Source organism: Zavarzinia compransoris, from assembly GCF_003173055.1.
Classification (GTDB): Bacteria; Pseudomonadota; Alphaproteobacteria; order Zavarziniales; family Zavarziniaceae; genus Zavarzinia; species Zavarzinia compransoris.
In genome coordinates this window covers 56,456-113,436 of sequence record NZ_QGLF01000003.1, presented here as the reverse complement: position 1 = coordinate 113,436, position 56,981 = coordinate 56,456, and the positions used below count along the sequence as shown (strand labels likewise).

General features: G+C 67.7%; 50 protein-coding genes (1 of these 50 cut by a window edge). 31 read left to right on the top strand and 19 right to left on the bottom strand.

All coding sequences use genetic code 11. The features are described from left to right. The first annotated feature begins 52 nt into the window (after positions 1-52). From DKG75_RS11110 to ureG, 15 genes are all read left to right on the top strand, one after another. Positions 53-469, top strand: a complete 417-nt coding sequence (locus tag DKG75_RS11110; RefSeq protein WP_109921193.1) for a thiol-disulfide oxidoreductase DCC family protein — start codon at positions 53-55, stop codon at positions 467-469. Further along, entirely contained in the window at positions 462-2,102 is a 1,641-nt protein-coding gene (locus DKG75_RS11105; protein WP_109921192.1) for a saccharopine dehydrogenase family protein, read from the top strand. The genes DKG75_RS11110 and DKG75_RS11105 overlap by 8 nt, the downstream gene beginning before the upstream one ends. 257 nt (positions 2,103-2,359) lie before the next feature. Next, on the top strand, positions 2,360-3,655 hold the full coding sequence (urtA, locus tag DKG75_RS11100) for an urea ABC transporter substrate-binding protein (protein WP_166646554.1): 1,296 nt from the start codon (positions 2,360-2,362) through the stop codon (positions 3,653-3,655). Between the two features lie 179 nt (positions 3,656-3,834). Beyond that, the gene (gene urtB / locus DKG75_RS11095; protein WP_243746576.1) at positions 3,835-5,460 is read left to right on the top strand and encodes an urea ABC transporter permease subunit UrtB; all 1,626 of its coding nucleotides are present in this window, start codon (positions 3,835-3,837) and stop codon (positions 5,458-5,460) included. Beyond that, positions 5,457-6,620, top strand: a complete 1,164-nt coding sequence (gene urtC / locus DKG75_RS11090) for an urea ABC transporter permease subunit UrtC (RefSeq protein WP_109921190.1) — start codon at positions 5,457-5,459, stop codon at positions 6,618-6,620. Before urtB ends, urtC begins: the two co-directional genes overlap by 4 nt. 12 nt (positions 6,621-6,632) lie before the next feature. Continuing rightward, a complete protein-coding gene (gene urtD, locus DKG75_RS11085) occupies positions 6,633-7,394 on the top strand; it encodes an urea ABC transporter ATP-binding protein UrtD (RefSeq protein WP_109921189.1) in 762 nt (253 codons plus the stop codon). A gap of 10 nt (positions 7,395-7,404) precedes the next feature. Further along, positions 7,405-8,100 (top strand): urea ABC transporter ATP-binding subunit UrtE, encoded by a 696-nt coding sequence (urtE, locus tag DKG75_RS11080; RefSeq protein WP_109921188.1) that lies wholly within the window; start codon positions 7,405-7,407, stop codon positions 8,098-8,100. Next, complete coding sequence (locus DKG75_RS11075; RefSeq protein WP_109921187.1) at positions 8,066-8,920, top strand: urease accessory protein UreD; 855 nt, start codon at positions 8,066-8,068, stop codon at positions 8,918-8,920. Before urtE ends, DKG75_RS11075 begins: the two co-directional genes overlap by 35 nt. A gap of 216 nt (positions 8,921-9,136) precedes the next feature. Then, positions 9,137-9,439 (top strand): urease subunit gamma, encoded by a 303-nt coding sequence (locus DKG75_RS11070; RefSeq protein ID WP_109921186.1) that lies wholly within the window; start codon positions 9,137-9,139, stop codon positions 9,437-9,439. An 11-nt stretch (positions 9,440-9,450) separates the two neighbouring features. Further along, a complete protein-coding gene (locus DKG75_RS11065; RefSeq protein ID WP_109921185.1) occupies positions 9,451-9,756 on the top strand; it encodes an urease subunit beta in 306 nt (101 codons plus the stop codon). Position 9,757: 1 nt separating this feature from the next. Then, positions 9,758-11,470, top strand: a complete 1,713-nt coding sequence (gene ureC, locus DKG75_RS11060) for an urease subunit alpha (RefSeq protein WP_109921184.1) — start codon at positions 9,758-9,760, stop codon at positions 11,468-11,470. Between the two features lie 90 nt (positions 11,471-11,560). Further along, positions 11,561-12,166, top strand: a complete 606-nt coding sequence (locus DKG75_RS11055) for an urease accessory protein UreE (RefSeq protein ID WP_109921183.1) — start codon at positions 11,561-11,563, stop codon at positions 12,164-12,166. After that, positions 12,156-12,836 (top strand): urease accessory protein UreF, encoded by a 681-nt coding sequence (locus DKG75_RS11050; protein ID WP_243746577.1) that lies wholly within the window; start codon positions 12,156-12,158, stop codon positions 12,834-12,836. Before DKG75_RS11055 ends, DKG75_RS11050 begins: the two co-directional genes overlap by 11 nt. Positions 12,837-12,939: 103 nt before the next feature. Continuing rightward, positions 12,940-13,650: a putative 2OG-Fe(II) oxygenase gene (locus tag DKG75_RS11045; protein WP_109921181.1), complete on the top strand. Its 711-nt coding sequence runs from the start codon at positions 12,940-12,942 to the stop codon at positions 13,648-13,650. 21 nt (positions 13,651-13,671) lie between these two features. Next, positions 13,672-14,295, top strand: a complete 624-nt coding sequence (ureG, locus tag DKG75_RS11040; protein WP_109921180.1) for an urease accessory protein UreG — start codon at positions 13,672-13,674, stop codon at positions 14,293-14,295. 24 nt (positions 14,296-14,319) lie between these two features. Here the strand turns inward: ureG and DKG75_RS11035 are convergent, their stop codons facing one another. Further along, positions 14,320-15,120 (bottom strand): ABC transporter substrate-binding protein, encoded by an 801-nt coding sequence (locus DKG75_RS11035; protein WP_109921179.1) that lies wholly within the window; start codon positions 15,118-15,120, stop codon positions 14,320-14,322. 101 nt (positions 15,121-15,221) lie between these two features. Further along, the gene (locus DKG75_RS11030) at positions 15,222-16,121 is read right to left on the bottom strand and encodes a hypothetical protein (protein ID WP_109921178.1); all 900 of its coding nucleotides are present in this window, start codon (positions 16,119-16,121) and stop codon (positions 15,222-15,224) included. A 164-nt stretch (positions 16,122-16,285) separates the two neighbouring features. Between DKG75_RS11030 and DKG75_RS11025 the strand changes: the two genes are divergently transcribed. From DKG75_RS11025 to DKG75_RS10990, 8 genes are all read left to right on the top strand, one after another. Next, the gene (locus DKG75_RS11025; protein ID WP_109921177.1) at positions 16,286-17,203 is read left to right on the top strand and encodes an SMP-30/gluconolactonase/LRE family protein; all 918 of its coding nucleotides are present in this window, start codon (positions 16,286-16,288) and stop codon (positions 17,201-17,203) included. A 319-nt stretch (positions 17,204-17,522) separates the two neighbouring features. After that, positions 17,523-19,418 carry a DUF1302 domain-containing protein gene (locus tag DKG75_RS11020; RefSeq protein ID WP_166646555.1) on the top strand — a complete coding sequence of 632 codons (1,896 nt, stop codon included), beginning with the start codon at positions 17,523-17,525 and terminating at the stop codon, positions 19,416-19,418. An 81-nt stretch (positions 19,419-19,499) separates the two neighbouring features. Continuing rightward, the gene (locus DKG75_RS11015; protein ID WP_109921175.1) at positions 19,500-20,876 is read left to right on the top strand and encodes a DUF1329 domain-containing protein; all 1,377 of its coding nucleotides are present in this window, start codon (positions 19,500-19,502) and stop codon (positions 20,874-20,876) included. 232 nt (positions 20,877-21,108) lie between these two features. Next, positions 21,109-23,139 carry a DUF1302 domain-containing protein gene (locus DKG75_RS11010; RefSeq protein WP_109921174.1) on the top strand — a complete coding sequence of 677 codons (2,031 nt, stop codon included), beginning with the start codon at positions 21,109-21,111 and terminating at the stop codon, positions 23,137-23,139. A 277-nt stretch (positions 23,140-23,416) separates the two neighbouring features. Beyond that, a complete protein-coding gene (locus tag DKG75_RS11005; protein WP_166646556.1) occupies positions 23,417-25,696 on the top strand; it encodes a DUF1302 domain-containing protein in 2,280 nt (759 codons plus the stop codon). Positions 25,697-25,735: 39 nt separating this feature from the next. Beyond that, positions 25,736-27,109, top strand: a complete 1,374-nt coding sequence (locus tag DKG75_RS11000) for a DUF1329 domain-containing protein (protein WP_109921172.1) — start codon at positions 25,736-25,738, stop codon at positions 27,107-27,109. Positions 27,110-27,511: 402 nt separating this feature from the next. After that, positions 27,512-29,650: a DUF1302 domain-containing protein gene (locus DKG75_RS10995; RefSeq protein WP_166646557.1), complete on the top strand. Its 2,139-nt coding sequence runs from the start codon at positions 27,512-27,514 to the stop codon at positions 29,648-29,650. 120 nt (positions 29,651-29,770) lie between these two features. Next, entirely contained in the window at positions 29,771-30,772 is a 1,002-nt protein-coding gene (locus DKG75_RS10990) for a WD40/YVTN/BNR-like repeat-containing protein (protein ID WP_109921170.1), read from the top strand. 24 nt (positions 30,773-30,796) lie between these two features. Here the strand turns inward: DKG75_RS10990 and DKG75_RS10985 are convergent, their stop codons facing one another. Further along, positions 30,797-31,246, bottom strand: coding sequence for a hypothetical protein (locus DKG75_RS10985; protein ID WP_109921169.1), 450 nt, complete (start codon positions 31,244-31,246; stop codon positions 30,797-30,799). Positions 31,247-31,288: 42 nt separating this feature from the next. Here DKG75_RS10985 and DKG75_RS10980 point away from each other — a divergent pair, with 42 nt between their 5' ends. Next, positions 31,289-32,497, top strand: a complete 1,209-nt coding sequence (locus DKG75_RS10980; RefSeq protein WP_166646558.1) for a PQQ-dependent sugar dehydrogenase — start codon at positions 31,289-31,291, stop codon at positions 32,495-32,497. Beyond that, a complete protein-coding gene (locus DKG75_RS10975) occupies positions 32,497-33,033 on the top strand; it encodes an NUDIX hydrolase (RefSeq protein WP_109921167.1) in 537 nt (178 codons plus the stop codon). The genes DKG75_RS10980 and DKG75_RS10975 overlap by 1 nt, the downstream gene beginning before the upstream one ends. 8 nt (positions 33,034-33,041) lie before the next feature. On the opposite strand, the gene DKG75_RS10970 is transcribed toward DKG75_RS10975, so the two are convergent. Both DKG75_RS10970 and ilvD read right to left on the bottom strand, forming a co-directional pair. Next, complete coding sequence (locus DKG75_RS10970; protein WP_109921166.1) at positions 33,042-33,569, bottom strand: cell wall hydrolase; 528 nt, start codon at positions 33,567-33,569, stop codon at positions 33,042-33,044. 56 nt (positions 33,570-33,625) lie between these two features. After that, positions 33,626-35,473 carry a dihydroxy-acid dehydratase gene (gene ilvD / locus DKG75_RS10965; RefSeq protein ID WP_109921165.1) on the bottom strand — a complete coding sequence of 616 codons (1,848 nt, stop codon included), beginning with the start codon at positions 35,471-35,473 and terminating at the stop codon, positions 33,626-33,628. A 153-nt stretch (positions 35,474-35,626) separates the two neighbouring features. On the opposite strand from ilvD, the gene DKG75_RS10960 reads away from it, so the two are divergent. Beyond that, complete coding sequence (locus DKG75_RS10960) at positions 35,627-36,076, top strand: hypothetical protein (RefSeq protein ID WP_109921164.1); 450 nt, start codon at positions 35,627-35,629, stop codon at positions 36,074-36,076. A 12-nt stretch (positions 36,077-36,088) separates the two neighbouring features. Here DKG75_RS10960 and DKG75_RS10955 read toward each other — a convergent pair whose 3' ends face one another. Then, positions 36,089-36,316 carry a hypothetical protein gene (locus DKG75_RS10955; protein ID WP_109921163.1) on the bottom strand — a complete coding sequence of 76 codons (228 nt, stop codon included), beginning with the start codon at positions 36,314-36,316 and terminating at the stop codon, positions 36,089-36,091. A gap of 100 nt (positions 36,317-36,416) precedes the next feature. Here DKG75_RS10955 and DKG75_RS10950 point away from each other — a divergent pair, with 100 nt between their 5' ends. Next, positions 36,417-36,920, top strand: a complete 504-nt coding sequence (locus DKG75_RS10950) for a L,D-transpeptidase family protein (protein WP_109921162.1) — start codon at positions 36,417-36,419, stop codon at positions 36,918-36,920. Positions 36,921-37,038: 118 nt separating this feature from the next. On the opposite strand, the gene DKG75_RS22730 is transcribed toward DKG75_RS10950, so the two are convergent. The 4 genes from DKG75_RS22730 to DKG75_RS10930 form a co-directional block, all read right to left on the bottom strand. Then, positions 37,039-37,329: a DUF6881 domain-containing protein gene (locus DKG75_RS22730; RefSeq protein WP_133637026.1), complete on the bottom strand. Its 291-nt coding sequence runs from the start codon at positions 37,327-37,329 to the stop codon at positions 37,039-37,041. A 70-nt stretch (positions 37,330-37,399) separates the two neighbouring features. Then, positions 37,400-37,543: a type II toxin-antitoxin system RelE/ParE family toxin gene (locus DKG75_RS23860; RefSeq protein WP_109921160.1), complete on the bottom strand. Its 144-nt coding sequence runs from the start codon at positions 37,541-37,543 to the stop codon at positions 37,400-37,402. Between the two features lie 3 nt (positions 37,544-37,546). Beyond that, a complete protein-coding gene (locus DKG75_RS10935) occupies positions 37,547-37,792 on the bottom strand; it encodes a type II toxin-antitoxin system ParD family antitoxin (RefSeq protein ID WP_109921159.1) in 246 nt (81 codons plus the stop codon). An 81-nt stretch (positions 37,793-37,873) separates the two neighbouring features. Then, on the bottom strand, positions 37,874-38,569 hold the full coding sequence (locus tag DKG75_RS10930) for a YggS family pyridoxal phosphate-dependent enzyme (protein WP_109921158.1): 696 nt from the start codon (positions 38,567-38,569) through the stop codon (positions 37,874-37,876). On the opposite strand from DKG75_RS10930, the gene DKG75_RS10925 reads away from it, so the two are divergent. Next, on the top strand, positions 38,568-39,170 hold the full coding sequence (locus DKG75_RS10925; RefSeq protein ID WP_243746578.1) for a thiamine phosphate synthase: 603 nt from the start codon (positions 38,568-38,570) through the stop codon (positions 39,168-39,170). The two genes, DKG75_RS10930 and DKG75_RS10925, sit on opposite strands and share 2 nt — an antisense overlap. Here the strand turns inward: DKG75_RS10925 and DKG75_RS10920 are convergent. Both DKG75_RS10920 and DKG75_RS10915 read right to left on the bottom strand, forming a co-directional pair. Continuing rightward, complete coding sequence (locus DKG75_RS10920; RefSeq protein ID WP_109921156.1) at positions 39,160-39,573, bottom strand: EVE domain-containing protein; 414 nt, start codon at positions 39,571-39,573, stop codon at positions 39,160-39,162. The two genes, DKG75_RS10925 and DKG75_RS10920, sit on opposite strands and share 11 nt — an antisense overlap. A gap of 1 nt (position 39,574) precedes the next feature. After that, the gene (locus tag DKG75_RS10915; protein WP_109921155.1) at positions 39,575-39,868 is read right to left on the bottom strand and encodes a YciI family protein; all 294 of its coding nucleotides are present in this window, start codon (positions 39,866-39,868) and stop codon (positions 39,575-39,577) included. A 174-nt stretch (positions 39,869-40,042) separates the two neighbouring features. Here DKG75_RS10915 and DKG75_RS10910 point away from each other — a divergent pair, with 174 nt between their 5' ends. Continuing rightward, the gene (locus tag DKG75_RS10910; RefSeq protein ID WP_109921154.1) at positions 40,043-40,663 is read left to right on the top strand and encodes a TetR/AcrR family transcriptional regulator; all 621 of its coding nucleotides are present in this window, start codon (positions 40,043-40,045) and stop codon (positions 40,661-40,663) included. A 35-nt stretch (positions 40,664-40,698) separates the two neighbouring features. Here DKG75_RS10910 and metH read toward each other — a convergent pair whose 3' ends face one another. Genes metH through DKG75_RS10895 form a run of 3 tightly spaced genes read right to left on the bottom strand, consistent with a single transcriptional unit; the run spans position 40,699 to position 46,017 of the window. Continuing rightward, the gene (gene metH, locus DKG75_RS10905) at positions 40,699-44,190 is read right to left on the bottom strand and encodes a methionine synthase (protein ID WP_109921153.1); all 3,492 of its coding nucleotides are present in this window, start codon (positions 44,188-44,190) and stop codon (positions 40,699-40,701) included. A 10-nt stretch (positions 44,191-44,200) separates the two neighbouring features. Then, positions 44,201-45,067, bottom strand: coding sequence for a methylenetetrahydrofolate reductase (gene metF, locus DKG75_RS10900; RefSeq protein WP_109921152.1), 867 nt, complete (start codon positions 45,065-45,067; stop codon positions 44,201-44,203). Beyond that, entirely contained in the window at positions 45,064-46,017 is a 954-nt protein-coding gene (locus DKG75_RS10895) for an ArsR/SmtB family transcription factor (protein ID WP_109921151.1), read from the bottom strand. The genes metF and DKG75_RS10895 overlap by 4 nt, the downstream gene beginning before the upstream one ends. Positions 46,018-46,289: 272 nt before the next feature. Here DKG75_RS10895 and DKG75_RS10890 point away from each other — a divergent pair, with 272 nt between their 5' ends. Together DKG75_RS10890 and DKG75_RS10885 are read left to right on the top strand one after the other, a co-directional pair. Beyond that, positions 46,290-47,117, top strand: a complete 828-nt coding sequence (locus DKG75_RS10890; RefSeq protein ID WP_109921150.1) for an MlaA family lipoprotein — start codon at positions 46,290-46,292, stop codon at positions 47,115-47,117. Positions 47,118-47,188: 71 nt separating this feature from the next. After that, complete coding sequence (locus tag DKG75_RS10885; protein ID WP_109921149.1) at positions 47,189-47,785, top strand: MlaC/ttg2D family ABC transporter substrate-binding protein; 597 nt, start codon at positions 47,189-47,191, stop codon at positions 47,783-47,785. Between the two features lie 15 nt (positions 47,786-47,800). Here DKG75_RS10885 and DKG75_RS10880 read toward each other — a convergent pair whose 3' ends face one another. The 4 genes from DKG75_RS10880 to DKG75_RS10865 form a co-directional block, all read right to left on the bottom strand. Beyond that, positions 47,801-48,676, bottom strand: a complete 876-nt coding sequence (locus DKG75_RS10880; protein ID WP_109921148.1) for an SDR family oxidoreductase — start codon at positions 48,674-48,676, stop codon at positions 47,801-47,803. Next, complete coding sequence (locus tag DKG75_RS10875) at positions 48,673-50,472, bottom strand: acyclic terpene utilization AtuA family protein (RefSeq protein ID WP_109921147.1); 1,800 nt, start codon at positions 50,470-50,472, stop codon at positions 48,673-48,675. The genes DKG75_RS10880 and DKG75_RS10875 overlap by 4 nt, the downstream gene beginning before the upstream one ends. Positions 50,473-50,613: 141 nt before the next feature. After that, positions 50,614-55,803 (bottom strand): alpha-2-macroglobulin family protein, encoded by a 5,190-nt coding sequence (locus tag DKG75_RS10870; protein ID WP_109921146.1) that lies wholly within the window; start codon positions 55,801-55,803, stop codon positions 50,614-50,616. 200 nt (positions 55,804-56,003) lie between these two features. Beyond that, on the bottom strand, positions 56,004-56,981 hold the 3' portion of the coding sequence (locus DKG75_RS10865; protein ID WP_109921145.1) for an AMP-binding protein. 564 nt of this gene lie beyond the right edge of the window; 978 of the gene's 1,542 nt are visible here — the last part of the coding sequence; the start codon falls outside the window, past its right edge — the gene reads right to left on this strand; it ends in the stop codon at positions 56,004-56,006.

The window sequence follows — 56,981 nt, the reverse complement described above, 5'->3', positions numbered from 1 at the left end:
TCTTCGCGTTCCCGTTTTTGTGTTCCCGTTTTTGTGTTCCCGGGGGGGAAGCATGACGACCGCACCCGCCGACCTTGCCGATCAGGACCTCGTGGTCTTCGACGGCCATTGTCTCGTCTGTTCCGGTTTCGCCCGCTTCCTGGCGCGGCACGACCGGGCCCGGCGCTTCCGCTTCGTCACCGCGCAATCGCCGCTCGGCCAAAGTCTCTATCGCCGCCACGGCCTCGATCCGGTGGCGATGGAAACCAATATCGTCATCGTCGGGGGGCGGGCCCATCTCCGCCTCGCCGCCTTCGCCGCCGCCATGGCGGCACTCGGCTGGCCGTGGCGGCTCCTGGCGCTCAGCCGCTTCCTGCCCCGGGTCGTGGCCGATCCGCTCTATCGCGTCATCGCCGAGAACCGCTACCGCCTGGGGCGGCGGCACTGCCCCCTGCCCTCGGCCGAACTGCGGGGCCGGCTGATTGAATAAGCTCGTCCTGATCGTCGGCGGCTATGGCGTCTTCGGTGCGCGCATCGCCCGGGCCCTTGCCCGTGAACCGGGTCTCGATCTCGTGGTCGCCGGGCGCGACGGCAATGCCGCGGCCGCCCATTGCGCCCGCTGGGGCGGCCGCCCCCTCGCCCTCGATCGTGCGGCACCCGGCCTGGACCAGGTCCTGGCCGGCCTCGCCCCCTTCCTGATCATCGATGCCGCCGGGCCGTTCCAGGGCGCGGCCCCGCAGCTTGCCCGGGCCGCCATCGCGGCGGGCGCCCATTACCTCGACCTCTCGGACGATGCCGCCTTCACCGCCGCCATCGGGCAATGGGACGAGGCGGCGAAGGCGCGCGGGGTCGCGGTGCTGTCCGGCGTTTCCAGCGTGCCGGCCCTGTCCTCGGCCGCGGTGGCCGCCCTGGCCGAAGGGATGGCGGACCTGCACCTGATCGAGACCGTGATCCTGCCGGGCAACCGGGCGCCGCGCGGCCTGTCGGTGGTGCGGGCCATCGTCGGCCAGGTCGGCCGGCCGCTGGCCGAATGGCGGGCCGGGCGCTGGGTGTCGGCGCCCGCCTGGGGCGACCTCCGCCGCCTGGACCTGAGCGTGCCCGGCCAGGCCGCCCTGGGCCGGCGCTGGGCCAGCCGGATCGGCGCGCCGGACCTGCTGCTGTTTCCCGCCCGGTTCCGGGCACGCACGGTCGCTTTCGCCGCCGGGCTCGAACTCACCGTCATGCATCTGGGGCTGTGGCTGCTCGGCTGGCCGGTGCGCCTGGGGCTGGCGGCCGGGCTGGCGCCCCTGGCGCCCCTGCTGCGTGCCCTTGCCGACCGGCTGCACCGCTTCGGCAGCGACCGCGGCGGCATGCGGGTCAGGGTCGCCGGCCTCACGGAAACCGGGCAAGCGGTGACGCGCGACTGGACCCTGATCGCCGAAGCGGGCGACGGGCCGGAAGTGCCGGGCCTGCCTGCCCGGATTTTGTGCAGTCTTCTGCAGGCGGGGGCGGTCGCCCCCGGCGCCCGGCCCTGTCTGGCCGAATTTTCCCTGGCGGCTGCGGAAACGGCCATGGCCGCCCATGCCATCACCAGCCATCGCCGCGATGCCCCCCAGCCCCTGCTGTTCCGCCAGGCCCTGGGCGAGGCTTTCGACCGCCTGCCGCCGGTGCTGCGTGACCTGCACACCGTGATCGCCGAGCGGCGCTGGTGCGGCCGGGCGCAGGTCGAGCGCGGCACCGGCCTGCTGTCGCGCCTCGCCGCCCGCCTGCTGGGCCTGCCGCCGGCGGCGGCGGATGTCGCGGTCGAGGTGCTGATGACCCGGCGGGGCGACCATGAAATCTGGCGCCGCGACTTCGGCGGCAAGCGCTTCCGCTCGGTCCTCGGCCCGGGCCGGCCGGTGGTCGAGCGTTTCGGCCTGCTGCGCTTCACCCTGAATCTCCTGGCCGGGGACGGGGCCCTGCACTTCCCGGTCGGCGCCGGGCGGGTGCTGGGCCTGCCCCTGCCCCGCGCCCTGCTGCCGGTAAGCGAGACCGCCGAAACCGTGGACGACCAGGGCCGCGCCTGTTTCGACGTCGCGATCCGCCTGCCGCTGGCGGGCTTCGTCATCCGCTATCGGGGCTGGCTGCGGCCTGCGGATGATTAGATTTTAGGCTCCTCCTGCGGCGAAACGCGTATTTGTGCACAGATTAGCGTCAACCAACCGGCCGCCACCAGGCATCAAGCCGGGGACCCGCGCCGAATGATTGCGCTTCCGTGGCGGATTTCCTGGCAGGAAAAAACTTGGCACAGCTCTTGCGACTCCGGTTCCCGTGATGCGGCGGGGGCCAGACCCGGCGTGTGACATGTCGGGCGCGCTCTCGGCCGCCCATTCGGATCCTGCAGGGGTGGGGGTTTATCTAAATGTCGACAAGGTTCACGAAATGGCTCGCCGGGGCCGTTCTTGGCGCCACCGCGATGGTCGGCGCGGCGACGGGTGCCCAGGCCGAAGAGACCATCAAGATCGGCGTCCTGCATTCCCTCTCGGGCACCATGGCGATCAGCGAGACGACCCTGAAGGACGTCATGCTGATGCTGGTCGAGGAGCAGAACAAGAAGGGCGGCGTGCTCGGCAAGAAGCTCGAGGCCGTCGTGGTCGATCCGGCGTCGAACTGGCCGCTGTTCGCCGAGAAGGCCCGCGAACTGATTTCGGTGAACAAGGTTTCGGCCGTGTTCGGCTGCTGGACCTCGGTGTCGCGCAAGTCGGTGCTGCCGGTGTTCGAGGAACTGAACAACATCCTGTTCTACCCGGTGCAATACGAGGGTGAAGAATCCTCGCGCAACATCTTCTACACCGGCGCCGCCCCGAACCAGCAGGCGATCCCCGCGGTCGACTATCTGGCCGAGGAAGAAGGCGTGCAGCGCTGGGTGCTGGCCGGGACCGACTATGTGTACCCGCGCACCACCAACAAGATCCTCGAAGCCTATCTGAAGTCCAAGGGCGTGAAGACCGAGGACATCATGATCAACTACACGCCGTTCGGTCACTCGGACTGGCAGACGATCGTCGCCGACATCAAGAAGTTCGGCTCGGCCGGCAAGAAGACCGCCGTCGTCTCCACCATCAACGGCGACGCCAACGTGCCGTTCTACAAGGAACTGGCCAACCAGGGCATCAAGGCGACCGACATCCCGGTCGTCGCCTTCTCGGTCGGCGAAGAGGAACTGGCCGGTCTCGACACTTCGACCCTGGTCGGCCACCTTGCCGCCTGGAACTACTTCATGTCGGTCGACAATGCCGACAATGCCGCCTTCATCAAGAAGTGGCAGGCTTTCACCAACAACCCGAAGCGCGTGACCAACGATCCCATGGAAGCCCATGTCATCGGCTTCAACATGTGGGTCAAGGCGGTCGAAAAGGCCGGCACCACCGATCCGGACAAGGTGATCGACGCGCTGATCGGCGTCTCGGTGCCCAACCTCTCGGGCGGCTATTCCTCGATGCTGCCGAACCACCACATCACCAAGCCGGTGCTGATCGGTGAAATCAAGGCGGACGGCCAGTTCAACATCGTGTCCCAGACCGCGGGCCTGATCGTCGGCGACGAATGGTCGGACTTCCTCGAAGGCTCGAAGGACCTGATCTCGGATTGGCGCTCGCCCCTCAAGTGCGGCAACTTCAACGTCGCGACCGGCAAGTGCGGTGGTTCGGGCAACTGATCGCCCGAACCCGATAAGTGAAAGACGGATTATTTAGAGCATAGTTAGAACTTTCGTTGATCAGTTTAGCGTCTGGTCTCCTCCCTCGACTTGTCTCTCCGGGCGGGTACGCCCCGCCCGGAGGCTTTTTCAAGCCGGGAACTCTTCTCATAAGATCAAATCCGAGAGGCGGTCGGTCCATGCTTTCTCTGGCCCTTTCGCGCTTGCGCCTCGCCGGGCTCGCCGCGTTCATGCTGATGCTGGCCGGCCTTGCGGGCCTTGCCCCCGCCGCCCGGGCCCAGGACGCCGATATCCCGGCGACGCTCGCCCTCTTCGCTTCCAGCAATTTCGACGATGTCCAGAAGGGCATCGAGCAGATCGCCGCCAGCGGCCATCCGAGCGCGATCGACATTCTTCAGGCGCTCGGCGACGGCCGCCTGTTCGCGGCCCCCGACGGTTCCATCGCCTATAAGGATGCAGCCGGCAGCGTTCATGCCGCCCTGACCGGCGAGATTCTGGCCGAGGTGCCGGCAGGGGCCAAGGCGGTGCGCGCCAACAACCGCATCCGCCGCGCCGTCGAAGCGGCGCTCGGCCAGCTGACCCTGATGAGCCCGGATCCCGCCAAGCGCCTGGAAGCGGCGCTTTCGGTGCTGAAATCCAAGGACCAGGCCGTGCTGCCCCTGGTCGATGCCGCGCTGGCCAAGGAAACCGAGCCCGGGGTGAAGGCCGCCCTCGAACAGGCGAAGGCGGTCCTCGTCCTCTACGGTCCCGGCGACGATGCGGCGAAGATCGCGGCCGTCGCCACCGTCGCCGCCCGCGGCAACCAGGAGGCGCTGGCGCTCCTCGCCGCCGTCCCCGCCCCCTCGCCGGCGCTGGCCGAGGTGCTGGCCGCGGCGACGACGGCGATCGAGAGCCGGCTGGCCTGGTGGTCGGCGGTGCAGAGCGTCTATTACGGCGTCTCGCTCGGCTCGGTCCTGCTGCTGGCCGCCATCGGGCTGGCCATCACCTTCGGCGTCATGGGCGTGATCAACATGGCCCATGGCGAAATGGTGATGATCGGCGCCTATACGACCTTCGTGGTCCAGGACATCATCCGCAATTCGGCGCCCTGGCTGTTCGACTATTCCCTGGCCATCGCCCTGCCCCTCGCCTTCCTGGTCGCGGGCGCGGTCGGCATCGCCATCGAGCGCGGCATCATCCGCTTCCTCTACGGAAGGCCGCTGGAAACCCTGCTGGCCACCTTCGGCCTGTCGCTGGTGCTGCAACAGGCGGTGCGCACCCTCTTCGGCCCGACCAACCGGGAAGTGGGCAATCCGTCCTGGATGTCGGGGGCCTTCGATCTCGGCGGGCTGACCCTGACCTACAACCGCATGTGGATCATCGTCTTCTCGCTGGTCGTGCTCTTCGTCCTGATGATCGTGCTGCGGCGGACCGCCTTCGGCCTGCAGATGCGCGCGGTCACCCAGAACCGGCGCATGGCCGGGTCCATGGGCATCCGCACCAATTGGGTGGATAGCCTGACCTTCGGCCTCGGCTCCGGGGTCGCGGGGATCGCCGGCGTCGCCCTGTCGCAGATCGACAATGTCAGCCCCAACCTCGGCCAGGGCTACATCATCGACAGTTTCATGGTCGTGGTCTTCGGCGGCGTCGGCAATCTCTGGGGCACGCTGGTCGGGGCCATGACGCTCGGCATCACCAACAAGCTCCTCGAGCCGATGGCGGGCGCCGTGCTCGGCAAGATCCTGGTGCTCGTCGCCCTCGTGCTCTTCATCCAGCGCAAGCCGCGCGGTCTGTTCCCCCAGAAAGGCAGGGCGGTCGAACGATGATCTCGCGGAAACTCTTCGGCAACGACCGCGCCACCTTCTGGTTCCTCGCGGTCCTTCTCGCCGTCCTCGCGGCGGTCGCCGTCCTCAACCTCGCCCTGCCGGCGGATGCTTTCTTCCATGTGCCGACCCATATGGTGGCGCTGCTCGGCAAATATCTCTGCTACGCCATCCTGGCGCTGTCGATCGACCTCGTCTGGGGCTATGTCGGCATCCTGTCGCTCGGGCATGGCGCCTTCTTCGCCCTGGGCGGCTATGCCATGGGCATGTATCTGATGCGCCAGATCGGACCGCGCGGCGTCTACGGCGATCCGGTCCTGCCCGACTTCATGGTGTTCCTGAACTGGAAGGAACTGCCCTGGTTCTGGCTGGGTTTCGACAATTTCCTCTTCGCCATGGTCATGGTCGCCTTGGTGCCGGGCATTCTTGCCTTCGTTTTCGGCTATCTCGCCTTCCGCTCGCGGGTGACCGGGGTCTATCTCTCGATCATCACCCAGGCCATGACCTATGCCCTGCTGCTCGCCTTCTTCCGCAACGACATGGGGTTCGGCGGCAACAACGGGCTGACCGACTTCAAGGACTTGCTCGGCTTCAATCTCCAGACCGACGGCATGCGCGTCACCCTGTTCGTGCTGTCGGGCCTGCTGCTGGCCGGGACTTACCTGCTGTGCCGCTGGATCACGACCTCTCGCTTCGGCAAGGTCCTGATCGCGGTGCGCGACGCGGAAAGCCGCACCCGCTTCATGGGCTACCGGGTCGAGGGCTACAAGCTGGCCGCCTTCGTCCTGTCGGCGGTGATCGCGGGCTTTGCCGGCGCGCTCTATGTGCCGCAGGTCGGCATCATCAACCCGGGCGAATTCGCCCCCGCCAATTCGATCGAGGCGGTGGTCTGGGTCGCGGTCGGCGGGCGCGGCACGCTGTATGGCGCGGCGATCGGCGCGATCGTGGTCAATTTCGGCAAGTCGGTCTTCACCGGCGTCCTGCCGGAACTTTGGCTGTTCGCGCTCGGCGGGCTGTTCGTCTTCGTCACCCTTCTGATGCCGAAGGGTATCGTAGGCACGATCCCGCAACTGATCGAAGCCTACCGCAACCGCAAGGCCCAAAATGCGAGCCCCGCGAATGCGGGCCCCGCGCCGGGGGCCGGCAAGCCGGCCGGCGAATAGGAGGAGACGGCGATGCTGATCGGCGATACATCCGCCCCGAAGCCCATCCTCTATGTCGACGGCGTGACCGTCACCTTCGACGGCTTCCGGGCGCTGAACAACCTCTCCCTGGTCATCGCGCCGGGCGAGATGCGGGCGATCATCGGCCCGAACGGCGCCGGCAAGACGACCATGATGGACGTCATCACCGGCAAGACGCGGCCCGACGTCGGAACCGTCGCCTTCAACGGCGACGTCGACCTGACCAAGCTGGACGAGGCGGCGATCGCGCAACTGGGCATCGGCCGCAAGTTCCAGAAGCCGACCGTGTTCGAAAGCCACACGGTGCGCGACAACCTGCAACTGGCGCTGGCCGGCCTGCGCAAGCCCTTCGCCGTCCTCTTCGCCAAGGAAACGGCGACGGAAAGGGACCGGATCGAGGAATTGCTGGCGCTGACCAAGTTGCAGAGCGCCGCCCATCGCCTGGCCGGCGACCTGTCGCACGGGCAGAAGCAATGGCTGGAGATCGGCATGCTGCTGGCGCAGGAGCCCGCCCTCCTTCTCGTCGACGAGCCGGTCGCCGGCATGACCGATGCCGAGACCGAGGAAACCGCCGAGCTTCTGGTCGAGATCAACAAGACCCGTTCCGTCGTCGTGGTCGAACACGACATGACCTTCGTCAAGGCGCTGGGCGTCAAGGTCACCGTGCTGCACGAAGGCTCGGTGCTGGCCGAAGGCCCGCTCGACCAGGTGCAGGCGAACGAACGGGTCATCGAAGTCTATCTCGGGCGCTAAGGGGCGGGCCATGCTGTCGGTCGAAAAGGTCGATCTCTTCTACGGCGCCGCACAGGCGCTGCGCACCGTCTCGCTGAGCGCCGAAATCGGCAAGGTGACCTGCCTGCTCGGCCGCAACGGCGTCGGCAAGACCTCGATGCTGCGCGCGATCACCGGCAACCAGCCGGTGAAGCGCGGCCGCATCCTGTGGGAAGGCGAGGACGTCACCCACCTGAAGCCCTTCGAGCGGGCGCGCCGCGGCATCGGTTACGTGCCCCAGGGCCGCGACATCTTCCCGCTGCTGACGGTGCGGGAAAACCTGGAGACCGGCTTCGCCGTGCTGCCGCGCAGCCAGCGGAAGGTGCCGGACGAAATCTTCGACCTGTTCCCGGTGCTGAAATCCATGCTGCGGCGGCGCGGCGGCGACCTGTCCGGCGGCCAGCAGCAGCAATTGGCGATCGGCCGGGCCCTGGTCATGAAGCCCCGCCTGCTCGTCCTCGACGAGCCGACGGAAGGCATCCAGCCCTCGATCATCAAGGATATCGGCAAGGTGATCGAACTGTTGCGCGACCGCGGCGAGATGGCCATCCTCCTGGTCGAGCAATATTTCGATTTCGCCCATGAACTGGGGCAGACGCTGGCGGTCATGGACCGCGGCGAAGTGGTGCTGTCGGGCCTGAAGGACGAACTGGATGAAGCCGAGGTTCGCCGACACGTCATGGTCTGAGACCGCGGAGGTTCCGCTCCCCCGCGCGGAGGGGTGCCTGGAGATCACCTTCCGCCGGCGCGGGGCCCTTACGGTTCTCGGCCATCTCTACCAGCAGGGCTGCGCCAAGGCCCGGTTTCCGAAGCCGGAAGCCGGCGCCCTGACGACGGCGGTCACCCTCAACACCTCCGGCGGCCTGACCGGCGGCGATCGCCTGGCGACCGCGGTCGGCTGGGGCGAGGGGGCTGCGGCCACCGTCGCGTCGCAGGCTGCCGAACGGGCCTATCGCGCCATCGGCCCGCTGCCGGCCCGGCTGGAAACGCGGCTGACGGTGGCGGCCGGGGCCCGGGCCGAATGGCTGCCCCAGGAAACCATTTTCTTCGACGATGCGGCGCTGTCCCGCGATCTCCAGGTTGAGATGGCGGGCGATGCCCGCTTCCTCGGCCTCGAACAGGTGGTGTTCGGCCGCACGGCGCGGGGCGAGGTGGTGCGCAAGGGCCGCTTCCGCGATGCCTGGCGCATCCGCCGCGACGGGCGCCTGATCTATGCCGACGTCTTCGCCCTGGGCGGCGACATCGAGGCCAGGCTCGGCCATGCGGCGACGGGGCAGGGGGCGCGGGCCTCGGCCAGCCTGGTCTATGCCGGGCCGGATGCCGAGGCGCGACTGGCAGAATTGCGTAATGCCCTGGATCACTTTGCCCTTTGGGGGGCGAGCGCCTATGACGGTATGATCGTCGCGCGCCTGCTGGCGCCCACGGGGGCCGCGCTGCGCCGCATGGTGCTGGCCGCCCTTGCCCCCTTACGCGACGGACGCCCGGTACCCAGAGTATGGCAGATCTGATCGGCATGCGGGCCGTTGAGGCCCCCCTCACCCCGGCCCTCTCCCCCAAAGGGGGCGAGGGAGATGGCGGCATCGACTCCCTCGCCCCCTTGGGGGAGAGGGCCGGGGTGAGGGGGGAGGCTAAAAAAACCGGGCCATTGAGGCCCCGCGCAGCTTTAGCGAAGCGAGCCAAGGGGGCCGCATGGCCCCCGCCCGGCGCTTGAGGGACCAAGAAAAATGAACCTTACACCGCGTGAGAAGGACAAGCTGCTGATCGCCATGGCCGCGATCGTGGCGAGGAAGCGCCTGGAGCGGGGCGTGAAGCTGAATTATCCGGAAGCGGTCGCCCTGATCACCGACTATGTGGTCGAGGGGGCGCGCGACGGGCGCACGGTCGCCGACCTGATGGCGGCGGGCGCCACCGTGCTGTCGCGCGACCAGGTGATGGACGGCATTCCCGAGATGATCCACGACGTGCAGGTCGAGGCCACCTTCCCGGATGGCACCAAGCTCGTCACCGTCCATCAGCCGATCCGTTGAGGGGAAGAGCCATGATCCCGGGTGAAATCATTCCCGCCGAAGGCGAGATCGAACTGAATGCCGGCGCCGAGGCGATCGAGATCGAGGTCGCCAATACCGGCGACCGGCCGATCCAGGTCGGCAGCCACTATCATTTCGCCGAGACCAATGCCGGCCTCGACTTCGACCGCCAGGCCGCCCATGGTTACAGGCTGGACATTCCGGCCGGCACCGCCGTCCGCTTCGAGCCGGGGCAGAGCCGCAGCGTGCGACTGGTGCCGTTCCTGGGGCTGCGCCGGGCCGTCGGCTTCCGCGGCCTCGTGATGGGAGGGCTTTGAGATGCCGATGAAGATCACCCGCGCGGCCTATGCCGACATGTTCGGGCCGACCGTCGGCGACCGCATCCGCCTCGCGGACACGGAACTGCTGATCGAGGTCGAGAAGGATTACACGATCTACGGCGAAGAGGTGAAGTTCGGCGGCGGCAAGGTCATCCGCGACGGCCAGGGCCAGTCCCAGGTCACGCGGGCGGCGGGCGCGGTCGATACCGTGATCACCAATGCGGTGATCCTCGACCATTGGGGCATCGTGAAGGCCGACGTCGGGATCAGGGACGGCCGCATCGCCCGCATCGGCAAGGCCGGCAACCCGGACACCCAGCCCGGCGTCGACATCATCGTCGGCCCGGGCACCGAGGTGATCGCGGGCGAGGGCAAGATCCTGACCGCGGGCGGCATCGATTGCCATATCCATTACATCTGCCCGCAGCAGGTGGAGGATGCGCTCTCGTCCGGCATCACCACGCTGATCGGCGGCGGCACCGGCCCCGCCACCGGCACCAATGCGACCACCTGCACCCCCGGGCCCTGGCACATGGCCCGCATGCTCCAGGCCGCCGAGGGCCTGCCGGTGAACCTGATGTTCGCCGGCAAGGGCAACAGTTCCAACCCGGCCGCCCTGGTCGAGCAGATCGAGGCCGGCGCCGCGGCCCTGAAGCTGCACGAGGACTGGGGCACCACGCCCGCCTCGATCGACTGCTGCCTGTCGGTCGCCGACGATTACGACGTGCAGGTGATGATCCACACCGACACGCTGAACGAATCCGGCTTCGTCGAGGATACGATCGGCGCCTTCAAGGGCCGCACCATCCACGCCTTCCACACCGAGGGCGCGGGCGGCGGCCATGCCCCGGACATCATCAAGGTCGCGGGCCTGCCCCATGTCATCCCGTCGTCGACCAACCCGACGCGGCCCTTCACGGTCAATACGCTGGACGAGCATCTCGACATGCTGATGGTCTGCCACCATCTGGATTCGAGCATCCCGGAAGACGTCGCCTTCGCCGAAAGCCGCATCCGGCGCGAGACCATCGCGGCCGAGGATATTCTCCACGACCTCGGCGCGCTCTCGATCATCTCGTCCGACAGCCAGGCCATGGGCCGCCTGGGCGAGGTGATCATGCGCAGCTGGCAGACCGCCCACAAGATGAAGGTCCAGCGCGGCGGCCTGGCCGGCGACGGTCCGGGCAACGACAATTACCGGGCCCGGCGCTATATCGCCAAATATACCATCAACCCGGCCATCGCCCATGGCATCAGTACCCATGTCGGCTCGATCGAGGTTGGCAAGCTGGCCGATCTGGTGCTGTGGAGCCCCGCCTTCTTCGGGGTGAAGCCGGACATGATCCTGAAGGCCGGCACCATCATGCAGGCCCTGATGGGCGATCCCAACGCCTCGATCCCGACGCCGCAGCCGGTGCATTACCGGCCGATGTTCGGCGCCTTCGGGCGGGCCATGAATGCCTCCTGCCTCACCTTCGTCTCGAAGGCGGCGCTCGATCTCGACATCGGGGCGAGGCTGGGCCTCCAGCGCACCCTGGCCGCGGTGGAGAACACGCGCCTGACGGCGGCGAAGGCGGCCATGGTGCTGAACGACGCCTGCCCGGTGATCGAGGTCGATCCCGAAACCTACGAGGTCCGGGCGGACGGCCAGCTCCTGACCTGCGAACCGGCGAAAGTGCTGCCCATGGCGCAGCGCTATTTCCTGTTCTGAAGGTGCGGGGGAATTGTGACGTTCGCTGATGACGCGCGGCTTTCCCGGTCGTAAGAACAGGGCAGAGCTTTCATTCGAGGATCAAGGATCATGAAGCGCGCTTCCGCCGTCCTGCCCAAGGGGTCCTTCGCCGATGACGCGGTCGTCGGCGAGGTGGTGCTGGATTCCGACGCCCGGCTGCGCCGCCGGGCCGTGCTGTCGGCCGGGCGCCAGCAATTCCTGCTCGATCTGGCCGAACTCGTGCCCCTGAACGACGGCGACGGCCTGGCGCTCGACGGCGGCGGCGTGATCCGCGTGCTGGCCGCCCCCGAACGCCTGGTCGAGGTGACGGCGAAAACCCCGGCCGACCTGGTGCGCATCGCCTGGCACCTGGGCAACCGCCACCTGCCCACCCAATTGCTGCCGGAGGCGCTGCGCATCCGCCCGGACCATGTCATCGAGGACATGCTGACCGGCCTCGGCGCCACCGTGAGCAAGATCGACGCCGCCTTCGATCCCGAAGGCGGGGCCTATGCCGGCGGCCACGACCATCACGATCATGACCACCATGACCACGGCCACGACCACAGCGCCTGCTGCGGCCATGATCACGGAAGCCACGATCATGGAAGCCACGATCATGGGGGTCATGATCACGGGAGCCACGATCACGACCACGGCCATGTGCACGGGCCGAACTGCAAGCATGACCACTGAGGGGGCGCTCTATCGCCTCATGGCGTGGCTGTCGCCGGCCTATCCGGTCGGCGCCTTCACCCATTCCCACGGTCTCGAATGGGCCATCGAATGCGGCTGGGTGCGGGATCGCGCCGCCCTGATCGACTGGCTGGAACAATTGCTGACCGCCGGCAGCGGCTGGAACGATGCGGTCTTCTTCGCCCATGCCCATGGCGCGGGGGGCGACGGCGCCCGCCTTGCCGCCATCGCCGAACTGGCCCGGGCCAATGCCCCGGCCCGGGAGCGGCAGGTGGAAACCCTGGCGCAAGGGACAGCCTTCCGCCTGATTTCGGAAAATGCCTGGCCGGCGGACGTGCTGGCGGCGCTGCCCGCCGATGTCGCCTATCCGGTCGCGGTCGGGGCGCTGGCGGCGGCCCATGACGTGCCGCTGCGGGCCGCACTCACCGCCTATCTGCACGGCTTCGCCGCCAATCTGGTCTCGGCGGCGCAGCGCCTGGTGCCGCTCGGCCAGACCGACGCCCAGCGGGCGATCGCCGCCCTGATGCCGGTGGTGGAGACGGCGGCCGGGCGCGCGGCCGCCCTCGATCCCGCGGCCGATCCCTTCGCGGCGCTGGGCGGGGCGACGCTGGTCTCCGACCTCTGCGCCATGCGCCATGAAACCCAGTATACGCGGCTGTTCCGGACATGAGCATGAAGGACGGGGCCCGAATTGACGGCGAATCGGCGGGCGATATAGTGGCGGCACGATCAATCTTCGAAAGGCCCGCCCGGCGCGGCCTTCGGGCAGGCGGATGAACGACCTCGAGCTTCGCCCCGGCTTTCACGGCCTGTGGCCCGTACCGCTCGGCATTTCCCGGCTGGCGGGGGCGGAGGCGTTCAACGCCCTGCTGGTCCGCACTTTCGCGGTCCTTCGCGCCGAACAATCGGCGGCGCGCGGCCAGGACCCGTCGGGGCCGTTCTTCGCCTCGGACGACGATCTCGTGCAGCGGATCACGGCCAAGGACTGGCAGGCCTTCGTCCGCTTCGTCGTCGATCGCCTGCACGATACGGTGGAACAGGCCAATGACGGCCATTGGCCGGACCGGGGCCTGGACCTTCAGGTGTCGCTGAAGGGCATGTGGTTCCAATGCAGCAATGGCGGCGCCTTCCATGACGTGCATACCCATGGCAATTGCTCGTGGTCCGGCGTCTATGTCGTCCAGGTCGATCCGCCGGAACAGCGGGCGGCGCACCCGGTCTATGGCGCGGCCAACGGCGTCACCCGTTTCTACGGCCCGCCCTTCGCCACCCTCGGCGGGGCCTTCGTCGATGTCGGCAATGCCTATCTCCAACCCCCGCACCGCGACGTCGCGCCGGTGCCGGGGCAACTCGCCGTGTTCCCGTCCTGGCTGGCCCATCAGGCGCTGCCCTATGCCGGGACGCGGGACCGCATCATCATTTCCTTCAATGCCAGCGTGCATGCGGCCGGCGGCGATCGCCTGCACGGCTATGGCGCCGGCTGATCGGACGGACGGGGGCCTGCCATGACCAAGCGCAATCCAAACGGGCCCTTGCGGGTCGGCGTCGGCGGGCCGGTCGGCTCGGGCAAGACGGCACTGATGGACAAGCTGTGCAAGCTGTTCAGCCAGCGCTACGACATCGCCGCGATCACCAACGACATCTATACCAAGGAAGACGCGGAATTCCTCACCCGCGCCGGCAGCCTGGCGCCGGACCGGATTCTCGGGGTCGAGACCGGCGGCTGCCCCCATACCGCGATCCGCGAGGATGCCTCGATCAATCTTGCCGCCATCGCCGAAATGCGCCGGCGCTTTCCCGATCTCGACCTCGTGCTGATCGAATCGGGCGGCGACAACCTGGCCGCCACCTTCAGCCCCGAACTGGCGGACCTGACGATCTATGTCATCGACGTCTCGGCGGGCGACAAGATCCCGCGGAAGGGCGGGCCGGGCATCACCCGCTCGGACCTTCTCGTCATCAACAAGACCGATCTCGCGCCGCTGGTCGGCGCCGACCTCGGGGTGATGGACCGGGACGCCAGGAAAATGCGGGGCGACAAGCCCTTCGTCTTCGCCCGTGCCGCTCGCGGCGACGGGATCGAGGACATCGCCGCCTTCATCGAGAAGGCGGGCGGTCTGGCGGCCTGACGCCGCCAGACCGATCTCCCCCGATCAATAGATCGAGAAGGGGAAATACTTGTCGTTGATGGCCTTGTAGGTGCCGTCGGCCAGGATTTCGGCGATCGCCTTGTTGAAGGCGAGGCGCAGCGCATCGTCGCCCTTGCGGACCGCGATGCCGACGCCGAAGCCGAGGATTTCGCGCGGCTCGTACATGGCGGGGCCGACGAATTCATACTTGGAGCCGGCCTCGGTCTTCAGCCAGGTGGCGGTCACCAGCTTGTCGACCAGGGCGGCATCGACGCGGCCGGCGGTGAGATCGGCATAAAGCTCGTCGACCGTGGCATAGAGCTTCACGGTCGAATCCTTATACAGCGCCTCCAGCATATTGGCCTGGATGGTCGAGCCCTGGGCGCCCAGCTTCTTGCCCGTCAGCGCGGCGGGCGAGGCATCGCCGACGTCCGTGCCCTTGGCGGCCACGAACTGGGTCGGGGTGTTGTAATATTTGTCGGTGAAGTCGACCTGCTTCTTGCGCTCGTCCGTGATCGACATGGAGGCGACGATGGCGTCGTATTTCTTCGCCTGCAGCGCCGGGATGATGCCGTCCCAATCCTGCGCGACGAATTCGCACTTCACCTTCATCTTCTCGCACAGCGCCTTGGCGATATCGATGTCGAAACCCTTGAGGTTGCCGTCGGCGTCCACCTCGTTGAACGGGGGATAGGCCCCTTCGGTGCCGATGCGGACGGTGGTTTCCGCCGTGGCGGCGGCGGCGCCGAAGCCGATGGCGGCGATCAGCGCCGCGGCGCCCGCGATGACGCGGAGCGAAGTGAATGCCCGGATGCCAGAGAACATGACGTCAATCCCCTGAAGACTTTGGAGAATCCAAGCGTCGCGCGCTTGACGGTCGAGATCAAGTCTCGGGAAGGCGTTCCGGTATCTTTGGCGGTGGGGGCTCAGCTGCCGGCTTCGGCAGCTTCGGCCGCGGCGACCGAGCGGCGCTTGCGCCGGCGCAGCAGGACGATGGCCAGGGCGCCGATGCCGCCGATCAACCCGCCGATCACGGCGCCGACCAGCGCGGTCGAGCCCATGGCCTGCCATTCGCTGCGGCTGGGCACGGGCAGGGGGGCGGGCATGTCGATGTCGTCGTTGATGAAATGGATGTCGGCGATGCCGGCGGCCATCTGGGCGCGCAATTCCTCCAGCACCTTGGCGCCCTCGGCGGCGCTGCCGTCATAGGCGCTGAACAGGTTCACGTTCATGTGGATCTGGTGCAGCAGGCTGATGCCGGCAACGCCGGCGACCATGGTCCGGCTGCTGTCCTGGCCCTGCATGCTGGTGGTGCCGACATAGACCGCCATCTCGTCCCGGCCGATGACGGCGAAGATCGGCTTCGGCGCATCCGCCGGGCGGCTCGCCTTCCACTGCGCCTCGCCGTTGGCGGCGATCTCGTCCAGGGTCGCGGTCGGGAAGGGCTTGATCACCTTGGCCAGGAATTCGGGCCGCGAATCGGGCAGGCGGCTGATCTGGCCGCCGCCGGCGACGAGCAGGATCTGGCCGAAGCGGTTCAGCAGCCGGCGCTGGCCCTGGCGCAATTCCACCAGTTCCTGGCAATCGCCGAAGGCGAGGACGACGCGCATCGAATCGCCCACCGCCGCGGTCATGGTGCGGATCAGGTTGGCTTCGGCCGGCTGCGATTCGTCCATCGCGCAGTAATTGGCGAAGGGGGCGACCTCGAGCTTCAGGCCGTTGCCGGCGTCGACCTCGACGGCGGCGGCGGGCCGGGCCGCGAGAAACAGGCCGGCCCCGAGCAGGAGGGCGGCGGAACGGGCCAGGAGGAGGCGGGAGCGCAGCATCGGCAAAACCATCGGCCCGGGCCGGGCAAGGCGCCGGCGACCGGTGGAAACGGAATCAGACAGGATCGATCAGTACGCTTGTCGCGCCCGATGCGGCAACGTTACCGTGGGCCGCGCGCGGGGAAAGATAAAAATGGCCGCGCCATGCCGAGAGGGAGGGCAAATTGAACGGATTTCGTGTCATTGCCGGGGGGCTGCGCTTTCCCGAAGGGCCTGTCGTGCTGCCCGACGGCGATATTCTCGTGGTCGAGATCGAGCGCGGCACCCTGACCCGGGTGCGGCCGGACGGGGCGGCCACGGTGGTCGCGACCCTGGGCGGCGGCCCGAACGGCGCCGCCCTCGGCCCTGACGGCGCGGTCTATGTCTGCAACAACGGCGGCTTCGAATTCGCCGACATCGGCGGCATCCTGGTCCCCGGGCACCAGCCCCACCATTATGCCGGCGGCTGCATCCAGCGCGTGGACCTAGCCACCGGCAAGGCCCAGACGCTTTATACCCACGCCGGCGACATCGCCCTCAAGGGCCCGAACGACCTGGTGTTCGATGGCCACGGCGGCTTCTGGTTCACCGATCACGGCAAGTCGCGGGCGCGCGACCGCGACACCACCGGCGTCTTCTATGCCAAGGCGGACGGCAGCTTCATCACCGAGGCGATCTTCCCCCTGCAGGCGCCGAACGGCATCGGCCTGTCGCCGGACGGGACGAAGCTCTATGTCGCCGAGACTTTCACCGGCCGGGTCTGGGCCTTCGAGGTCACGGGGCCGGGGCAGATCGGCGGCGCGCCCGGGCTTCTCGGCCATCCGGGGGCCTTGCTGCTGGCGCCCGGCGGCCTCAACCTGTTCGACAGTCTTGCCGTCGACGGCGAGGGCCATGTCTGCGTCGCCACACTGGTCAACGGCGGCATCACCACCGTCGCGCCGGACGGCAGCGCCGTCGCCCATGTGCAGATGCCGGACCCCCTGACCACCAATATCTGCTTCGGCGGGCCGGAGCTTCGCACCGCCTATATCACCCTGTCGGGCACGGGCCAGCTCGTCGCCGTCGACTGGCCCCGGCGCGGCCTCGCCCTGCATCACGGGTGAGGGGTGGGCGGTTTTCAATCCGATATGGGTGTATTCTCGGGCGGTGGAGGGCCTGCGCCGATTCGTCGCAACTGACTGTTTGTCAGACAAACAGTCAGGCTAAGTGCCTGTGCTGTCGCCCATTTTGGCCGCTGTTGCAGATCCGCCACTGTTTGCGGCGCAGTAACGGATCGCCCCAATGCACAAGACTTGACACCGTTTTGGGAACGGTGTCGGGTAAACGTGTCATGCAGTAACAGCATTGCTGCAATGCAATAGGCGAGAGCGCCGATAACAAACCTGGGCCCGGGGCACCAGGGCCATGGGGTGGGAGGGCAAGTTGAACAACGAACAGATCCGTCGTGTGCGCCAGATGGGCGTCGGCGCCCTGGGCATCAGCGCGACCGCGCTCGTTGCCGCCGTGCTGGCCGGGGGCGCCGCGCAGGCGGCGAATTTCGACGTGGGCGAGGTTTCGATCGAAACCCAGGTGACGGTCTCCGCCGGCTTCGGCATCAGGACCGAGGACCGCGATTCGCGTCTCGTCTGCGCCCAGAACAATCCGGGCGGTTCGGGCATCCCGTCGACCACCTGCAACGTCGACGACGGCAACCTGAACTTCAACAAGGGCGACTTCGTCTATGCGCCGATCCGCGTGCAGGGCGAGGCGACGGCGAGCTGGCAGAATTTCACCGCCTATATCCGCGGCCAGGCCTTCTACGACACGGTCTATGACAACGGCGACTTCGCGCGGAACGGCGGCGTCAACAATTACCGCGACCTCAACGGCCGCCAGACCGACGCGGCGCGCAACGCCTCCTATCTCGGCTACGAACTGATGGACGCCTGGGTGCGCGGCCAGTTCGATATCGGCGACCAGCAGCTGACCCTGAAGTTCGGCCAGCAGACCATTTCCTGGGGCGAGGCGCTGTTCTCGCCGCTCAGCCTCGTCCAGGTGAATTCCCTCGACCAGGCCAAGCTGCGCCTGCCGGGTGCCGAACTGCGCGATGCCGTGCGTTCCATGCCGGCCGCCTTCGTGCAGTATGACGTCGGCGGCGGCCTCGGCGTCGAAGCCTTCTACCAGTTCGCCTTCCGCTCCAGCCGGTCGGATCCGGCGGGCAGCTTCTTCTCGACCACCGACGTCGGCGGCCGCGGCGGCGTCGGCACCGGCCTCAGCCAGGATTACGACGTCAGCCTGGCCAGCGGCGCCGGCGGCCTGTCGGTGCAGCGCAGCCTCGAAGGCTCGACCGAGAATTCCAACGGCCGCAACTTCGGCGCCGCGCTGCGCTATTTCTCGCCCGAGCTGAACAATACCGAATTCGGCCTCTATTTCGCCAATGTGACGGCGCGCTCGCCGGTGCCGACCTTCCGCGTCGCCAGCACCCTGCTGCCGCTGTCGGCCTTCCCGGGCAGCCCGGCGACTTCGGTCGCGGTCAACATCAACAACAGCCGCGTCATGCTGGTCAATCCGCAGGACGTGCAGATGCTGGGCGCCAGCTTCAACACCTCGATCGACAGCCTCGGCCTGTCGGTCGCGGGCGAAGCGACCTGGATGCACGACCAGCCGATCCTGGTCGACGGCGAAACCGTGGCCACCACCCTGGTCTGCGCCGCCACCAACCCGGGCGCCCGCGTCCCCTGCGCCGCGGTCGGCCGCGCCAACCAGTGGAGCGCGGTGAACGGCTGGACCGCCAATATGCCGGGCCTCCAGATCGACGGCTTTACCCGCGAGGACGTCTATACCTTCATGCTGCGCGGGCTGAAGCAGTTCGGCGCCTCCGACGCCCCGAGCCGCCTGTTCGGCTCCAATTCGACCACCGCGATCGTCGAATTCGGCGGCGTCTACGTCGACCTGCCGGACAAGAGCATCCTCGCCTATGACGCGCCGGGCAACGGCACCGGCGGCGACGGCACCGCCACCGATCCGGTGACCTCGAAATACGAGCCGGCCACCGACTTCTCGCTCGGCGTGACCGCGACCGTCGTCGCTTCCTATCCGGACGCGCTCTTCGGCGCCAACCTGACGCCGAGCATCCGTTACCAGGCCGGTCTCGTCGGCAATACCCCGATGACCGGCGGCTATGTCGAAAACGCCAGCGCGCTGACCTTCCAGCTCGACGCCGACTACCTGCTCGCCTGGCGTGGCTCCATCGGTTACACGTCGTACTTCGGGGGGGGCCGCCAGAACCTGCTGCTGGACCGGGACTTCTTCCAGATGTCCGTGTCCTACTCGTTCTGAACCGGCGGAAAAAGACAAACGCACCGAACGAAAAACGATAAGGGGGCCGCGCGGGAACGCGGCCCAACCGGGAGAAAGAACATGAAACGTTTGGCGTATCTTGGGCTCACCATCGGTCTTGCCGCGGGCAGCGGCGCGGCGCTTGCCAAGGGCGGTGCCGACCAGATCGCGCGGCTGGGCAGCGACCTGACGCCCATGGGCTCGGTCAAGGCGGGCAGCAGCGACGGCACGATTCCGGCCTGGGACGGCGGGCTGCAGACGCCGCCCGCGGGCTTCGTCCCGGGCAAGCGCCTCGTCGATCCCTTCGCCTCCGATCCCGTGAAGTTCACCATCACCGGCCAGAACGTCGACCAGTACAAGGCCAATCTGTCGCCCGGGCAGATCGCCCTGCTGAAGACGTATCCGACCTACAAGATGAACGTCTACCAGAGCCGGCGGTCCTGCGCCTATGCGCAGAAGATCTACGACGCGAACAAGAAGAACGCCGAAATCGCCAAGCTGACGGCGGACGGCAACGGCCTCGAGGAAGGCCTCGTCGGCGTGCCCTTCCCGCTCGCGACAGAAGGGGTGGAATTCTTCTGGAACCATCGTTTCCGCCCGCGTCTCGGCTTCAAGTTCCGCCGTGCCTTCGCCCTGGCCGCGGTGACCCGCGGCGGTGACTACAATCTGGTCAAGAGCCAGGACGAGGGCATCCTGCACTACATGGGCCCGGGCCTGCGCGCCGAGGGGGATGCCGCCAGTCTCTCCCAGCTCGACAACGTCTGGATCACCTATCTCTCGATGACCACGGCGCCGGCGCGCATCGCCGGCTCGATCATCCTCGTCCGCGACAACATCAACGACAGCCAGGGCCCGCGCCAGGCGTGGCAGTACAACCCCGGCACCCGCCGCGTGGTGCGCGCCCCCGACCTCGCCTTCGACAATCCGGGCACCAACGCCGACGGCCTGACCACCATCGACCAGTTCGACGTGATGAACGGCTCGCCCGAGCGCTATAACTGGAAACTGCTCGGCAAGCAGGAAGCCTATATCGGTTACAACGCCTACCGGGCCAACAACTCGACCTACAAGGAATTCCTGACGCCCAGCCATCCGAACCAGGATGTCATGCGTTACGAGCTGCAGCGGGTGAACGTGGTCGAGGCGAGCCTGCGGGAAGGCGCGCGTCACCAGTATTCGAAGCGCGTGATCTTCCAGGATGCGGACAGCTGGACCTTCACCAACGTCTCGCTCTACGATACCCGCGGCGAATTATGGCGGGTGCAGGATGCGCCGCTGATCCAGTATTACGACGCCAAGTCCTGCAACATCATCTTCGAAGTGGACTACGATCTGCAATCCGGCCGCTATCTCGCCCAGACCATGAACATGGAAGAGGCGCCGATCGAGTTCAACGCGACCGAACTCCAGCCCGAGCGCTATAACCCCGACGCGCTGCGCCGCCTCAGCACCCGCTGATCGCCCGGCGTTCCAGACGGGCGGCCGCAGGGCCGCCCGTTTTCTTTGCTCGTCTCCCGCGATCGGCCCGCATTGGTCCCGATTGCCCGGAAAGCGGCGCCATCTGCCCGCGACAGCATACCGCCGCCTGTGAAACAATTCGCATTGAAAGCGCGAATAATGCGCAGCGGGGCGAACAGGCGCAACTCGGCGTCACGACCGGCAGCCGGCCCCGCCATCAGGGGGAACGGGGATGGTCGATCGTCGGTGCCGGCCCGGGGTGAGGGGCCTTCGTGTTGCGGGGGGATCGGCGTTCCGCGTCGCCGCGGCGGCGGCGCTGGGCGGTGCCCTGCTCGCCGGGGGGATCGCCCGGGCGGTCGAGGTCGAATGGGGCGAGGTGACGGGCAGTATCATCACCGCGCTTTCGGTCGGCACCCAGGTGCGCATGGCCGACCGCGATCCGCGCAATGTCGGCCTCACCAACGGCGGCACCATGCCGACCGCGGGCAATGACGACGGCAACCTGAATTTCGACCGGGGCGACCTGCTGACCCTGGTCGGCACGGTCTCGAGCGAGATCAACCTGCGCTGGCGGCATTACAGCGCCTATGTCCGCGGCACCGCCTTCTACGACTATATCGCCGACCGCAACGACCTGGCGGTGAACGGCCCGCCCGAGCGGGGGGGGCGCGGGTCCTACAGCCATGACGGCCAGGCCCAGGCACGTTACGACGCCACCTTGCTCGATGCCTATGTCGCCGGCAATTTCACCGTCTTCGACCGCGCCCTGACGGTCCGGGCCGGCAACCAGGTGCTTAACTGGGGCGAGGCGCTGTTCACCATCAACGCGATCTCGGTGATCAATCCGATCGACGTCGCCCGCATCAGGGTGCCCGGGGCGGAATTGCGCGATGCCCTGATCCCCGTCCCCATGCTGTCCGCGTCCTATTCCCTGCTCCAGGGCCTGTCGGTCGAGGGCTTCGTCGCCTTCGGCTTCAAGCCCTACAAGCTCGAAGCCTGCGGCAGCTTCTTCTCGGCGACCGATACATTCTGCAACGGCACCAGGGGCGTTGGCGTCGGCACCGATTTCCTCGACACCCGGTCCTACTACAAGGGCAGGAACGACCCGAACGACAATGGCGCGGCCTATGACGGGATCTCGGCCGATACCACGGTCGACGACGACAGCAGCCAGACCGATTGGGGCGTGGCGCTGCGCTATTTCGCGCCGGCCCTGAACAATACGGAATTCGGCCTCTACTACATCCATTACCAGAGCCGGCTGCCCTCGATCCGCGCCTATTCGAACTACCGCAACCCGCAGACCGGCACGATCCTGGGCCTGCCCTATCCGAGCACCGCCTTCGGCACCCTGCCGCGTTCGACCGTGCTCGACAATCTCGACCACGGCACCCTGACCCTCTATTACCCGGACGACATCGACCTGGTCGGCCTCAGCTTCAACACGACGCTGGATGCGCTGGGCATCGCCCTCAACGGCGAGATTTCCTTCAAGCACAATGTGCCGGTCTGGATGTCCGAGCCGACCCTGACCTTCACCGTCTACAATTACGCTGGCGGCAATCCCCTGCTGGCGGGCGAGGCTTTCGGCTTCGCGCCCTATGTCGAGACCGGCTATCCCTTCGACGAGACCGCCCGGGGCGAATTGCACCTGACCCTCGACGAGCGCCATGACATGTGGAACGCCAATATTCGGGCGACCAGGATCCTGCCGACCACCCATTGGCTGGTCTCGGCCCTGGGCGCCAATGCCATGACCGTGCTGCTGGAAGCGGCGGCGATCCACATCGATATCGATCCGGACGGGCCCTACGACTATGCCGCCTATGGCCAGAACGGCTTCACCGGCTTCCGCACCCGGCCCTTGCAGCTGGTGCCGGGGGTCGAGGTCGTCCCCGCCCAGGACCTGCCGGCCCAGGGCGATCCCCGGGTCCAGGCGACCTGGAAGCCGCCCACCCAATGGTCCGGCGGCCTGCAGGGCGTCGCCTTCGCCGATTATCCGAATGCCTTCGACACCGGCATCAACCTGACCCCTTTCCTCGCCTTCTCGACCGGGCTGTTCGGCACCACGCCGGCGCCCAACCCGGGCTTCACCAAAAGCCAGACGTCGATCTTCCTCGGCCTGAAGGCGGACTACCTGGGCGCCTATTCGGTGCAATTGTCCTATTTCAAGAGCTGGGGGGCCGGCGGCGGGGGCGGCGGCTCGCGCAATCCCTATATCGACCGCGACTATGTCGGGATCACCGCCTCCTATGTCTTCTGATCCGGTGTGGAAAATGACGCTGATTCTGATTTTGACGATGGTCAAACCGGAATGGGCGCATTAATGCGCCGCTCGGTTTTTTTTTGACGGGACATCCCGCCCCCGCTATGCGTTAAACAAACTGCCCGTGGATATAAGCGGGCGGGGCATTGCCCCTGGCCAATGATGCCGGGGGCGATGCCGATGGTGCAGAGTGGTGAGGGGAGTAGCCAGGATGGGGACCGCGGAAAGCGGTGCGCCGGCGCATTGCGTGCAGCCGGAATCCGCACTTAAAAAAATGACGCCAGCGCCAACCGGCGGGATCGACGCGGCGGCCGGCCGCCGGCGCCGCCTGCTGCTGCGCGGCACCATGACCGCGGCGGTGGCGCTGTGCGTGGCGATTCCCGCCCTTGCTGTCGAATTCGACCTGTCGGACGAGATTTCGGGCTCGGTCATCACCTCGCTGTCCACCGGCTTCCAGATGCGGGTTTCGGACCGCGATCCGCGCAATGTCGGCCTTTACAACGGCGGCAGCGGGCATGCGGCCAGCACCGACGACGGCAACCTGAATTTCGACAAATACGACGTCTTCTCGCAGATCTCGACCGTCACTTCCGAGATCAGCCTGAAGTGGCGGGACTTCTTCCTCTATGCCCGCGGCACGGCGTTCTACGATTCGATCGCCGACTTCAACAACCTGTCCGACAACGGCCCGGCCGAACGGCCTTATCGCGGCGAATATAATCCGAAGGCGCAGGAAAACGCGCGCTACGGCGCCGAGATGCTGGATTACCTCATCGGCTACAATTACCAGCTCGGCGACCGCTACGGCGTCGTGAAGATCGGCAACCAGGTGCTGAACTGGGGCGAGGGCCTGTTCACCATCGGCGGCATTTCGGTCATCAACCCGATCAACGTCTCGAAGATCCGCGTGCCCGGCGCCGAACTGCGCGACGCCCTGATCCCGGTGCCGATGATCTCGAACTCGATCGATCTTTTCGACGGCGTCTCGCTCGAAGCCTTCTACCAATGGGGTTTCGAGCCGTTCAAGCTCGAAGCCTGCGGCAGTTTCTTCTCCTTCACCGATGCGTTGTGCGACGGCGCCATGGGCATCTCGACCCTGGCCGACTATGGCGACAGCCGCGCCTTCAACGGCGGCCTCGGCCAGGACACCGGCCCCTACGGCCAGCCGAACCGCCTGGGCGGGCCGCGCGCCGTGGCCGCCAATTTCCGCCTCGTCGACGACAAGCCGAATTCGGTGAACGACTGGGGCGTAGCACTGCGCGCCATGGTCCCGGAACTGAACAATACCGAGTTCCAGTTCTACTACATGCGCTATACCAGCCGCCTGCCGGCGATCAAGGCGGTGGTGAACCGGGGGGCGGGCACCGGCCAGGTGGCGGCGACCGATCTCGTCACCGCCCTGCCGGACGTGCTCGGCGGCGTGGTCGGCAACCTGACGACGCCCCAGCTGGGCGCGCTCGCCTCGCAACTCTCGGGCCTGTTGCAGTCGCCGGTCGGCAGCACGGTGACCGACGTCCTCTCGGCCCTGGTCAATCCCCTGGCCCAGCCGGTGGTGAACGGCCTCGTCGGCAACGGCGAGGGCGGTGCCTACGGCACCTTCCCGCGCTCGGCGGTGTTCGACAACATCGAGAATTCGAGCATCCACAAATACTACCCCTCCGGCATCGAGATGATCGGCTTCGCCTTCAACACGCTGGAGGAATGGACCGGTCTCGCCATCAACTTCGAGATTTCCTACAAGCACAATGTGCCGGTCTTCGTCTCCGAGACCGACTTCCTGGTGACGACTTATAATGCCGCCGGCGGCGTGCCGATCGACCCGGTGACCGATGCGCCGATCACCGCGCTCGGCCTGCCCTCGACCAACCCGGGTATCGCCCCCTATGTCAATGTCCCGGGCCGCGAGACGCCGCGCCCGACCGGCCCCGGCAGCGAGACCGTCTATCTCGATAAGAAGCACGACATGTGGCTGGCGTCGCTGCGCTTCATGAAGCTGTTCGCGTCGACCGATACGCTGACCGAACTGCTGGGCGCCTCGGGCGTTACCGCGCTGGTCGAATTCGGCGCCATGTATTTCGATCTCGAGGACGGGCGGAAATACGCCTCGGCCGGCCAGTTCACCTATACCGGCTTCGGCACCCAGCCGCTGACCGTCGCCGGCCTGGCCGTGGTGCCGCCGCTGATGGCGACGGACCTGCCGCCCTACGGCATCGACGGCTTCTATTTCCCCGAAACCGGCAAGGCGCCCACCCGCTGGTCGGGCGGCGTGCAGGGCTTGATCTTCTGGGACTACCCGGACATCCTGACCGGCGTCACGCTTACGCCCGCCATCGGCTTCTCGTCCGGCCTGTTCGGCACCACGCCGCAGCCGCACCCCGGTTTCACCAAAAGCGTTCACTCGGTCAATTTCCAGGTCAAGGCCGAGTATCTGGGCAATACCTCGGTCATCGTGAACTACTTCAAGAGTTGGGGCGGCGGCGGCGGCACGGCCGGGTCGCGCAACCCTTACGTCGATCGTGACTTTGTTGGCGTAACGCTTAACTACCAGTTCTAAAAAAAGCGCCAACGGGCAGCTTTCATGGAGGAGACAAGAATGAGACTCGTTTCGGCCGCCCTTGCCGGCCTGATGCTGGCGGGCCTCGCCGGCGCCCCGGCCTTCGCCAAGGTGCCGCAGTCGGAAGCCGATCGTCTCGGCAAGGACCTGACGCCGATGGGCGCCATCAAGGCGGGCAACGCCGACGGCAGCATCCCGGCCTGGGACGGCGGCCTGACCAAGCCGCCCGCGGGCTATACCCCCGGCGGCAAATATGTCGATCCGTTCCCGGGCGACCAGGTGAAATTCGTCATCGACGGCAAGAACGTCGACCAGTACAAGGACAAGCTCTCGGCCGGCTCCATCGCCGTGCTCAAGCTCTATCCGACCGCGAAACTCCGCGTGTTCCAGACCCGCCGCTCGTGCGCGCTGCCGGAACGGGTCTACGAGGCGAACAAGAAGAACGCCGCCACCGCGACCCTGACCGAGGACAACAACGGCCTGAACGACGCGCTGCTCGGCAATCCGTTCCCGATCCCGCAGAACGGCGTCGAGGCGATCTGGAACCACCGCCTGCGCTATCGCGGCTTCAAGTTCCGCCGCTACTTCGCCTCGGCCGCGGTCAACCGCGACGGCTCCTTCACCCTGTTCAAGAACGAAGACTTCGGCATCTTCCACTATAACGGCCCGGGTCTCGCCACCGTCGGTGACGTCAGCGATATCAAGCAGCTGAAGAACATCGGCATTTCCTACATCAACATCACGACCTCGCCGGCCCGCCTCGCCGGCAGCGTGATCCTGGTGCACGACACCATCAACGCCAAGGAAATGCCCCGCCAGGCCTGGGCCTACAACCCCGGCACCCGCCGCATCCTGCGCGCCCCGGAACTGGCCTACGACAACCCGCTCTATAACACCGACGGTCTCGCGACCACCGACCAGTTCGACATGTATAACGGCGCCACCGACCGTTACAATTTCGAGCTGCTGCCGAAGCGCGAAATCTACATGGGTTACAACAACTACGCGGTCGACGCGAAGTACAAGGACCTGCTGACCCCCTCGACCCTGAACCCGGACTACGGCCGCTACGAGCTGCACCGCGCCTGGGTGGTCGATTCGAAGCTGAAGGAAGGCTCGTCGCACGTCTTCGGCCGCCGCACCTTCTATCTCGACGAGGACAGCTGGAACATCGCCCAGGTCGACATCTACGACAAGCGCGGCGAACTCTACCGCGTGCAGGAAGGCCCGATCTCGAACGCCTACGAACTGCCGCTGTGCTCCTCGGCGCTCGAAGTCACCTATGACCTGCAGTCGGGCCGCTACATCGTCTTCGCGCTGAAGAACGAAGAGAAGCAGTTCAACCTGAATGCGACCGACGTCGATCCGAACCAGTTCACCCCGGACGCGGTGCGCCGTCTCGGCACCCGCTGATCTTCACGGATCGCACCAAAACAAGAAGGGCGCGGCGCCGGCCGCGCCCTTTTTTTATATTCCGCCTCGAATTGGGACAATCGTCCTCTTTTGCTCCTGCCCGGGCTTCGCTTCAATCACGATGACAAAATAAGCCGCCGTAATAAGGCCGCCGCCAGTGCGGCCGGGGCAGGCGGCAAGGGTCGCAGAAGGCAAGCCGCAACGAACGGCAGGCCGAAAGACCACGGGAAGGAAACGCAGGACAGCACAGCCAGCAGCCTGTCCGGCGTAAAGGGGGGAAGTGACATGCGGATTGCGCGGAACAGCGCAAGGGCCGGGGCCGTCGCGCCGCGCTCGACCAGGAACCATCATCATCTCGACCGGCGTTGCACCGGGTCCCGTCGCTGGGGTCGCGGCCTGGCCATGGCCACGGCCGCCGCGGCGCTGGTTGCCGGCCTCGGCGCCACCGCCTGGGCACTCGAATTCGACGTCACCGACGAGATCAGCGGCTCGCTGATCGTGTCGCTGTCGACCGGGGCCCAGTTCCGCATGGCCGACCGCGATCCCCGGAACTACGGCTATTACTACGGCGGCAAGCTGATCTCGGCCGGCAACGACGACGGCAACTTCAACTTCGACAAATACGACGCGATCAGCCAGATCACGACCGCCTCCGCCGAACTGAGCCTGAAGTGGCAGAACTACTTCATGTTCACCCGCGGCGTCGCCTTCTACGATTCGATCGCGGCCAGGAACGAGCTGGCCGATTTCCAGCCGGAACTGCGCCCCTATACCAGCGGCCGCTATCCCGAGGGGGCCGACAACAAGGCCGATTGGGACGCCAAGATTCTCGACTATTACATCGGCGCCAATTTCTCCGTCTTCGACCGTAACCTGAACGTGAAGATCGGCAGCCAGATCCTGAACTGGGGCGAGGCGCTGTTCACCATCAACGGCATTTCGGTCATCAACCCGATCGACGTCGGCAAGATCCGCACCCCGGGCGCCGAGCTGAAGGACGCCCTGATCCCGGTGCCCATGGTCGTGCTCGGTTACGAACTGGCCAGCGGCCTGTCGATCGAGGGTTTCTACCAGCTCGATTTCGAGCCCTACAAGCTCGATGCCTGCGGCAGTTTCTTCTCCTTCACCGACAATTTCTGCGACGGCGTCAAATACGCCTCGAGCTTCACCGATCCGATGGACCCCCGGTCCTACACCACGGAAACCGGGCTGAATCCGCAGGATTACGACGATCCGAACAGCACGATGATCGCGATCAACGCGCCGCTGAAGCAGAACGACGACCCGGACGTCAACGACTGGGGCGTCGCGCTGCGTTACTTCGTGCCGGAACTCAACAATACGGAATTCCAGCTCTACTACATCAATTATACCTCGCGCCTGCCGTCGCTGCGGGCGACCGCGCCCCAGCAGTATGCCCCGGGCACCGGCGAATTGAATCTCGTCTCGCTCGCGCCCAACCTGGTCGACGGGCTGCTCGACACCGTCGCCCAGGGCCAGCTCGATGCCCTCGGCTCGGCGCTCGCAGGGCTGCTCGGCGGGCCGATCGGCAATCTTGCCGGCGCCCTGACCGGGCCGCTCACGTCCCAGCTGATCGATCCGCCCTATGGCACGGCGCCCCGCTCGACGGTGATCACCAATCTCGAGAACGGCGAGATCGAGATGTATTACCCGTCGGGCATCGACATGATCGGCTTTGCCTTCAACACCACCTATGATCCCCTCGGCGTCGCGATCAATGCCGAGATCAGCTACAAGCACGACGCCCCGGTCTGGATCTCGGAGCCGGCCTTCCTCGCCGGCGTCTACGACGGCGGCGGCGGCGTGCCGATCGACCAGGCGACCAAGGCGCCGACCCCCCTCGGCGTGCAGAACCCGGGCATCGCGCCGCTGCTCGACACCAGCTTCCAGTCGTTCGACAACGAGTTCCGCCCGGGCCGGCAGCTTACCCTGGACCTCCGCCACGACGTCTGGCAGGCGGCGATCCGCTTCACCCAGATCCGCGGCGGCACCGATTGGCTGACCAGCCTGCTCGGCGCGAATCAGCTCTTCGCCCTGGTCGAGTTCGGCGCGCTCTACATCGACCTGAAGGACGGCTTCCAATATGCCTCCTATGGCCAGAACGGCTTCTCGGGTTTCCAGACCCGGTCGCTGTCGATCGGGCCGGCGGATATCCTGCCGCCGATCCAGGCCCCCAGCCTCGGGCCCATGTTCCCGGAAACCGGCAAGCAGCCCACCCGCTGGTCGGGCGGCGTCCAGGGCCTGTTCTTCTGGGATTACCCGAATATCTTCACCGGCGTCACCATGACGCCGTCGATCGGCTTCTCCCACGGCCTGTTCGGCATCACGCCGGCGCCCAACCCGGGCTTCACCAAGAGCGTGACCTCGATGAACTTCGGCCTGAAGTTCGAATATCTCAGCCAGTGGTCGGTGAACGTGAACTACTTCAAGAGCTGGGGCGGCGGCGGCGGCACGGGCGGCGCCCGCAACCCCTATATCGACCGCGACTTCGTCGGTTTCAGCGTTTCCTATATCTTCTGATCGGGATTCGTCGCTTCCGGCCCGGGTTGGCGCCTGCATCCGTTGAAATGCGCGCCAACTCGGGCTAGAAGCCTGTTAGATACGTCGACCAACGACGAAGAATTCGCTGGGGAGAGCTTGATGCCGATTGCCACCATTCCGTCGCGCCGCCTGTCCGCCGCCGCCCTTGCCGCGGTCGGCGCGCTGGCGCTTTTCGCCGCCGCCCCCGCGTCGCTCCGGGCCGAGGTCGCGCAGGAGAACGAGGCGGACCTGAAGCCGATCCCGTCGATGGCCGTGCCGCTGGCCGCCGATACGCTGATCAATGCGGTCGCCCAGGTCGGCGACCGGCTGGTGGGCGCCGGCGCCTGGGGCCATGTCCTCGTCTCCGCCGACCAGGGCAATACCTGGACCCAGGTGAAGACGCCGGTGAACGTCACCCTGACCTCGATCCGCTTCGTCGACGACAAGACCGGCTTCATCACCGGCCATGACGCCACCATCCTGAAGACGACCGACGGCGGCAGCACCTGGAAGCTGGTGCAATATGATCCGCAGGCCGAAACCCCGCTGTTCGACGTCTTCATGAAGGACGCCAACTCGGGCTTCGCCGTCGGCGCCTACAGCCTGGTCAAGGTCACCGCCGACGGCGGCGAGACCTGGACCACCAGGACCATCGGCGATCTCGACATGCATATGAATGCGCTCGCCCGGGCCAAGGACGGCAAGGTCTGGATCGCCGGCGAGGCGGGCCATGTCTTCGTCACCGATGCCGAGATGTCGGCGGTCCAGGATATCGAGACGCCCTACAGCGGCTCGTTCTGGAACGTGCTGGCGCTCGACGACGGTTCGGTCCTGGTCATGGGCCTGCGCGGCAATGTCTGGCGCACCGCCGACAATGGCGCCACCTGGTCGCAATCCCCGACCGGGACCACCGCCTCGCTGCAGGCCGGGCGGCAGCTGCGCGACGGTTCGGTCATGCTGGTCGGCCTCGAGGGCGCGGTGCTGGTCTCGAAGGACCGGGGCGTCACCTTCACCCAGGTGAAGCGGGCGGAACGGACCGCCCTCGCCACCCTGTTCGAGCGGGGCGACGGCAAGGTCCTGCTGTTCGGCGAAGGCGGCGTCGAAGGCGCGCTCACCAACTGACGGCCGCTGGCGGCGGGTCGGGCCTCAGCCGGTCCGCCGCATGGTGGCATGAGTGATCAGGACCTTGGTGTTGCCCGCGCCATAGAGATCGTCGGTCGCGCGCTGAAGCATCTCCGTGATGCGGGCGATGTTGGGCGCCTGTTTCAGGTCGATCCGGTCGACATAAGGATCGAGGCTGCGCAGATAGGCGTCGCGGATCCGCGGCACTTCGCGCACTAGTTTGCCGCGCAAGACCTCGTCCGCGACATCGATATTGGGGACCAGGGTGATGATCGCCCTGACCTTGCCTTTCCGTACCACGCTGACGTTCAATGGCGCCAGGATCACGATGGAGCCGATGGTGTCGCTGCCGTCGCGTGCCGCTTCCGCCCCGGCGGTGCGCGGGCGGACGAGAGACGCGGCCGCGGCGCCAAGCGCGAGGGCCAGCAGATGACGGCGATGAAGCGGACGGGGAGAAGCGATCGATGCGGCCATAGCCCCGATCATAGGGCCATAAGGTTAACGGCTTCCTGTGCCGTGGCCGCGGTGATCGTGACCCTGGCCGCGCAGGGGCCGGCCCTGGCCGCCCCGGGCGAGACGATCGCCGTCGATCCTGCCGGCCTGCCCCCGCCCCATGCGACCTCGAGCGCCTATAATGCCCCGCGCGAGGTCGACCGGCCGGCCGGGGCGGTGCCAAGCGTGCCGCCCGGCTTCAACGCCACCCTGTTCGCCGACGGCCTGAGCCATGCCCGCGCCCTGATCGTGGCGCCGGACGGGGCGGTGCTGCTGGCGCAATCGCGGGACGGCGTGATCACCCGCCTCGTCGATGCCGATGGCGATGGCCGGGCCGAGACGCGCAGCGATTACGTGACCGGCCTGGACCTGCCTCATGGCCTGGCTTTCCAGGGCGACCGGCTGTTCATCGCCGATGCCTATGGCGTCTGGCAATTGCCCTATCGGTCCGGGCCGGCGGCGGCGCAGGCGCCGGAACGGATCACCGCCGAGGGCGATTTCGGCGAGACCGGCGGCCATTGGACCCGCAACCTCGCCTTCGGCGCCGACGGCCGCCAATTCTTCGTCGCCATCGGCAGCGAGGGCAATCTCGCCGAGGAGGCGGAGCCCCGCGCCACCATCCGCCGCTACGATGCCGCCGGGGGCAAGGGCGCGACGTTCGCCGCCGGCCTGCGCAACCCGGTCGGCCTTGCGGTCCATCCCGAGACCGGCGCGCTCTGGACCGTGGTCAACGAAAGGGACGGGCTCGGCGACGATCTCGTCCCGGATTATCTGGCGGAAGTGGTGGAGGGCGGGTTCTATGGCTGGCCCTATGCCTATCTCGGCCTGCCCGATCCCCGCTTCGGCGACCGCCGGCCCGACCTTGTGGCGAAAAGCCGGCAGCCGGAGGTGCTGTTCCGCAGCCATTCGGCCCCCCTCGGCCTGGTCTTCTACACCGGCGACCGCTTCCCGGCCGAATATCAGGGCGATGCCTTCGTCGCCCTGCACGGCTCGTGGAATGCGGGCGTGGCGCGCGGCTATCAGGTGGCGCGGGTCGATTTCGCCGGCGGCCGCCCGGTCGCCAACCGCTACGAGATTTTCGTCGACGGCTTCCGCACCGATGCCCCGGGCGGGCCGGGGCGGGCCTCGGTCTGGGGCCGGCCGGCCGGTCTTGCCGTGGCGGCGGACGGCGCGCTTCTGGTCGCCGACGATGCCGGCGGCACCCTCTGGCATATTGCGTATAAGGGACAGTGATGCAGGCCTGGAAACGGTTGGACCGCCGCACGGTCTACGAGCGGCGGCCCTGGCTGTCGGTCCATGTCGACCGGCTGGAATTGCCGGACGGCAAGGTGGTGGAGGAATTCCACCAGATCGAGATCGCGCCCTATGCCCTGATCCTGGCGGAAACCGTCGAGGGCCATCTGGTGATGATGGAACAATACCGCCATGGCGTCGGCGGCCTTTGCCTGTCGCTGCCGGGCGGGATGATCGACCCGGGCGAGACGCCGGAACAGGCGGCCCGGCGCGAATTGCTGGAAGAAACCGGCTATCGGGCCGAAGGCTGGCGGCTGGTGCAATCCTATGTCGCCATGGCCAATATGCACGGCTGCACCGCCCATCTGTTCCATGCCGCCCGCGCGGTGCCGGTGGCGGCGCCCGATTCCGGCGATCTGGAGGAGGCCCGGCTGGTCACCCTGTCCCGGGCCGAGGTGCGGGCGGCCATAACCGCCGGCAGAGTGCCGATCGCCAATATCCTGATGGCCACGGGCCTGTGGCTGGCCGGGTTCTGAACCCCGATTCAGCGCATGAAGACGTGATTGCCGATGCGCACCGTGACCTCGAGGTTGCGGGCCCAGCGCGGCTTTTTCCGGTATTGGAACACGGAATAGAAGGAATGGGCGCCCCGGGTCGGGTCCTTCACCGTGTCGGTGAGCACGGCCTCGGCCATGATCGCCGCATTCTGCCAGCGCTGGTTGGTGCCGATGGCGGCGGACACCGCCTCGCGCCGGAGCTTGCGGGTCCAGCCGAACTGGCTTTTCTCGTAGACGACGTCGCAGATCGTGGTGCCGGCCCGGCGGTCGTCCAGCCGGTTGAGGACGACATGGCCGACCGCGGCCAGCCCTTCGGCGCCTTCGCCGCCCGCTTCGTAGAACATGGCGACGATCAGGCAGTCGCGGTCGGCGGCGGCGGTGCTGCGCCCCGGGGCGGGCGGCGGCACCGGCGGCGTGACCGCGGGGGCGGGGACCGCCGCGGCTTCGCGCGGGGGCGGTGCGGCGGCGCAGGCCGAAACCGCAAGCGCGGCGGCGATGACCAGAATACGCAGCATGACGCCCCTCCCGTCCCCTGTGTGACAGGGACGGGAAGGGCCGTCAACGACGGCGATCAGAGCTTGGAGACGTCGCGCACCGCGCCGCGGGCGGCGCTGGTCACCATGGCGGCATAGGCCTTCAGCGCGGCGGTGACCCGGCGCGGGCGGGGTGCCGCCGGCTTCCAGGCGTCCGCCCCCCTGGCCTCCATGGCGGTGCGGCGGGCGGCGAGCACCTCGTCCGCGACTGCGACCTTGATCACCCGGTTCGGGATGTCGATCACGATGGTGTCGCCTTCCTCGATCAGGCCGATGGCGCCGCCCTCGGCCGCTTCGGGGCTGGCATGGCCGATGGAGAGGCCGGAGGTCCCGCCCGAGAAGCGCCCGTCGGTGAGAAGGGCGCAGGCCTTGCCCAGGCCCTTCGACTTCAGGTAGCTGGTCGGATAGAGCATTTCCTGCATGCCCGGGCCGCCGCGCGGCCCCTCGTAGCGGATGACGACGACATCGCCCGCCTCGATCCGGTCGCCGAGGATGGCCTCGACCGCCGCATCCTGGCTTTCGAAGATGCGCGCCGGGCCGGTGAAGGTCAGGATCGATTGATCGACGCCGGCGGTCTTCACGATGCAGCCGTCGAGGGCGATATTGCCGTAGAGGACGGCAAGGCCGCCGTCCTTCGAGAAGGCGTGGTCGACGTCGCGGATGACGCCCGCCTCGCGGTCGAGGTCGAGGTCGGGAAAGCGCCGGTCCTGGCTGAAGGCGACCTGGGTGGGCACGCCGCCGGGGGCCGCGCGGAACAGGGTGCGGACCTCGTCCGAGGCCTTGCCCGCCACGTCCCATTTGTCGATCGCCTTGCCGAGGCTGGAGGCGTGGACGGTGCCGACGTCGCGGTGGATCAGCCCGCCGCGGTCGAGTTCCGCCAGGATGCCGACGATGCCGCCGGCGCGGTGCACGTCCTCGATATGGACGTCCTGCTTGGCCGGCGCCACCTTGCAGACGTTGGGGACTTTCCGCGACAGGCGGTCGATGTCCTTCATGGTGAAGTCGACGCCGGCCTCATGGGCGGCGGCCAGGAGGTGCAGCACCGTGTTGGTCGACCCGCCCATGGCGATGTCGAGGGTCATGGCATTCTCGAACGCCTTGAAGCCGGCGATCGAGCGCGGCAGCACCCGTTCGTCCTCGCCCTCGTAATAGGAGCGGGCCAGATCGACGATCAGGCGCCCGGCCCAGAGGAAGAGGTCGCGGCGGTCGGCGTGGGTGGCCACGATGGTGCCGTTGCCCGGCAGCGACAGGCCCAGCGCCTCGGTCAGGCAATTCATCGAATTCGCCGTGAACATGCCCGAGCACGACCCGCAGGTCGGGCAGGCGGAGCGTTCCATGGCGAGGCTTTCCTCGTCGGTGACATTGGGATCGGCGCCGGCGACCATGGCGTCGACCAGATCGACCGCCAGCACCTTGCCCTTCCAGTTCACCTTGCCGGCCTCCATCGGCCCGCCGGAGACGAAGATGGTGGGGATGTTGAGGCGGAGCGCTGCCATCAGCATGCCGGGCGTGATCTTGTCGCAATTGGAGATGCAGACCAGCGCGTCGGCGCAATGGGCATTCACCATGTATTCGACCGAATCCGCGATGATGTCGCGCGACGGCAGGCTGTAGAGCATGCCGTCGTGGCCCATCGCGATCCCGTCGTCGACGGCGATCGTGTTGAATTCCTTGGCCAGGCCCCCGGCCTTTTCCACTTCCGCCGCCACCAGTTGGCCGAGGTCCTTGAGGTGGACATGGCCCGGCACGAACTGGGTGAAGGAATTGGCAATCGCGATGATCGGCTTGCCGAAGTCCTTCTCCTTGACGCCGGTCGCGCGCCACAGGGCGCGGGCGCCGGCCATGTTGCGGCCATGGGTGGAAGTGCGGGAGCGATAGGCGGGCATGTTCATCCCCAGAGTCTTTAACCCGGTCGGAATGCAACACTTGGGCGGGATGCGCAAGCGCGATCACCGAATTCCCGCCCGTCCCTGAGATCAGGGCTCGACAAGCGGAGGGGAAAGGGCCTGTGATGGTGGGGTGAACGTTCGGAGTGCCCGATGGACCCGATCAGCCAAGCCGACCCGCGCGACCGGAACCTGGATGCCAGGATCCGCCGCCTTGCCGGCTGGCCGCTGGGCAGCGACGGCGGCCGCGACCTTGCCCTCGGCGACCTGATCGAAGGCGAGGGCGAGGATGTGCCCATGATCTGCCGGCGCATCCTGCGCACCGACGGCGGCCCGGCGGAACTGGCCAACCTGCTGCGCCGCGCCCGGCTGGACGGCGAGGCCTGCCCGGACCCGGACGGCCTGGCGGTGGTGATCCTGTCCGCCGTGCGCAACGGCAAGACCGGCTACGAGGCGCCGGAAAACACCGGCGCCATCGCCCTGATCCTGGTCCCCAGCGTGATCGCCGGGATCGGTCTCGCCGGGGGCTTGAGCCCCTATCTGGCGGTGCTGCTGGTCGGGGCGGGCTGGTTCGTCGGCTGGAAGCTGCTGCGCCGGGACTGAATTGACCGGATCTTAGATCCGGCGCGAGAAATAGCGCATGCTCATCAGGAAGCCGAAGGTCATGAAGCCGAAACCGGCGACATAGCCGTATTGGTCCGGGGCCCGGGCGGCAAGGAAGGCGCCGAACAGGGCGATCACGACGAAGGCCGCCCCCATCAGCAGGGGGGCGATGACGCCGCCCTTGGCCTCTTTCTCGTCTTCGGTCGTGAGGAGGGCGGGGTGATGGTCGGCGATGGACATGGGACGGATCTCCAGTCGGGGCATGGCAGCAAGGTAGGGGCGGCGGCCCCCCCGTGCCGTGATCTGGATCAAGGCGGGTGGGGCGGGCTATACTCCGCCGATGGATATCGAAGTCTTTGCCGACGGGCGGGTCGTCCACGGCGGCCGGACCTATGCGGCCAGTCTCGGCCGGGCCGGGATCCTGCGCGACAAGCACGAGGGCGACGGCGCCACGCCGGCCGGGCGCTGGCCCCTGCGCCGCGTTCTCTATCGCGCCGACCGCCTGCCGGCGCCGCCCGGGCCCCTGCCCGTGCAGGCGATCCGGCCCGAGGACGGCTGGTGCGACGCGCCGGACCATCCCGCCTACAACCGGCTGGTCGCCAAGCCCTTCGCCGCCAGCCACGAGGACCTGTGGCGCGAGGATCACCTCTACGACCTCGTCGTCGTCGTCGGCCATAACGACGACCCGCCGGTGCCCGGCCGCGGCAGCGCCATCTTCATGCACCTGAAGCGGGACGACGGCGGGCTCACGGCCGGCTGCGTCGGCTTGCGACAGGACGACCTGGTCGAACTGCTCGGGCGGCTGTCGGCGGACAGCTGCCTTCGGGTTCACGCCGCCGGATAGGCGCCCTCGGACGGCAAAGCGGTTTCCGCCCCGCCCGAGAATGCTTGACGCTGTTCGCCGGCTGACCGCTGCAGCCTCTTGAGACTGTGCCGTTCCGCTTCGGTGAGATCGACCCGGCTCAAGTCTTGCCGGTGGCGTCGATCCAGCATGTTTCAAAATCGGCTTTTGTGATCGCCTCGGCTTGAAATTCCGGGTCCAGATCAAGGTCTTCCATGGAAGGGACCGGATCCTGACTGAGTTCCGTATCCCTGGTACCGCCCGCAAGGGAGACGTAGCCTACCCGTCCGTCGAGCCAAATCTCGACCTTTCGGACCTCTTGCCGATCGGCATCGAGTTCGCACCACAGATCCACTGGAAAATCAGAGGATGAATGGAGCCAACGGACATGAATATAGGAGAAGTCGTTCATACCCCAAAATTAGCCACAAGCCGGTCAGCCTGCAATGCCGGCGTGTGAGGGAGCCTCCCTCTATCGGCCGTCACAAATGCCGGCCCATGTCCATGCGCTTGTGCAGCACGCGCACGATGTCGATGCCGGAGTCCGTCCTGGTATAGAAAATGACGTGCGAGCCAACGGCATATTTGAAATAGCCGCCGCCAAGGGATGCAGACGATAAGGGCACGGGCTAGCGGGCATGCTTGGCGTGCATGCGGCTGAGGAAGGCCTCGCTGTCGAAAGCGGCGGGCGGTCCGGACTCTTCACCGGCGATCAGTGCATCCCGCAGCGCCTTCAGCTTCATCTCATGCTCTTCCAGCAGGCGCAGGCCGGCACGCATCACGTCGCTTGCCGAGCCATAGCGCCCGGTCCGCACCTGCGCATCGATGAAATCGGCGAAATGTTCGCCAAGGGAGATCGATGTGTTTTTCGCCATGGGGGCCCCCTTCACCTGTACCAAAATATAGTATCGGTTGGTAATGGCAATCATGCCGGGCCGTGGCGATATGGGGTGGCTTCACGCCGCCGGATAGTCCCTTTGGCCGAAGATCGCCGTGCCGACCCGGACCTGGGTGGCGCCCAGGCGGACCGCGACTTCATAGTCGCCGGACATGCCCATGGATAATTCCTTCAGGCCGTTCCGCTTGGCGATCTTGGCGAGAAGGGCGAAATGCAGCGACGGTTCGTCGCCGACCGGGGGAATGCACATCAGGCCGGCGACGTCGAGGCCATGGGTATCGCGGCAGAGCGCGATCAGGGCGTCCGCCTCGGCCGGGCGGCAGCCCGCCTTCTGGTCTTCCTCGCCGGTATTCACCTGGATGAAGCAGCGCGGGCGCCGGCCCAGCTTTGCCGAGGCGGCGGCGATGGCGGCGGCCAGCCGTTCCCGGTCGACGGATTCGATGACGTCGAACAGGGCAACCGCATCCTTCGCCTTGTTGGTCTGCAAGGGCCCGATCAGGTGCAGTTCGAGATCGGGGAAGGCCGCCTTCAGGGCCGGGAACTTGCCTTCCGCCTCCTGCACCCGGTTTTCGCCGAAGACGCGCTGGCCGGCGGCCAGGGCGGCCTCGACGGCGGCGGCGTCATGGGTCTTGGAGACGGCGATCAGTGTCACGGCGGCGGGGTCGCGGCCGATGCCGCGCGCCGCCTTGGCGATGCGCGTCTCGACATGGCGAAGCCGATCGGCGAGGGTCGGGGAGGATTCGGACAGGCTCATGATGGCGACGAAGCTAGCAACCACCGCCCGCCACCTCAATGCCTGCCGTGGCCCGGTCCGGCACCGCGACCGCCTGCCGCCCCTGGTCCTGCTGACCGACCGGGCGCGCCTGCCCGACCCTTGCGCCGCCGCCCGGCGCCTGCCGGCGGGCAGCCTGGTCATTCTCCGCGACGGCGATCTCGGGGCCGGGGCCAGACTCCATCTCGGCCGGGCGCTGGCGGCCGTGTGCCGGCGCCGGCGCCTGCGCCTGCTGGTCGCGGGCGATCCCGCGCTGGCCCGGCGCCTGGGGGCGGCGGGCGTGCATTGGCCGGAACGGCAACTGCCGCTGAAGGTGCGGGGTTTCGCCACCGCCGCGGCCCATGGCGCCCGCGCCCTGGTCCGGGCCCGGCGGGCGGGGGTGGCGGCCGCCCTGCTGTCGCCCGTGCTGCCGACCGCCAGCCATCCGGGGGCGCCGGCCCTGGGCGTCGTGCGCTTTGCCGGCCTCGCCCGGCGGGCCGGGCTGCCGGTCTATGCCCTCGGCGGGATCGACGAGGGTACGGCGCCGCGCCTCAGGGGATCGGGGGCGGCGGGTATCGCCGCGATCGGCGCCTTCAGGCCGTGATCCCGCCCAACTCGCAGATCAGGGCCCAGGCCGCGTCGTCCACCGGCATGACCGACAGGCGCGACTGCTTGACCAGGGCCAGATGGTTGAGCCGGGGGTCATTCTTCACCTGTTCCAGGGTGACCGGCGTTTTCAGGGGCTTCAGCGCCTTGACGTCGACCATGCCGAAGCGGCCCGCTTCATCCGTGTGGTCGGGGTAATATTCCTTCACCACCTCGACGATGCCGACGATCTGCTTCTCGTTGACCGAATGATAGAAGAAGGCGCGGTCGCCGATCTTCATGGCCTTCAGGTTGTTGGACGCCTGATAGTTCCGCACCCCGGACCAGAAGGTGGTGCCGTCGCGGACCTGATCGTCCCACGACCAGGCGCCGGGTTCCGATTTCACCAGCCAATGCGCCATCTCACGCCTCCGCCGGCTGGCCGACGACCCAGCGCCAGGGCTTGATGTCGACGGCGGAAAACAGGCCGGCCAGGGCGTAGGGGTCGGTCGCCAGGAATTCCCGCGCCTCGGTGATGTCCGCCGCCTCGACCACCAGCAGGCTGCCGGTCATCGCCTGGCCGTCGCCGGACAGGAAGGGGCCGGCGATCTTCATGCGCCCGCCCGCCGCCTTCAGCCATTCGAGATGGGCCGGGCGGTTGGCCTGGCGGATCGGCATGCCTTCGGCGATGTCGGTACAAATCACGGCATACAGCATGGGTGCTATTCCCTGAGAGAGGCATCGGGGCCGAAAGATGACACCATATTTGAAAGCAGGCTTGGAAAATTCTCATGCTGCTTTGCAACATGCGGATTTTACTTGCAAATTTGACTTTTGAAGCGTGAACGTTATGTTGAGCGTTCAGGATTCAGCCGAAAAACAGTCCCCGGGATGAAGCGTCACGAAGAAATCAAGCAAGCCATCATCGCCGCAGCCATGGACCGGCTGTCGCGCTATGGCTATGGCAAAACGACGATGGCGGAACTGGCCGGCGATTGCAAAATGTCGGCCGGCAACCTCTATCGCTATTTCATGTCGAAACTCGACATCGCCGAGGAGATCGCGCGGCAGAGCTTCATCCGCACGGCCGAGCGCCTGCGCGAAGTGGTGCGCCGGCCCAATATCCCGGCGATCGAGCGGCTGCGCAGCTTCCTGCTCGAACAGATGCAAATGACCTTCCAGGAATTGGAAAAGGACCAGCACTGGATCGAGATGGCGGAAATCGTCGCTCGCGAGCGGCCCCATGTGGCCAACGAGGGGCTGGCCCGGGTGCGGTCGCTGATCGCGGAAATCCTGGCCATGGGCAATGCCACCGGCGAATTCGACATCGAGGACGTGAATTTCACCGCCGAGATGATCCAGTCCGCCACCTTCAAGTTCCGCTATCCGCAGCTGTTCTCAGGTCTTGCCCTGGACAAGCTGGAACGGGAGGCGGCGGGCGTCATCGACCTGCTGATCGACGGCCTGCGCCGCCGTCCCACCGCCCTCGCGAAACCGGCCGACGCCGCCTGACCGCCCCGCCCCCGTGAAGGGGACGGGGGACCCCCTCAGACCGAGAAATATTTCGCCTGCGGGTGATGCAGGACGATGGCGCTGGTCGATTGCTCGGGGTGGAGCTGGTCCTCGTCCGCCATCTCGATGCCGATGCGTTCCGCCCGCAGCAGGTCGAGCAGCTTCCGCTGGTCGGCGAGGTTGGGGCAGGCGGGATAGCCGAAGGAATAGCGGCTGCCGCGATAGCCCTGCTTCAGCATCCGGTCGATGTCGCGGTCGTCCTCATGGCTGAAGCCAAGCTCGCCGCGGATCTTCTTGTGGACATATTCCGCCAGCGCCTCGGCCATTTCGACCGACAGGCCGTGCAGGTAGAGATAATCCTGGTAGCGGTTTTCGGCGAACCATTGGCGCGCGATCTCGGACGCCTGCTGGCCGATGGTGACGACCTGAAGCCCGATCACGTCGCGCTCGCCGCTGGAGACGTCGCGGAAGAAGTCGGCGATGCAGAGGCCGCCCTCCTTCGCCTGGCGGGGGAAGGCGAAGCGGCCGACTTCCCGCTCGCCGCCCTCGTCGAACAGGATGACGTCGTTGCCCTCCGCCGCCGCCTTCCAGTAACCGTAGACGGCCTGGGGCTTCAAAATGCCCTCGCGCTGGCATTGCTCGACCAGGCGGCTCATGATCGGGCGGATCTCCTGCGCCGCATAGGCCTTGTAATCGTCGAGCGAGCGGCCCGCCTTCTCGAAGCCCCATTGGAACTGGTAGAGCATGGTCTCGTTCAGATAGGGGACGAGGGCTTTCAGCGGCACGTCCTCGATCACCTGCGGACCCCAGAAGGGCGGCACGGGCACGGTGACGCCGCGGGCCAGTTCGCCCCGGCGCAGGCGGCTTTCCGCGTAATCGATCGGGCGGGTGATCGCGGCTTCCGAGGGCGTGCCCAGCTTCTTCTGGTTGGATGGCCGGCCGGCGCGCTTGGCCTGGATCTGTTCCAGGTGGATGTCGAAATTGTCGTTCACCACCCGTGCCATCAGGTCGAGGCCGTCGAAGGCGTCGCGGGCATAGGCCACCCGGCCCGAGGCATAGGCGCGGACGCAGTCCTCCTCGACATATTTCCGGGTCAGGGCGGCACCGCCCAGGAACACCGGCACGTCCAGGCCGAGGCGGGTCATTTCCTCCAGGTTCTCGCGCATGATCACGGTGGATTTCACCAGCAGGCCGGACATGCCGACGGCATCGGCCTTTTCCTTCTGCGCCGCTTCGATGATCGCGGTCACCGGCTGCTTGATGCCGAGGTTGACCACGCGATAGCCGTTGTTGGTGAGGATGATGTCGACCAGATTCTTGCCGATGTCGTGGACGTCGCCCTTCACGGTGGCGAGCACGATGGTGCCCTTCTCCTGGCCTTCCTGCTTTTCCATGAAGGGTTCGAGATAGGCGACGGCGGTCTTCATGGTCTCGGCCGATTGCAGCACGAAGGGCAGCTGCATCTTGCCGGAGCCGAAGAGTTCGCCCACCACCTTCATGCCGTCCAGCAGGAAGTTGTTGATGATGTCGAGGGGCGGGTGCTTCTGCATCGCCTCGTCGAGGTCCTGCTCGATGCCCTGGCGGTCGCCGTCGACGATGCGCTGGGTCAGGCGTTCTTCCGGCGTCTCGGCGCGGACCTTCTTTACCGCGGCCGCACCCTTGCGGTCGGCGAAGAGGGCGATGAAGGCTTGCAGGGGATCGTAACCCTCGGCGCGGCGGTCGAAGATCAGGTCTTCCGCGATCTTCACTTCCTCGGCCGGGATCTTGTGCAGCGGCATGATCTTCGACAGATGCACGATGGCGCCGGTCAGCCCGCGCCGCACGGCATGGTCGAGATAGACCGAATTGAGGACATGGCGCGCGGCGGCATTGAGGCCGAAGGAAATATTGGACAGGCCGAGGATGATCTGCACCTCGGGCATTTCCTGCGCGATCTGCTCGATCGCGTCCAGGGTCTCGACGCCCAGCTTGCGGTCGTCCTCGTTGCCGGTGCAGATGGTGAAGGTGAGGGGGTCGAACATCAGGTCCGAGGCCGGCAGCCCGTGCCCGTTCACCGCGAAATCGTAGAGCCGGCGGGCGACGCGCAGCTTGTCCGCCGCCGTCTTGGCCATGCCCGCTTCCTCGATGGTCAGGGCCACCATGGCCGCGCCGAATTTCTTGGCCAGGCGGAGGCGCATCGCCGCCGGTTCCTCGCCGTCCTCGAAGTTGATCGAATTGATGATCGGCTTGCCGCCGTAAAGTTTCATCGCCGCTTCGAGGACCGGATATTCGGTCGAATCGATGACCAGGGGGGCGTTCACGCTGCCGCGCATGCGCGAGACCACTGCGGTCATGTCGGCAACCTCGTCGCGCCCGACATAGGCGGTGCAGATGTCGAGGGTGTGGCTGCCCTCCTTCACCTGTTCGCGGCCCATGGCCACGCATCTGTCCCAGTCGTTGGCGGCCTGGGCGTCGCGGAACGCCTTGGAGCCATTGGCATTGCAGCGCTCGCCGATCGAGAGATAGGCGTTTTCCTGGCGCAGCGGCACCTGGGCGTAGAGCGAGGCGACGGACGGCACCCAGTGGAAGCTGCGGGCCTTGGGCGCGGGGCGGACCTTGCCGCCCTCGATCTCGCGCAGCATGGCGTCGAGGGCGCCGATGTGGCGGGGGTTGGTGCCGCAGCAGCCGCCGATGATGTTGACCCCGTCCTCGAGCACGAAGCGGCGCACCCAGCGCTGCATCTCTTCCGGGGACAGGGGGTAGAAGGTCTTGCCGTCGCGCAGTTCCGGCAGGCCGGCGTTCGGCTGCACGGCAATCCGCCCCGGCCAGTTCTCCGACAGGAATTTGACGTGTTCCGCCATCTCCTGCGGCCCGGTGGCGCAGTTGAGGCCGATGATCGGCACGTCGAGCGCATGGATCACGGTGGCGGCGGCGCCGATGTCGGGCCCGACCAGCAGGGTGCCGGTGGTTTCCACCGTCACCTGGACCATGATCGGCGTCGCCGTGCCGAGCTTGGCCCGGGCCAGTTTCACGCCGTTGACCGCGGCCTTGATCTGCAACGTGTCCTGGCAGGTTTCGATCAGGACGGCGTCGACGCCGCCGGCGATCAGCCCTTCCGCCTGCACGGCCAAGGCCGCTTCAAGGGGATCGTAGGGGATATGGCCGAGCGACGGTAGGCGGGTGCCCGGGCCGATGGAACCGACCACGAACCGCTGCCGGCCATCATGGGCGAATTCCCCGATCGCCTCGCGCGCCAGGATGGCGGCGGCCTTGTTCAGCTCGAAGGCTTCGTCCTGGAGGTCGAATTCGGCCAGCGTGATGGGCGAGCCGCCGAAGGAATTGGTCTGCACCATGTCCGAGCCGGCGGCGAGGTAATTGCGGTGGATCTCGCGCACCACGTCGGGGCGGGTGCGGTTCAGCACTTCGGTGCAATTCTCGCGGCCATCGAAATCGCGGGCGATGTCGAGGTTCATCGCCTGCACCAGGCTGCCGGTGCCGCCGTCGCAGAGAAGGATGCGGTCGTTCAGGGCATCGAGGAACGTGCTCATGATGAAGTCCTCAGGCGCCGGCGCGCAGGCCGAGCAGGTGGCACAGGGCGAAGCAGAGATCGGCCCGGTTCAGCGTATAGAAGTGGAAATCCGCGATGCCGGCGGCGGCCAGCCCGCGCACCTGTTCGGCGGCGACGGCGACGGCGACCAGTTTCCGGGTTTCCGGGTCGTCGTCCAAGCCGTCGAAATGGCGGGCCATGGCGGCCGGGATGGTTGCCCCGGTGGCGGCGGCGAATTTCGCGATCTGCCGGAAGTTCGAGACCGGGATGATGCCGGGCAGGACGGGCACGGTGATGCCCGCCGCCAGGACGCGGTCGAGAAAGCGGAAATAGACGTCGTTGTCGAAGAAGAACTGGGTGATGGCGCGGGTGGCGCCGGCATCGATCTTCCGCTTCAGATTGTCGAGGTCGGCGCCCGGGCCGGCCGCGTCCGGATGCACTTCCGGATAGGCGGCGACCGAGATTTCGAAATCGGCGATCCGCTTCAGCCCGGCGACCAGGTCGACGGCATAGTCGTAGCCGCCGGGATGGGGCTGGTAGGGCGCGCCGGGCACTTGCGAATCGCCGCGCAGCGCGACGATGTGGCGGACCCCGGCCTGCCAGTAGTCGCGCGCGACCGCATCGACCTCGTCCCGCGTGGCGGCGACGCAGGTGAGATGGGCGGCGGGCTTCAGGCGGGTTTCCTCGACCAGGCGCTTCACCGTCGCATGGGTGCGTTCGCGGGTGGAACCGCCGGCGCCATAGGTGACCGAGACGAAGCCGGGGTTCAGCGGCTCCAGCCGGCGCACGGTCCGCCACAGGGCGTCCTCCATCTCCGGGGTCTTCGGCGGGAAGAACTCGAAGGAGACGTTCAGGGGACCGAGGGGATCGAGGGTCATGACGAAGGCCCGTCCGTGAGATGCCCGGCATGGCCGCCAAGCCAGATGCCGATGGAGAGAAAGGCGCCGGTCAGGGTGCCGGCCAGTTGAATGTCGAGCTGCGCATGCCGGCCCCAGGCCGCCACCTCGCGCGGGGCAAAGCCCAGGCGGCGGTGGGCGTGCTGGTCACGCAATTCCTCGCGGTCGTGGGGCAGGAAATCGATCACGGCGATGCGCCCCTTCGGCGCCAGCACGCGGGCGGCCTCGGCGATCGCCGCCTGGGGATCGGCGGCGAAATGCAGCACCTGGTGGAATAGCACGAGATCGGCGACGCCGCCGTCGAGCGCCATCGAATGAAGGTCGCCCTGGCGCACCTGGCAATGCTGCAACCCGGCCGCTTCCAGCCGGGCGCGGGCCAGCGCCAGCATCTCATGCGAGAGATCGATGCCGAGGCCGCGCTGCGCCCGGGGGCCGAAGAGTTCCAGCATGCGCCCGGTGCCGGTGCCGACATCGAGCAGGAAATCGATGCGCCCGGGCCCGATCAGGCGGTCCAGGGCCGCTTCGACTTCGTGCTCCGCCACATGCAGGGCACGGATTTCGTCCCATTGCGCGGCATTGGCGGCGAAATAGGCCGAGGCCGCCTCGGTCCGGGCCTTGAGCACGCTGTCCAGCCGGCCGAGGTCGCGCTGGCGCACGGCATCGGCCGAATCGGCCAGGGGCAGCAGGCGTTCCGCCAGCCGGGCGCCCACCCCCTCCGCCGCCAGGCGGTGGAATACCCAGGCGCCCTCGCGGAAACGGTCGATCAGGCCGGCCTCCGCCATCAGCTTCAGGTGCCGGGACAGGCGCGGCTGGCTCTGGCCCAGGACCTGGGTCAATTCGGTCACCGTCAGTTCCGCCCGGGCCAGCAGGACCAGGATGCGCAGCCGGGTCGGCTCCGCAGCACCTTTCAGGGCGGTCAGCAAGTCGGTCATCGGCGGTCGCCGTCGGGAAGGCGCGCGGGGCGCCGGGATCGGGTTTTCATCCAAACATATAAATATATCTTTATATGTTAAATCAACCCCGTTCCGGGGGGTGCCCAAAGGGGGGTGATCCGTCAAGATTGTTGCCACAATGAAACGGACGGCGCCCCTTGACGCAGTCTGGCTCAATTTCGCCTTTAATCGGTGGAGAGCCCTATGTTAACCAACCATTTCGAGGGTGAAACTCGGCCCGGTGCCGAGTCTGAGGTGGCGGAGGGGAAGTCGTGGCAAAATCGGACGAAAGCGGTCGACAGATCGTGGTGGCGAAGCCGGCCCGGCCGCGCTTCGGGCGCCTGGTCGCCGTGAGTGTCGCCTTTCTGCTGCTGACCGGCCTGGTGTCCGCCTGCGCGACCCGCCCGCCGGCGGACGATCCCGAGGCGATCGCCGAATTCAAGCGGCGGAACGACCCGATCGAGCCGCTGAACCGCTATTTCTTCGAGGTCAACCGCTTCGCCGACTATATGCTGCTGAAGCCGGTGGCCACGATCTATCGCAGCATCACGCCCGATTTCTTCCAGGCCGGGGTGCGCAACTTCCTGAACAACCTGCGCAGCCCGATCATCCTGGCCAACGACCTCCTCCAGGGCGACCTGGACCGGGCGCGGATCACCGCGGCCCGCTTCGTCACCAATACGGTGGCGGGCGGCCTTGGCGTCTACGATTATGCCAGCCGCATCGGCTATCCCCGCCATGACGAGGATTTCGGCCAGACCCTGGCGGTCTGGGGCCTGGACGAGGGGCCCTATCTGGTGCTGCCGCTGCTCGGGCCGCGGCCGCCGCGCGACCTGTTCGGCTATGGCGTCGACATGGCCTTCGATCCGCTGACCTATGTCTATTACGCCAACGACCTCGACGAGATGGCGCTTGGCCTTGCCGCCGCCGACATCATCGATGCGCGGGCCCGCGGGATCGAGAACCTGGACGAGATCGAGGCGTCGTCGATCGATTTCTACGCCACGATCCGCAATCTCTACCGGCAGCGCCGCGATGCTGCCATCAACAACCGGGACGATGGCCAGGCCGACACGTCGCTGGCGGCGCCGATCCCCTGACCGGAGCCGATCGATCGGAACTGGCAGGGCGCTTGGCCGTTTCTAAGAGCAGTCACCGTGAAAGGTTCGCAATGACCAACCGCCGCCACTTTCTGATCGGGACCGGCGCCCTGGGCATTCTCCTGTCCGGCCGTCCCGGCTTCGCCGCCGATGCCGCCACGGCCTTCATCGACGACCTGGGCGGCCGGGCCATCGCCGTGCTGGCGGACAAGGCCCTGGCCGAAGCCGAGCGCGAGGCGAAGTTCCGCGAGATCTTCCTTGCCGCCTTCGACGTGCCGGCGATCGGCCAGTTCGTGCTCGGCCGCTATCGCCGCAGCGCGACGCCGGCACAGATCGAGGAATTCAACCGCCTCTATACCGAAGACGTGGTGCGGACCTATTCGCGCCGCCTGTCGCAATATGCCGGCGAACAGCTGCGCACCCTGGGCAGCCAGCCGCAGGACGATGAGACCGTGGTGCGCAGCCAGATCGTCAGCCCCAAGGGCGGCCAGCCGGTCTCGGTCGACTGGCGCCTGACCGGCGCCGCCGGCGGCTTCAAGATCGTCGACGTCGTCATCGAGAACCTGTCGATGCGCAGCGCCCAGCGCGAGGATTACGGCAGCGTGATCAGCGGCGGCGGCATGGACGCCCTGCTCGCCGGCCTGCGCAAGAAGAACCAGGCCGGCTGATCCCGCCCGGCGCCCCTACCGCCCCGGGAAGGGCGAGGCTTGGGGCGTGGTGTACCAGTCGGGGCGGGGGATGGTCCATTGGTCGCCCCAGATCTGGTTGCCGCCGTCGACATGGACCACTTCGCCGGTGATGAAATTGCCCCCCGGGCCGGCCAGATGGACCGCCAGTTCGGCGACGTCGAGGGCGGTGCCGAAGCGGCGCATCAGGTTGGTGTTCGGCATGTCGGCGCGGGCCTCGTCGGGATAGACGTTCATGCCTTCGGTGGCGATGATGCCCGGCGCGATGCAGTTCACGCGGATGCCCAGCGGCGCCCATTCGATGGCGACAGTCTTCGACAGGGCGATGACGCCGGCGCGCGCCGCGCAGGTATGGGCCACCCCCGGCATGCCGCGCCCGACCACGGCGACGATGTTGACGATGGCACCGGGCCGGCCCTGGTCGCGCCACTGGCGGGCGGCGGCCTGCATCATGTGCCAGGTGCCGGCCAGATTGGTGTCGATCACCGCGTTGAAGCCCTTGGGGCTGAAATCGATCGCCGCCTGGGGGAACTGGCCGCCGGCATTGTTCACCAGGATGTCGATGCCGCCGAAACGGTCGCGCGCCGCCAGGTAGAGGGCGGCCACCGCATCCGGATCGCGGATCGACAGGGGGTGGGCCAGGACCTCGGCCCCGGCCCGGGCGAGCAATTGCGCCGTCGCCTCCAGCTTTTCCGGCTTCCGGCCGCAGACGACGAGGCGGGCGCCCAGCCGGCCCAGGGTCACCGCGATCGCCTTGCCGATGCCGGTGCCGGCGCCCGAGACCAGCGCCACCCGGCCGGCGAGAAGATCGCCGCGATGGGACAGCGGCAGGGACAGGAGTTCGTCGTCGCTGTAACCGAAACGTTCCATCATGCGGCCTCCCCGGCCAGCAGCCCGGCCGGCACGGGCACGGGCATGTCCATCAGCATCTGGGCCAGGGCCTTGCCCTGGGGGTCGATCCGGATCGAGGCGACGCCGCCGCCGCCGAGCGCATCGTGCAGCAGGAAATTCAGGGCATCGAAGCCCGGCAGGTCGAAACGCTCCACCCGCGTCACGCCCAGATGGGCGAACCACGCCTTGACCGCCGCCGGCGTCAGCGCCGCGCGGATATGGGGCAGATAGGCGGGCTTGCGGGCGGCGACGCCGATATTGGCGATATTGCCCTTGTCGCCCGAGCGCCCGACCGCCAGCCGGATCAGGGCCACGGCGGTGGTCGCCGCCTCGGCCGGATCGGGGACGGCCGGCACCTCCGCCGGGGCGGGGGCGGGGGGCGGCACCGGGTTGCCGACCGTGAAGACCTGGTCGCCCAGGGTCACGGTCGCCGGCACATTCGACGCCGGCCAGAGGAAGGAGAAGGTGCGGAACACCGGCTGCACCCCCGGCCGCCCGGCATAGAGGCCGGTCAGGCCCTGGGCCATGGCGGTCGCGGCTGGCACGATCTCGCGCGCCAGCACCTCCAGCGTGTCGGCGGCGGCGGCGCGGGCACCCAGCTTCAGCACCACTTCGCGGCTGGCGCGGGCGGCGGCGCTGCCGTGGGGGCCATAGGTCGCCTCGCTGCCCAGCACTTCGATCGAGGTTTCGGCAAAGGGCGGCAGGCCGCGTTCGGCGGCAAGGCGGGCGGCCCGGGCCAGGATGGCGGCGCCGGTCCGTTCCGCCTTGGCCACCGCCTCGCGCCCGGCGATGGTGACGGCGCCGATCACCCGATAGCCGTCGGCGACGGTGGCGCTGACCTTCAGGAGGCCGGTGGCGGGGCGGCCGCGGGCGCCGCTGACCCGCACCCGGTCCGGCCCCGCCGCCTCCAGGCGGACGGCACGGAAATCGCAGGCGACGTCGGGCAGCAGATAGGCGGCGGGATCGCCGATCTCGTAAAGAAGCTGTTCGGCGACGGCGAGCGGCACGACATGGCCGCCGGTGCCCGCCGGCTTGGTCAGGACGAAACTGCCGTCCGCGGCGACCTCGACGATGGGGAAGCCCATGTCGTCCCAGCCCGGGACATGATCCCAATCGGTGAAGATGCCGCCGGTGCCCTGCACGCCGCATTCGATCAGGTGGCCGGCGAGGCTGCCTTGGGCGAGCCGGTCCCAATCCTGCCAGTCCCAGCCGAAGTGATGGACCAGGGGCCCGAGGGTGACCGCGGAATCGACGCAGCGCCCGGTGATCACCACTTCCGCCCCGGCGTCCAGGGCGGCGGCGATGGCCCGCGCGCCGATATAGGCATTGGCGGTGACCAGCTTGTCCGGCAGGGCGGTGCCGGCGAACATGTCCCGGACCCTGGCCGCGCGGATCTCCGCCTCCGCCGGCTTCAGGTCGTCGCCGGTGACGGTCGCGATCTTCAGCTCGATGCCCGCGGCCCTGGCGCGGGCGGCCAGGGCCGCGGCGCAGGCGGCCGGGTTCATGCCGCCGCCGTTGGAGACGACGCGGATGCCCCGGGCCTTGATCGCGGCCAGATGGGGGACCAGCGCCTCGACGAAATCGGGGACGAAGCCCGCCTCCGGCTTCTTCGCCTTGACCCGCGCCAGCAGCGACAGGGTGATTTCCGCCAGCCAGTCGAACACCAGCACGTCGATCGCGCCGTGACGGACCAATTGCCCCGTGCCGTCGAGCGAATCGCCCCAGAAGCCGGACGCGCAACCGATGCGCAGGCTGCCGCTGTCCCTTGCCGTCGCCACGCTCTCCTCCTTTGATGAATTTCATTCATTTTGAGCGACGATAGCGAAGCCGCCCGCCGGGGGCAAGAGGGGGCGCGGCGGGACAAAGAAAAGGGGCGGCCCCGAAGGACCGCCCCGATCAAGACGACGCCGGCTGCGGGATCAGCGCACCGGCACCACGGTGACCGTGCCCATGGCGGCGCGGGCGCGGTATTCCGGCTGATACATATCCTCGACCGCGACCCCCGGCACCCGGTAGGTGCCGGGGGTGACCGCGCGGACGAGATAGGCGGCGGCGAAGGGGCCGGCGCCGGAGGTGTCGAAGGCGGCGACATAGCGGTCGTCCAGCGCTTCGGTATAGGCGGTGTCGGTCAGCTCCGGCAGCCAGTCCAGTTCCCCGGCGTCCGAGGCATTGGCGAGGCGCGGGTTCTCGACCTCGAAGCCGGCGGGCAGGAGGTCGATCACCATCAGCTGGTTGTCGCGATCCTGGGTGGTGCGGCCGACGACGACGGCGACCATCATGGTGCCCTGGGGCACCGCCTTCAGGTCGACCGGCTTGCCGTCGAGGGTGAAGAAGCGCCGCTCCACCTCCATGCCGTTGCCGTTGGCGGGCTGGTCCTTGGTCGGCACGCCGATCACCGTGCCGGTGTACCAGACCGAGCCTTCGCCCGCGTTTTCGAGCCGGATGCTGCCCGCGACCTCGGTCGTGCTCGGCCGGATCGAATAGGTCGTGCTGCGCGGCGGCACCGACTGGCCGGCGACGTTGACGCTCATCTTGTTGTCGCCGTCGGCCAGCGCCCGGGCGGCCATCAGCAGCCAGGCGCTTTCCTGGGTCGACAGCCAGCGCTTGCCGGCGACCATGTCGGCGACCTTGGCCGCCAGACCCTCGGCATCGATGCCGGGGACCTTGCTTTCCGCGGCCAGGGTGACGATGGCGGCGAGGTCGCGCACCGCGCTGCCGTAGTCGCGGCGGGCATTGCGCCGGTCCTGGGCGGCCAGGGCCCGGTCGAAGGCTTGTTGCGCCCGCGTCGTGTCGCCCAGCAGGGCCAGGGCGGCGCCGACCTGGGCCATGGCCAGCGGCGTCGGCAGGTCGAGGCCGACCGCATCGTGCAGATAGCGGGTGGCCCCCAGTTCGCCGGCCCCGGCGGCGGCCAGAACATAAAGCGCATAGGCGCGCGAGGCGAGCGCGTCCGGCCCGTCGTCGCGGCGGTTCTCGCCGTGCTGCTTCAGCCAGGCGAGGCCGCGGCGATAGGCGAAGTCCGGCACCTGCACGTCCTGGGCCCGTGCCCTGGTCAGGAAGTCCATCACATAGGCGGTGAGCCAGGGCTCGGTATTGCCGAAATAGCTCCACAGGCCGAAGCTGCCGTCGCTGCGCTGCATTTCCAGCAGCCGGCCGATCGCCTTGGCCACCCGGGCGCTCATGTCCGGCTCGTCCGGCTGTTCCCACAATTTGGCGACCTCGGCGACATAGAGCAGGGGCAGGGCCCGGCTCGTGGTCTGTTCGAGGCAGCCGTAGGGGTAGCGGTCGAGGCCGCGCAGCAGGCCGGCGACATCGACATTCGGCCGCGGGCTGAGGCTGAGCAGGAATTCGGCCGTGCCCGGGACATAGGGATCGAGCGCCTTCTGGCCGACGGTCAGGCCTTCCTTCGGCTTCAGCTGGCGGATCAGGCGGTCGATGTTGGGCAGCTGCGGGGCGCGGGTGCCGACGCCGACCGTGCGCTCGAAGCGGAAGCCGTCCGGCCCCTCGACGGTGAGCGCAAGGCGGGCAAGGCCGGCCGAGACCGCCTTGATCGGCACGGTGACGGTCCTGGTGTCGCCGACGGCCAGCTCGACCGGGCCGGGCTTGGCGCCGGCGACCAGCTCGACCACCGCATCGCCCGCGACCGAAACCTTGTAGGTCCCGGCCGCGGCCGCGACATTGCTGAGGGTGACGGTCAGGCGGCTGGTGTCGCCGACCGCGAGGAAGCGCGCGGTCGAGGACAGGACGACCAGGGGATCGCGCACGATCAGGCCCTTGTCGGCGCTGCCGACCTGGCGCCCGTTCCAGGCGACGGCCATCAGGCGCAGGCGGCCGTTGTAGTCCGGCACGTCGAAGCTGACGCTGCCCTTGCCCTTGTCGTCCAGGGTGACGATGCCGCTGTAGAGCGAGACCAGCTTGATGTCCGAAGGCGGCGCGCCGCGCCGGCCGAGGGCATCGCCATCGCCACCCTCGCGCAGCACCCCCGGCTTGCCCAGCTTGCCGTTCAGCAGCTTGCCATAGGCGTCGCGGACGTCGAGGCCCAGGCGGCGCTTGCCGAACAGGCGGGCCAGGGGATCGGGCGTCGCATAGTCGGTCAGTTGCAGGATGCCCTCGTCGACCGCGGCGACGGTGACATAGGTGGGCGCGCCGCCGGCGATCCCCGTCACCTCGACGGGAATGGTGACCTTCCGGCGCGGTTCCACCGTGTCGGGCCCGGCGAAGGCGACCTGAAGGCGCCGGCTGGCCGGATCGACGCCCAGCCAGGCGAGGCCGATGGCCCGGCCCGGGCCGCGCGCCGCATCCTGGTCGCCCGGCCGGAAGGCGGTGGCAAGGACATAGGCGCCCGGCCCCCAGCTTTCCGCGACCGGGATCTCGACTGCGGTGCCCTCGGCCGGGACGGTGACGTTGCGGGTTTCCAGCACCTTGTCGGTGGCGATGGTTAGCAGCACTTCGCCGGCGAAGGGCGCCTGGATGTGCAGGCGGGCGGTCTCGCCGGGGGCGTATTGCTCCTTGTCGGCGGTCACCGTCATCGTGTCCGGGGTATCGCCCAGGGAGGGCGAGACATACCAGCCGGCGGTGAAGCGGGTCGAACTGGCGGCGCCCGATTCCGCCTCGGTCACTTCCAGGCGATAGCGGCCGTAGTCGACCTTGGGCACCTCCAGCCGGCCGGGCCCGGCGGCGGCGAGGTCCAGGGTGCCGGAGGACAGCACGCGGTCGCGCACCACCACCTCATAGGCCCAGGCGCCGTTCCGGTAGTACCACTGGTAATTCCATTTCTCCTGGATCAGGGTCCAGCGCACGCCTTTGGCCGCGCGCGGCTTGCCCTGCTGGTCGAGGGCGACGAGGTCGAAGGCCGGGACCGCCTGTTCCTCGACCCGGGCGCCCTCGAAGCCGGGCTTCACGCCGAGCCAGAGCGAGCCGCTGCGCACCGGCAGTTCCAGCCGGCGCGAGACCGGCCGGCCGCTGGTCTCGAAGACGTCGGCGCGGATCATGGCGACCAGTGGCAGCGCCGTATCCGGCAATTCGCCGAGGGCGAGGTCGAAGGTGACCTTGCCCTTCTCGTCCGTGGTCTGGTCGTCGAGATTCAGGCGCTGCTGGGTGAAGCTCTCGTCGATCAGGCCGAAGCGATAGTCCTTGTAGTCGGGGAAGGGCGTGGCCGCGGCGCCGATCACCACCTGGACCGAGGCGCGCAGATCCGAGGCCGGGGTGCCGAAGAGATATTTCGCCTCGACGGTCAGGGGCACGCTCTGGCCCGGCTGGATCGACGGGCTGCCGGTCTGGGCGCTGGTCTCGATCCGGGCGGGCACCACGTCCTCGACCAGGACGGTCAGGGTGCCGATCGGCTCGCGCGCCGGGTCCGTGTGCCAGCCAAGCGTCCAGTTGCCGGTGCGGGCGCCGGCGCCGATCGCCCAGGCGACGTCATAGGCGCCGGCGGCGGCCGGCTTCAGCGGGCGGCGCTCGACCTCGACGCCGTCGGGGCGGCGGATGGTCAGGGTCAGGGGCAGGTTGTCGACCGCATTGCCGGCATCGTCGCGCAGCAGGGCGGTGACATGGGCGGTCTCGCCCGGGCGGTAGACGCCGCGCTCGGCATAGGCGAAGACGTCGAGCGGGCCGGGCTGGCTGCGGCCGGAAACGCCGCGGTCCGACAGGTCGAAGGCCGGCCCGGTCAGTTCGAGGAAGGTGAAATCGCCGCCGCCCGCGAAGGCCATGACGGCGGCCGGCTCGCGCCCGCCCTCGGCCCGGATCAGGCCGGGATCGAAGCGCAGGCGGCCCTGGTCGTCGGTCTTCAGGCGGGCCAGTTCGTCGTTGTTGCGGGCATAGAGGCCGATCTCGACCCCGGCCAGGGGCTTGCCGGTCGACAGGGCGCGGGCGATCACGGTCAGCCCGTCGTTGCCGGTGAAGGTGGTGAGGCCGACATCGGTGACCACCACCCATTGGGTGGCGAGATCGTCCCAGGTTTCCTGCTCGCCGGTGGTCAGGCCGGCGGTCAGGACATAGAGGCCGGGGGCGGCGGTCCTGCGCATCTGTTCGATGTCGATGGCGGTGACCACGCGCTCGTTCAGGCGGTTCTCGATCAGCACCTCGCCCTGCCAGACCCGTTCGCCGATATTGTTGGCGATGTCGTCGGCCGAATATTGGTTGAGCGTATAGAGCAGGTTGCCGTTGCCGATATTGGGCAGGATGTTGCGGTCGTTGACGCGGTAGAGGGCGAGGCGGGCCTTGTCGACATTGACCGACTGCAGGGGAATGCCGGTGGCGCCGACCTTGGGCAGGATATAGGCGCCCTGGGTGAAGCCCAGGCTTTCCGGCCGGTTGCCGATGGCGACGGTGCCCGATTCGATCCGCTCGAACTTGGCCCCGGCGGCGGACGGCAGGCCCTTGGCCACCGTCACCTCGTAGGACTGGCCGAAGCGGGCCCCCTCGACGCAGAGGAGATTGCCCTTGGCGACGAAGGCGGCGTCGAACCTGGGCGCGACTTCGATGTAATCCTCGAAGCGGGTGGTGGCCAGCAGGTCGCCGTAGAATTCGAGGCAGATCGCCGGCACGTCCGAATCGGTGCGGGCATAGGCATTGGTCACGCGGAAGCGGGTCGCCTCCTCGAGGGCGGCGACGCGGTCGGCGACGGCGGGGGTGTTCTTGATGGTGGCGGCCAGGCGATAGGCCTTGAGGGCGGTTTCCGCATCGCCCGAGCGTTCGATCGACGTGCCGAGGATATCGAGGGCGGCGATCTTCTGGTCCGGGGTGGCGGCCCGTTCGTAGGCGCGCCAGGCGGCGCCCGAGGCGCGCCAGTAATTGCTGCCCTTCAGCTGGACGTCGGCAAGGGCGTACCAGGTGGCATGGTCGTCGGCGCCATAGGCGATCGCGCTTTCGTAGAGGCTGGCGGCCTGCCACCAGCGGCGGCGCTCGGTCTCGACCTTGGCGGCATCGATCGCCTTCTTGGCGTCGGCGGCATTCTTCACCGCCTTGTCGTTGTCGCGGGCGATATCGTCCTGGTAGGACTGGGCCTGGGAGCGGTAGCTGTCCAGCTCCGCCGCGCGGGCGGTGCCGGCCGCCGCCGTCACCATCATGAAGACGAACAGAAGCTGCCGGAGTGCCGAAGCGACACGGTTCATGATTCGATCCCCCCTCGAAATCCGGGCGATCCTACACCAGGACCTGACGAATGCCGACGATCTTGGGACGCGTCGGGCCGGGCCGGTGTGATCCGGATCACAGTTCAGGCGGCGAGGATGAACCTCGCCGCGCGCGACCGGAAGGCCAAAAAAACGATACCCCCGCCGTTCCCCCCGGCACCCCGGGGGCGGCGGGGCCTTCAGGCGATGCGGCGGGCGGAACCCTGCCAGTAGCGGTCCTTCAGCAGGCGCTTGTAGAGCTTGCCGGTCGGGTGGCGCGGCAGTTCCGCCTCGAAGTCCACCGTCTTCGGGCATTTGACGGGGGAGAGATGGGCCCGGCAGAAGGCGATCAGCTCCGCTTCCAGCGCCGGCCCGGCATCGCGGATGTCGACCGGCTGAACCACCGCCTTCACCGCCTCGCCCCAGTCGGCGTCGGGCACGCCGAAGACCGCGACGTCGGCGACCTTGGGGTGGGTGATCAGCAGGTTTTCCGCTTCCTGCGGGTAGATGTTCACCCCGCCGGAAATGATCATATTGGCCTTGCGGTCGGTCAGGTAGAGATAGCCCTCCTGGTCGAGATAGCCGATGTCGCCGAGGGTGGACCAGCCGGCCGCATTGCGGCTGGAGGCGGTCTTGTCCGGGTCGTTGTGGTATTCGAAGACCGTGCCGTCCGAGAAATAGATCGCCCCCGGCTCGCCGGGGGGCAGTTCCCGGCCCTCCTCGTCCAGGATATGGGGCACGCCCAGCATGGCCCGGCCGACCGAGCCCTTATGCGCCAGCCATTCGGCGCTGGTGATGGCGCAGAAGCCGTTGCCCTCGGTGCCGGCGTAATATTCGTGGATGACCGGGCCCCACCATTCGATCATCTGTTCCTTCACCGGGATCGGGCAGGGCGCCGCCGCATGGATCGCGCATTGCAGCGACGAGAGGTCGTATTTCGCCCGCAGCCCGGGGTCGAGCTTCAGTAGGCGGACGAACATGGTCGGCACCACCTGGGTATGGGTGACGCGGTATTTCTCGATCAGCGCCAGATATTGCTCGGGCTCGAAATGCTCCATCACGATCACCGTCGCGCCGAAGCGCATCATGGTCAGCGAGAAGCGCAAGGGGGCGGCATGATAGAGCGGCGCGGGCGAGAGATAGACCGATGCGGCATTCGGCGCGTAAAGCGCCGCGTT

What these genes read in the sequence shown, in the direction of transcription:
- DKG75_RS11110 (WP_109921193.1), top strand. Translation starts at nt 53, where the DNA reads ATGACGACCGCACCCGCCGACCTTGCCGATCAGGACCTCGTGGTCTTC.
- urtA (WP_166646554.1), top strand. Translation starts at nt 2,360, where the DNA reads ATGTCGACAAGGTTCACGAAATGGCTCGCCGGGGCCGTTCTTGGCGCC.
- urtB (WP_243746576.1), top strand. Translation starts at nt 3,835, where the DNA reads ATGCTTTCTCTGGCCCTTTCGCGCTTGCGCCTCGCCGGGCTCGCCGCG.
- urtC (WP_109921190.1), top strand. Translation starts at nt 5,457, where the DNA reads ATGATCTCGCGGAAACTCTTCGGCAACGACCGCGCCACCTTCTGGTTC.
- urtD (WP_109921189.1), top strand. Translation starts at nt 6,633, where the DNA reads ATGCTGATCGGCGATACATCCGCCCCGAAGCCCATCCTCTATGTCGAC.
- urtE (WP_109921188.1), top strand. Translation starts at nt 7,405, where the DNA reads ATGCTGTCGGTCGAAAAGGTCGATCTCTTCTACGGCGCCGCACAGGCG.
- DKG75_RS11075 (WP_109921187.1), top strand. Translation starts at nt 8,066, where the DNA reads ATGAAGCCGAGGTTCGCCGACACGTCATGGTCTGAGACCGCGGAGGTT.
- DKG75_RS11070 (WP_109921186.1), top strand. Translation starts at nt 9,137, where the DNA reads ATGAACCTTACACCGCGTGAGAAGGACAAGCTGCTGATCGCCATGGCC.
- DKG75_RS11065 (WP_109921185.1), top strand. Translation starts at nt 9,451, where the DNA reads ATGATCCCGGGTGAAATCATTCCCGCCGAAGGCGAGATCGAACTGAAT.
- ureC (WP_109921184.1), top strand. Translation starts at nt 9,758, where the DNA reads ATGCCGATGAAGATCACCCGCGCGGCCTATGCCGACATGTTCGGGCCG.
- DKG75_RS11055 (WP_109921183.1), top strand. Translation starts at nt 11,561, where the DNA reads ATGAAGCGCGCTTCCGCCGTCCTGCCCAAGGGGTCCTTCGCCGATGAC.
- DKG75_RS11050 (WP_243746577.1), top strand. Translation starts at nt 12,156, where the DNA reads ATGACCACTGAGGGGGCGCTCTATCGCCTCATGGCGTGGCTGTCGCCG.
- DKG75_RS11045 (WP_109921181.1), top strand. Translation starts at nt 12,940, where the DNA reads ATGAACGACCTCGAGCTTCGCCCCGGCTTTCACGGCCTGTGGCCCGTA.
- ureG (WP_109921180.1), top strand. Translation starts at nt 13,672, where the DNA reads ATGACCAAGCGCAATCCAAACGGGCCCTTGCGGGTCGGCGTCGGCGGG.
- DKG75_RS11035 (WP_109921179.1), bottom strand. Translation starts at nt 15,120, where the DNA reads ATGTTCTCTGGCATCCGGGCATTCACTTCGCTCCGCGTCATCGCGGGC.
- DKG75_RS11030 (WP_109921178.1), bottom strand. Translation starts at nt 16,121, where the DNA reads ATGCTGCGCTCCCGCCTCCTCCTGGCCCGTTCCGCCGCCCTCCTGCTC.
- DKG75_RS11015 (WP_109921175.1), top strand. Translation starts at nt 19,500, where the DNA reads ATGAAACGTTTGGCGTATCTTGGGCTCACCATCGGTCTTGCCGCGGGC.
- DKG75_RS11010 (WP_109921174.1), top strand. Translation starts at nt 21,109, where the DNA reads ATGGTCGATCGTCGGTGCCGGCCCGGGGTGAGGGGCCTTCGTGTTGCG.
- DKG75_RS11005 (WP_166646556.1), top strand. Translation starts at nt 23,417, where the DNA reads ATGACGCCAGCGCCAACCGGCGGGATCGACGCGGCGGCCGGCCGCCGG.
- DKG75_RS11000 (WP_109921172.1), top strand. Translation starts at nt 25,736, where the DNA reads ATGAGACTCGTTTCGGCCGCCCTTGCCGGCCTGATGCTGGCGGGCCTC.
- DKG75_RS10995 (WP_166646557.1), top strand. Translation starts at nt 27,512, where the DNA reads ATGGCCACGGCCGCCGCGGCGCTGGTTGCCGGCCTCGGCGCCACCGCC.
- DKG75_RS10990 (WP_109921170.1), top strand. Translation starts at nt 29,771, where the DNA reads ATGCCGATTGCCACCATTCCGTCGCGCCGCCTGTCCGCCGCCGCCCTT.
- DKG75_RS10985 (WP_109921169.1), bottom strand. Translation starts at nt 31,246, where the DNA reads ATGGCCGCATCGATCGCTTCTCCCCGTCCGCTTCATCGCCGTCATCTG.
- DKG75_RS10975 (WP_109921167.1), top strand. Translation starts at nt 32,497, where the DNA reads ATGCAGGCCTGGAAACGGTTGGACCGCCGCACGGTCTACGAGCGGCGG.
- DKG75_RS10970 (WP_109921166.1), bottom strand. Translation starts at nt 33,569, where the DNA reads ATGCTGCGTATTCTGGTCATCGCCGCCGCGCTTGCGGTTTCGGCCTGC.
- ilvD (WP_109921165.1), bottom strand. Translation starts at nt 35,473, where the DNA reads ATGCCCGCCTATCGCTCCCGCACTTCCACCCATGGCCGCAACATGGCC.
- DKG75_RS10960 (WP_109921164.1), top strand. Translation starts at nt 35,627, where the DNA reads ATGGACCCGATCAGCCAAGCCGACCCGCGCGACCGGAACCTGGATGCC.
- DKG75_RS10955 (WP_109921163.1), bottom strand. Translation starts at nt 36,316, where the DNA reads ATGTCCATCGCCGACCATCACCCCGCCCTCCTCACGACCGAAGACGAG.
- DKG75_RS10950 (WP_109921162.1), top strand. Translation starts at nt 36,417, where the DNA reads ATGGATATCGAAGTCTTTGCCGACGGGCGGGTCGTCCACGGCGGCCGG.
- DKG75_RS22730 (WP_133637026.1), bottom strand. Translation starts at nt 37,329, where the DNA reads ATGAACGACTTCTCCTATATTCATGTCCGTTGGCTCCATTCATCCTCT.
- DKG75_RS10935 (WP_109921159.1), bottom strand. Translation starts at nt 37,792, where the DNA reads ATGGCGAAAAACACATCGATCTCCCTTGGCGAACATTTCGCCGATTTC.
- DKG75_RS10925 (WP_243746578.1), top strand. Translation starts at nt 38,568, where the DNA reads ATGATGGCGACGAAGCTAGCAACCACCGCCCGCCACCTCAATGCCTGC.
- DKG75_RS10930 (WP_109921158.1), bottom strand. Translation starts at nt 38,569, where the DNA reads ATGAGCCTGTCCGAATCCTCCCCGACCCTCGCCGATCGGCTTCGCCAT.
- DKG75_RS10920 (WP_109921156.1), bottom strand. Translation starts at nt 39,573, where the DNA reads ATGGCGCATTGGCTGGTGAAATCGGAACCCGGCGCCTGGTCGTGGGAC.
- DKG75_RS10915 (WP_109921155.1), bottom strand. Translation starts at nt 39,868, where the DNA reads ATGCTGTATGCCGTGATTTGTACCGACATCGCCGAAGGCATGCCGATC.
- DKG75_RS10910 (WP_109921154.1), top strand. Translation starts at nt 40,043, where the DNA reads ATGAAGCGTCACGAAGAAATCAAGCAAGCCATCATCGCCGCAGCCATG.
- metH (WP_109921153.1), bottom strand. Translation starts at nt 44,190, where the DNA reads ATGAGCACGTTCCTCGATGCCCTGAACGACCGCATCCTTCTCTGCGAC.
- metF (WP_109921152.1), bottom strand. Translation starts at nt 45,067, where the DNA reads ATGACCCTCGATCCCCTCGGTCCCCTGAACGTCTCCTTCGAGTTCTTC.
- DKG75_RS10895 (WP_109921151.1), bottom strand. Translation starts at nt 46,017, where the DNA reads ATGACCGACTTGCTGACCGCCCTGAAAGGTGCTGCGGAGCCGACCCGG.
- DKG75_RS10885 (WP_109921149.1), top strand. Translation starts at nt 47,189, where the DNA reads ATGACCAACCGCCGCCACTTTCTGATCGGGACCGGCGCCCTGGGCATT.
- DKG75_RS10880 (WP_109921148.1), bottom strand. Translation starts at nt 48,676, where the DNA reads ATGATGGAACGTTTCGGTTACAGCGACGACGAACTCCTGTCCCTGCCG.
- DKG75_RS10870 (WP_109921146.1), bottom strand. Translation starts at nt 55,803, where the DNA reads ATGAACCGTGTCGCTTCGGCACTCCGGCAGCTTCTGTTCGTCTTCATG.